The 56,905-nt window shown below is 64.6% G+C and carries 55 protein-coding genes (1 of these 55 cut by a window edge); 27 read left to right on the top strand and 28 right to left on the bottom strand.

Features of this window, described 5'->3' with window-relative positions:
* From T31B1_RS15005 to T31B1_RS14995, 3 genes are all read left to right on the top strand, one after another.
* On the top strand, window positions 1–100 hold the end of the coding sequence (locus T31B1_RS15005) for a DUF6655 family protein (RefSeq protein WP_353250341.1). Its footprint begins 512 nt before the window's first position; 100 of the gene's 612 nt are visible here — the last part of the coding sequence; the start codon falls outside the window, past its left edge; its stop codon occupies window positions 98–100.
* 170 nt (window positions 101–270) lie between these two features.
* The gene (locus T31B1_RS15000; protein WP_353250340.1) at window positions 271–2,532 is read left to right on the top strand and encodes an NADP-dependent isocitrate dehydrogenase; all 2,262 of its coding nucleotides are present in this window, start codon (window positions 271–273) and stop codon (window positions 2,530–2,532) included.
* Window positions 2,533–2,677: 145 nt separating this feature from the next.
* Entirely contained in the window at window positions 2,678–3,061 is a 384-nt protein-coding gene (locus T31B1_RS14995) for an EF-hand domain-containing protein (RefSeq protein WP_353250339.1), read from the top strand.
* Here T31B1_RS14995 and T31B1_RS14990 read toward each other — a convergent pair.
* Complete coding sequence (locus tag T31B1_RS14990) at window positions 3,058–3,678, bottom strand: pseudouridine synthase (RefSeq protein ID WP_353250338.1); 621 nt, start codon at window positions 3,676–3,678, stop codon at window positions 3,058–3,060. The two genes, T31B1_RS14995 and T31B1_RS14990, sit on opposite strands and share 4 nt — an antisense overlap.
* Before the next feature lie 349 nt (window positions 3,679–4,027).
* On the opposite strand from T31B1_RS14990, the gene T31B1_RS14985 reads away from it, so the two are divergent.
* Entirely contained in the window at window positions 4,028–4,816 is a 789-nt protein-coding gene (locus tag T31B1_RS14985; protein ID WP_353250337.1) for a thioesterase family protein, read from the top strand.
* Window positions 4,817–4,846: 30 nt separating this feature from the next.
* Here T31B1_RS14985 and T31B1_RS14980 read toward each other — a convergent pair whose 3' ends face one another.
* Together T31B1_RS14980 and T31B1_RS14975 are read right to left on the bottom strand one after the other, a co-directional pair.
* Entirely contained in the window at window positions 4,847–5,650 is an 804-nt protein-coding gene (locus T31B1_RS14980; RefSeq protein WP_353250336.1) for a DUF72 domain-containing protein, read from the bottom strand.
* Between the two features lie 57 nt (window positions 5,651–5,707).
* Window positions 5,708–6,271: a manganese efflux pump MntP gene (locus tag T31B1_RS14975; protein ID WP_353250335.1), complete on the bottom strand. Its 564-nt coding sequence runs from the start codon at window positions 6,269–6,271 to the stop codon at window positions 5,708–5,710.
* A 336-nt stretch (window positions 6,272–6,607) separates the two neighbouring features.
* Here T31B1_RS14975 and T31B1_RS14970 point away from each other — a divergent pair, with 336 nt between their 5' ends.
* The 3 genes from T31B1_RS14970 (at window position 6,608) to T31B1_RS14960 (ending at window position 8,874) form a co-directional block, all read left to right on the top strand.
* Window positions 6,608–8,152, top strand: a complete 1,545-nt coding sequence (locus T31B1_RS14970) for a fumarate hydratase (RefSeq protein ID WP_353250334.1) — start codon at window positions 6,608–6,610, stop codon at window positions 8,150–8,152.
* A gap of 118 nt (window positions 8,153–8,270) precedes the next feature.
* Window positions 8,271–8,441 (top strand): hypothetical protein, encoded by a 171-nt coding sequence (locus T31B1_RS14965; RefSeq protein WP_353250333.1) that lies wholly within the window; start codon window positions 8,271–8,273, stop codon window positions 8,439–8,441.
* A gap of 4 nt (window positions 8,442–8,445) precedes the next feature.
* The gene (locus T31B1_RS14960) at window positions 8,446–8,874 is read left to right on the top strand and encodes a hypothetical protein (protein ID WP_353250332.1); all 429 of its coding nucleotides are present in this window, start codon (window positions 8,446–8,448) and stop codon (window positions 8,872–8,874) included.
* Here the strand turns inward: T31B1_RS14960 and T31B1_RS14955 are convergent.
* Window positions 8,871–9,857, bottom strand: coding sequence for a LysR family transcriptional regulator (locus tag T31B1_RS14955; protein WP_353250331.1), 987 nt, complete (start codon window positions 9,855–9,857; stop codon window positions 8,871–8,873). The genes T31B1_RS14960 and T31B1_RS14955 overlap by 4 nt on opposite strands.
* Before the next feature lie 185 nt (window positions 9,858–10,042).
* Between T31B1_RS14955 and T31B1_RS14950 the strand changes: the two genes are divergently transcribed.
* The 5 genes from T31B1_RS14950 (at window position 10,043) to T31B1_RS14930 (ending at window position 19,328) form a co-directional block, all read left to right on the top strand.
* Window positions 10,043–11,263: a Zn-dependent hydrolase gene (locus tag T31B1_RS14950; RefSeq protein WP_353250330.1), complete on the top strand. Its 1,221-nt coding sequence runs from the start codon at window positions 10,043–10,045 to the stop codon at window positions 11,261–11,263.
* A gap of 21 nt (window positions 11,264–11,284) precedes the next feature.
* Complete coding sequence (locus tag T31B1_RS14945; protein WP_353250329.1) at window positions 11,285–11,431, top strand: hypothetical protein; 147 nt, start codon at window positions 11,285–11,287, stop codon at window positions 11,429–11,431.
* A gap of 28 nt (window positions 11,432–11,459) precedes the next feature.
* Window positions 11,460–13,058: a sodium:solute symporter family protein gene (locus T31B1_RS14940; protein WP_353250328.1), complete on the top strand. Its 1,599-nt coding sequence runs from the start codon at window positions 11,460–11,462 to the stop codon at window positions 13,056–13,058.
* A 703-nt stretch (window positions 13,059–13,761) separates the two neighbouring features.
* On the top strand, window positions 13,762–16,926 hold the full coding sequence (locus T31B1_RS14935; RefSeq protein ID WP_353250327.1) for an amidohydrolase family protein: 3,165 nt from the start codon (window positions 13,762–13,764) through the stop codon (window positions 16,924–16,926).
* Window positions 16,927–17,111: 185 nt separating this feature from the next.
* Window positions 17,112–19,328 carry a DUF6351 family protein gene (locus T31B1_RS14930; RefSeq protein WP_353250326.1) on the top strand — a complete coding sequence of 739 codons (2,217 nt, stop codon included), beginning with the start codon at window positions 17,112–17,114 and terminating at the stop codon, window positions 19,326–19,328.
* A 195-nt stretch (window positions 19,329–19,523) separates the two neighbouring features.
* On the opposite strand, the gene yghU is transcribed toward T31B1_RS14930, so the two are convergent.
* Entirely contained in the window at window positions 19,524–20,411 is an 888-nt protein-coding gene (gene yghU, locus T31B1_RS14925; protein ID WP_353250325.1) for a glutathione-dependent disulfide-bond oxidoreductase, read from the bottom strand.
* Between the two features lie 392 nt (window positions 20,412–20,803).
* On the opposite strand from yghU, the gene T31B1_RS14920 reads away from it, so the two are divergent.
* The 6 genes from T31B1_RS14920 to T31B1_RS14895 all read left to right on the top strand — a co-directional run bounded on the left by T31B1_RS14920 (window position 20,804) and on the right by T31B1_RS14895 (window position 24,621).
* Window positions 20,804–21,493: a CsgG/HfaB family protein gene (locus tag T31B1_RS14920; RefSeq protein WP_353250324.1), complete on the top strand. Its 690-nt coding sequence runs from the start codon at window positions 20,804–20,806 to the stop codon at window positions 21,491–21,493.
* A gap of 1 nt (window position 21,494) precedes the next feature.
* Window positions 21,495–21,869 carry a DUF4810 domain-containing protein gene (locus T31B1_RS14915; RefSeq protein ID WP_353250323.1) on the top strand — a complete coding sequence of 125 codons (375 nt, stop codon included), beginning with the start codon at window positions 21,495–21,497 and terminating at the stop codon, window positions 21,867–21,869.
* Window positions 21,866–22,528 carry a DUF799 domain-containing protein gene (locus tag T31B1_RS14910; RefSeq protein ID WP_353250322.1) on the top strand — a complete coding sequence of 221 codons (663 nt, stop codon included), beginning with the start codon at window positions 21,866–21,868 and terminating at the stop codon, window positions 22,526–22,528. The genes T31B1_RS14915 and T31B1_RS14910 overlap by 4 nt, the downstream gene beginning before the upstream one ends.
* A 235-nt stretch (window positions 22,529–22,763) precedes the next feature.
* The gene (locus tag T31B1_RS14905) at window positions 22,764–23,456 is read left to right on the top strand and encodes a YoaK family protein (RefSeq protein WP_353250321.1); all 693 of its coding nucleotides are present in this window, start codon (window positions 22,764–22,766) and stop codon (window positions 23,454–23,456) included.
* 56 nt (window positions 23,457–23,512) lie between these two features.
* Entirely contained in the window at window positions 23,513–23,905 is a 393-nt protein-coding gene (locus T31B1_RS14900) for an acyl-CoA thioesterase (RefSeq protein ID WP_353250320.1), read from the top strand.
* A gap of 374 nt (window positions 23,906–24,279) precedes the next feature.
* On the top strand, window positions 24,280–24,621 hold the full coding sequence (locus tag T31B1_RS14895) for a c-type cytochrome (RefSeq protein ID WP_353250319.1): 342 nt from the start codon (window positions 24,280–24,282) through the stop codon (window positions 24,619–24,621).
* Between the two features lie 76 nt (window positions 24,622–24,697).
* Here T31B1_RS14895 and T31B1_RS14890 read toward each other — a convergent pair whose 3' ends face one another.
* The 4 genes from T31B1_RS14890 to T31B1_RS14875 all read right to left on the bottom strand — a co-directional run bounded on the left by T31B1_RS14890 (window position 24,698) and on the right by T31B1_RS14875 (window position 27,720).
* Window positions 24,698–25,777 (bottom strand): AbrB family transcriptional regulator, encoded by a 1,080-nt coding sequence (locus tag T31B1_RS14890; RefSeq protein ID WP_353250318.1) that lies wholly within the window; start codon window positions 25,775–25,777, stop codon window positions 24,698–24,700.
* A gap of 36 nt (window positions 25,778–25,813) precedes the next feature.
* Window positions 25,814–26,131 (bottom strand): DUF1244 domain-containing protein, encoded by a 318-nt coding sequence (locus T31B1_RS14885; RefSeq protein ID WP_353250317.1) that lies wholly within the window; start codon window positions 26,129–26,131, stop codon window positions 25,814–25,816.
* A 158-nt stretch (window positions 26,132–26,289) separates the two neighbouring features.
* Entirely contained in the window at window positions 26,290–27,171 is an 882-nt protein-coding gene (locus T31B1_RS14880) for a mechanosensitive ion channel family protein (RefSeq protein ID WP_353250316.1), read from the bottom strand.
* Window positions 27,172–27,327: 156 nt separating this feature from the next.
* Complete coding sequence (locus T31B1_RS14875; RefSeq protein WP_353250315.1) at window positions 27,328–27,720, bottom strand: DUF2784 domain-containing protein; 393 nt, start codon at window positions 27,718–27,720, stop codon at window positions 27,328–27,330.
* A gap of 72 nt (window positions 27,721–27,792) precedes the next feature.
* Between T31B1_RS14875 and T31B1_RS14870 the strand changes: the two genes are divergently transcribed.
* Window positions 27,793–28,977: a VanZ family protein gene (locus tag T31B1_RS14870; protein ID WP_353250314.1), complete on the top strand. Its 1,185-nt coding sequence runs from the start codon at window positions 27,793–27,795 to the stop codon at window positions 28,975–28,977.
* Between the two features lie 123 nt (window positions 28,978–29,100).
* Here the strand turns inward: T31B1_RS14870 and T31B1_RS14865 are convergent, their stop codons facing one another.
* From T31B1_RS14865 to T31B1_RS14855, 3 genes are read right to left on the bottom strand one after another with little or no spacing between them, the layout of a single operon-like run.
* Window positions 29,101–29,391: a hypothetical protein gene (locus T31B1_RS14865; RefSeq protein ID WP_353250313.1), complete on the bottom strand. Its 291-nt coding sequence runs from the start codon at window positions 29,389–29,391 to the stop codon at window positions 29,101–29,103.
* A 32-nt stretch (window positions 29,392–29,423) separates the two neighbouring features.
* Window positions 29,424–29,726 (bottom strand): DUF3144 domain-containing protein, encoded by a 303-nt coding sequence (locus T31B1_RS14860; protein WP_353250312.1) that lies wholly within the window; start codon window positions 29,724–29,726, stop codon window positions 29,424–29,426.
* Window positions 29,723–30,916 (bottom strand): DUF72 domain-containing protein, encoded by a 1,194-nt coding sequence (locus T31B1_RS14855; protein WP_353250311.1) that lies wholly within the window; start codon window positions 30,914–30,916, stop codon window positions 29,723–29,725. Before T31B1_RS14855 ends, T31B1_RS14860 begins: the two co-directional genes overlap by 4 nt.
* A 292-nt stretch (window positions 30,917–31,208) precedes the next feature.
* Here T31B1_RS14855 and T31B1_RS14850 point away from each other — a divergent pair, with 292 nt between their 5' ends.
* Together T31B1_RS14850 and T31B1_RS14845 are read left to right on the top strand one after the other, a co-directional pair.
* Window positions 31,209–32,825, top strand: coding sequence for a BCCT family transporter (locus T31B1_RS14850; protein ID WP_353250310.1), 1,617 nt, complete (start codon window positions 31,209–31,211; stop codon window positions 32,823–32,825).
* Between the two features lie 311 nt (window positions 32,826–33,136).
* The gene (locus T31B1_RS14845) at window positions 33,137–34,345 is read left to right on the top strand and encodes an MFS transporter (protein WP_353250309.1); all 1,209 of its coding nucleotides are present in this window, start codon (window positions 33,137–33,139) and stop codon (window positions 34,343–34,345) included.
* Between the two features lie 68 nt (window positions 34,346–34,413).
* On the opposite strand, the gene T31B1_RS14840 is transcribed toward T31B1_RS14845, so the two are convergent.
* From T31B1_RS14840 to T31B1_RS14830, 3 genes are all read right to left on the bottom strand, one after another.
* Complete coding sequence (locus T31B1_RS14840; RefSeq protein ID WP_353250308.1) at window positions 34,414–35,361, bottom strand: pirin family protein; 948 nt, start codon at window positions 35,359–35,361, stop codon at window positions 34,414–34,416.
* Between the two features lie 166 nt (window positions 35,362–35,527).
* Window positions 35,528–36,151, bottom strand: a complete 624-nt coding sequence (gene ycaC, locus T31B1_RS14835) for an isochorismate family cysteine hydrolase YcaC (protein ID WP_353250307.1) — start codon at window positions 36,149–36,151, stop codon at window positions 35,528–35,530.
* A 92-nt stretch (window positions 36,152–36,243) separates the two neighbouring features.
* A complete protein-coding gene (locus T31B1_RS14830; RefSeq protein ID WP_353250306.1) occupies window positions 36,244–37,110 on the bottom strand; it encodes a pirin family protein in 867 nt (288 codons plus the stop codon).
* 119 nt (window positions 37,111–37,229) lie between these two features.
* Here T31B1_RS14830 and T31B1_RS14825 point away from each other — a divergent pair, with 119 nt between their 5' ends.
* The gene (locus tag T31B1_RS14825) at window positions 37,230–38,171 is read left to right on the top strand and encodes a LysR substrate-binding domain-containing protein (RefSeq protein ID WP_353250305.1); all 942 of its coding nucleotides are present in this window, start codon (window positions 37,230–37,232) and stop codon (window positions 38,169–38,171) included.
* Between the two features lie 14 nt (window positions 38,172–38,185).
* On the opposite strand, the gene T31B1_RS14820 is transcribed toward T31B1_RS14825, so the two are convergent.
* From T31B1_RS14820 to T31B1_RS14795, 6 genes are all read right to left on the bottom strand, one after another.
* Entirely contained in the window at window positions 38,186–38,899 is a 714-nt protein-coding gene (locus tag T31B1_RS14820; RefSeq protein ID WP_353250304.1) for a PA1136 family autoinducer-binding transcriptional regulator, read from the bottom strand.
* Window positions 38,896–39,753, bottom strand: coding sequence for a glyoxalase III HchA (gene hchA / locus T31B1_RS14815; RefSeq protein WP_353250303.1), 858 nt, complete (start codon window positions 39,751–39,753; stop codon window positions 38,896–38,898). Before hchA ends, T31B1_RS14820 begins: the two co-directional genes overlap by 4 nt.
* Before the next feature lie 75 nt (window positions 39,754–39,828).
* Window positions 39,829–40,320, bottom strand: coding sequence for a hypothetical protein (locus T31B1_RS14810; protein WP_353250302.1), 492 nt, complete (start codon window positions 40,318–40,320; stop codon window positions 39,829–39,831).
* A 163-nt stretch (window positions 40,321–40,483) separates the two neighbouring features.
* Entirely contained in the window at window positions 40,484–41,722 is a 1,239-nt protein-coding gene (locus tag T31B1_RS14805; protein WP_353250301.1) for an alpha/beta fold hydrolase, read from the bottom strand.
* Window positions 41,722–43,053 (bottom strand): MFS transporter, encoded by a 1,332-nt coding sequence (locus tag T31B1_RS14800; protein ID WP_353250300.1) that lies wholly within the window; start codon window positions 43,051–43,053, stop codon window positions 41,722–41,724. Before T31B1_RS14800 ends, T31B1_RS14805 begins: the two co-directional genes overlap by 1 nt.
* Before the next feature lie 61 nt (window positions 43,054–43,114).
* Complete coding sequence (locus T31B1_RS14795; protein WP_353250299.1) at window positions 43,115–43,933, bottom strand: N-acyl homoserine lactonase family protein; 819 nt, start codon at window positions 43,931–43,933, stop codon at window positions 43,115–43,117.
* A 203-nt stretch (window positions 43,934–44,136) separates the two neighbouring features.
* Between T31B1_RS14795 and T31B1_RS14790 the strand changes: the two genes are divergently transcribed.
* The 3 genes from T31B1_RS14790 to T31B1_RS14780 are packed head-to-tail and all read left to right on the top strand — an operon-like array spanning window position 44,137 to window position 47,301.
* Window positions 44,137–45,606: an aldehyde dehydrogenase gene (locus tag T31B1_RS14790; RefSeq protein ID WP_502951000.1), complete on the top strand. Its 1,470-nt coding sequence runs from the start codon at window positions 44,137–44,139 to the stop codon at window positions 45,604–45,606.
* Between the two features lie 53 nt (window positions 45,607–45,659).
* The gene (locus T31B1_RS14785) at window positions 45,660–46,559 is read left to right on the top strand and encodes an NAD(P)-dependent oxidoreductase (RefSeq protein WP_353250298.1); all 900 of its coding nucleotides are present in this window, start codon (window positions 45,660–45,662) and stop codon (window positions 46,557–46,559) included.
* Window positions 46,560–46,563: 4 nt separating this feature from the next.
* Entirely contained in the window at window positions 46,564–47,301 is a 738-nt protein-coding gene (locus tag T31B1_RS14780; RefSeq protein WP_353250297.1) for a helix-turn-helix domain-containing protein, read from the top strand.
* A gap of 255 nt (window positions 47,302–47,556) precedes the next feature.
* Here the strand turns inward: T31B1_RS14780 and T31B1_RS14775 are convergent, their stop codons facing one another.
* From T31B1_RS14775 to poxB, 5 genes are all read right to left on the bottom strand, one after another.
* Window positions 47,557–48,213 carry a PEP-CTERM sorting domain-containing protein gene (locus tag T31B1_RS14775; protein ID WP_353250296.1) on the bottom strand — a complete coding sequence of 219 codons (657 nt, stop codon included), beginning with the start codon at window positions 48,211–48,213 and terminating at the stop codon, window positions 47,557–47,559.
* Between the two features lie 428 nt (window positions 48,214–48,641).
* The gene (locus T31B1_RS14770; RefSeq protein ID WP_353250295.1) at window positions 48,642–49,097 is read right to left on the bottom strand and encodes a hypothetical protein; all 456 of its coding nucleotides are present in this window, start codon (window positions 49,095–49,097) and stop codon (window positions 48,642–48,644) included.
* Window positions 49,098–49,117: 20 nt separating this feature from the next.
* A complete protein-coding gene (locus T31B1_RS14765) occupies window positions 49,118–49,594 on the bottom strand; it encodes a hypothetical protein (protein WP_353250294.1) in 477 nt (158 codons plus the stop codon).
* Window positions 49,595–49,636: 42 nt separating this feature from the next.
* A complete protein-coding gene (locus T31B1_RS14760; protein ID WP_353250293.1) occupies window positions 49,637–50,212 on the bottom strand; it encodes a DedA family protein in 576 nt (191 codons plus the stop codon).
* Window positions 50,213–50,377: 165 nt separating this feature from the next.
* The gene (poxB, locus tag T31B1_RS14755) at window positions 50,378–52,105 is read right to left on the bottom strand and encodes a ubiquinone-dependent pyruvate dehydrogenase (RefSeq protein ID WP_353250292.1); all 1,728 of its coding nucleotides are present in this window, start codon (window positions 52,103–52,105) and stop codon (window positions 50,378–50,380) included.
* A 371-nt stretch (window positions 52,106–52,476) separates the two neighbouring features.
* On the opposite strand from poxB, the gene T31B1_RS14750 reads away from it, so the two are divergent.
* Complete coding sequence (locus tag T31B1_RS14750; protein WP_353250291.1) at window positions 52,477–52,902, top strand: DUF2231 domain-containing protein; 426 nt, start codon at window positions 52,477–52,479, stop codon at window positions 52,900–52,902.
* Between the two features lie 35 nt (window positions 52,903–52,937).
* Entirely contained in the window at window positions 52,938–54,248 is a 1,311-nt protein-coding gene (locus T31B1_RS14745) for a PQQ-dependent sugar dehydrogenase (protein ID WP_502951019.1), read from the top strand.
* A 438-nt stretch (window positions 54,249–54,686) separates the two neighbouring features.
* Here the strand turns inward: T31B1_RS14745 and T31B1_RS14740 are convergent, their stop codons facing one another.
* Both T31B1_RS14740 and T31B1_RS14735 read right to left on the bottom strand, forming a co-directional pair.
* On the bottom strand, window positions 54,687–55,331 hold the full coding sequence (locus T31B1_RS14740) for a response regulator transcription factor (RefSeq protein WP_353250289.1): 645 nt from the start codon (window positions 55,329–55,331) through the stop codon (window positions 54,687–54,689).
* 416 nt (window positions 55,332–55,747) lie between these two features.
* The coding region (locus T31B1_RS14735; RefSeq protein WP_353250288.1) for an FAD-binding oxidoreductase at window positions 55,748–56,905 on the bottom strand (1,158 nt) is incomplete at its 5' end.

The raw sequence follows: 56,905 nt of genomic DNA, 5'->3' as shown, positions 1-56,905 counted from the left end.
CTACGGTTTCTCGCACTACGACCGCTCGAAGATTCTGTTCTATGGGCGCACCCGCAGCGATCTGATTCCCCTCGAAGGCAAGGCTCGGAAGGAGCAATAGAAAGTCGGTAAATCGATCCGGAGAAGCGGGGCGCGAACCACGCCAACACACGCCGGCGTATGGAAACGGGTTGGGGAACACTTGGGCCGTTGAGCCGTCAAAACGGTTGAGACAGTTTATAATTGCCCCAAGTATTTCTTATCGTTCAACGCAATAGAGTTTTCATCCCGATGGCGCAGACTCCCAAGATCATCTACACGCTTACCGACGAAGCTCCGGCCCTGGCGACCCGTTCTTTGTTGCCGATCATCGACGCCTATACCGACTCCGCCGGCATTCATGTGGAAACCCGGGACATCTCGCTGGCTGCGCGCATCATCGCCAACTTCCCCGACTATCTGAACGACGATCAGAAGCTCGACGATCATCTGGCCGAACTCGGCGAGATGACTGCCGACCCGGGGGCGAACATCATCAAGCTCCCCAATATCAGCGCGTCGACCCCGCAGCTCAAGGATGCCATCCGTGAACTGCAGCAGCTCGGCTATGAACTGCCGAACTATCCGGAAGAGCCGGAGAACGACGAGGAGAAGAAGCTCAAGGCTCGTTACGACCAGGTCAAGGGCAGCGCTGTCAATCCGGTGCTGCGTCAAGGCAACTCGGATCGGCGTGCGCCGCAAGCGGTCAAGGAATATGCCCGTCAGTACCCGCATCGCCTGGGCGAGTGGAGCAGCGACTCCAAGGCGCATGTGGCACACATGGACGACGGCGACTTCTACTCCAGTGAGCAGTCCCGGACCATGGACGCCGAGGATACGCTCAAGATCGAGTTCGTCGGAGACGACGGCGAGCGTCAGGTACTCAAACCCGAAACCGAGGTGCTTGCCGGCGAAATCGTGGACACCGCGGTGATGCGCGCTGCGCCCTTCCGCCGCTTCATTGCCGACGAGATCGCCGATGCGAAGGCCAAGGACGTACTGTTCTCCGTACACCTGAAGTCGACCATGATGAAGGTTTCCGACCCGATCATGTTCGGCATGGTGCTCAGCGAGTTCTACAAGGACGTCATCGCCGAACACGGCGAGGCACTGCGGGAGGTCGGCTTCGATCCGCGCAGCGGGCTGGGCGATCTGTATGCCAACATCCAGCGCCTGCCGGATGAAAAGCGCGACGCCATCGAAAACCATATCGCCCGGATCAACACCGAGAGTGCACCGCTGGCCATGGTCGACTCGCACCGTGGACTGAGCAACCTGCATACGCCCAACGACATCATCGTCGACGCCTCGATGCCCGCCATGATTCGCGACTCCGGCCAGATGTGGGGCGCCGACGACGACCAGTACGATGCCAAGGCGGTGATTCCGGATCGGTGTTATGCCGGTATCTACGACGCGGTCATCGAGGACTGCAAGACGAACGGCGCGTTCGATCCGACCACCATGGGCACCGTGCCCAACGTCGGCCTCATGGCCCAGAAGGCCGAGGAATACGGCTCGCACGACAAGACCTTCGAGATCGCCGGCCCGGGCAAGGTGCAGGTCACCAATGCCGCCGGTGAGGTGCTGTTCGAGCACGACGTGGATACCGGCGATATCTGGCGTATGTGTCAGGCCAAGGACGCGCCGATCCAGGATTGGGTCAAACTCGCGGTCAATCGCGCGCGCGACAGCGGCATGCCCGCCGTATTCTGGCTCGACCCGGACCGCGCACACGATGCCCAGATGATCGCCAAGGTCGAGCGCTATCTGGCAGACTTGAATACCGACGGGCTGGATATCTCGATCATGGAGCCGGTCGCGGCGATGAATCACACGCTCGAACGCGTGCGTGACGGCAAGGACACCATCTCTGTTACCGGCAACGTACTGCGCGACTATCTCACCGACCTGTTCCCGATCATGGAACTGGGCACGAGCGCCAAGATGCTCTCGATCGTGCCTCTGATGGCCGGCGGCGGCCTGTTCGAAACCGGTGCCGGCGGCTCGGCCCCGCGTCACGTGCGTCAGCTGCTGCGCGAGAACCATCTGCGCTGGGATTCGCTGGGTGAATTCCTGGCGCTGGCCGCGTCGCTGGAGCATCTGGCCAAGGCCTATGACAACCAGCGCGCCCAGGTCATGGCCGATGCGCTGGACAAGGCGACAAGCAAGTTCCTGAGCAGCAACAAGTCGCCATCGCGCAAGGTCGGCGAACTCGACAACCGCGGCAGCCATTTCTATCTGGCGCTCTACTGGGCCGAAGCCCTGGCCGCACAGGATAGCGACGACGAGCTCAAGCAGACGTTCGGCGAGCTGGCCGACAAACTGGCGGCCAACGAAGACCGCATCATCGACGAGCTCAACGCCGTTCAGGACGACGCGGTCGATCTCGGCGGGTACTACTTCCCGAACCACGAAATGGCCAATGAGGTGATGCGTCCGAGCCAGACCTTCAACGACACCATCGCGACCGTGGCCGCCAGCGGCCACCAGGGCGAACTGAAGGTCTCCTGACCAGCCGCTCGGTCTACACTCAGGCCGGTCCGCGTAGGCGGGCCGGCCTTTTTCATGCCCGCCGCAGGCCGTGAGGCGGATTCAGCATCGATTAATCGACCACTGGCCAATGTCTGCGGACGTACAACAACAAAGGGAGCGGCACATGCTCAAGCAGATCACCATCGTTTCACTGGTCGCTATCGCCGGCACGGCACTGGCCCAGGGCGACGACTCGGCCTCGGCCATGTTCCAGCGTCTGGACAGCAACGGCGACGGCGTGATCAGCCAGAGCGAGGCCGAGGCCGACGCGCGGGTCAGTCGACTCTACGACACGCTGGATACCCGCGGCACGATCGAAAACAGTGCAGCAAACGCGAACGCGGAAGGTATTACCCAAGCCCAATTCGAAGCCGGCATGACGGCCGCCCAGCGCAGCGGCGCGGTCGGTCCGGCGGCCTCCGGTGGCGAGACCTATAAGGTTTATCCCGACGGCAGTCAGGAACGCGTCGAAGGCACCGGTGTCGGCCAGTCGAAGCGCACCGACTAGGGCCTCCCGCCTCCACCGATATCGATCTCGCACCATTGCCCGGGAGATAACGGCCCCAGTGCCCAGTCGCCGACGGCTGCGCGCACCAGCCGCAACGTGGGCAGCCCGACGGCAGCCGTCATCCGTCTGACCTGTCGATTGCGTCCCTCGGCGATACGTATTTCCAGCCAAGTCGTTGGCACGGTCTTGCGATAGCGCACCGGCGGATCGCGCGTCCACAGCGCAGGCTCGGCCATCACGGCCACATCGGCCGGCGCGGTCGCACCATCCTTGAGCTTCGGGCCGGCCCGTAGCCCGTCCAACTGCCCGGTGTCGGGTTCGCCCTCGACCTGGGCCCAGTAGGTCTTGATCATCTTTTGCCTGGGATGGGCGATTCGAGCCTGAAGTCGGCCGTCGTTTGTCAGCAGCAACAGTCCTTCGCTGTCCCGATCCAGACGACCGGCCGGATAAACATCGGGCACGTCGATGAAATCCTTGAGGGTGGCCCGACGCTCGCCGTCGCTGAACTGGCAGAGCACGCCGAATGGCTTGTTGAACGCCAGCAACCGCGCGGCGGCCGGACGCGGGCGGCGGCGGGCAGGCGGCTTGCGTGATGGTCGTCCGGACGAGTTGGCCATGAGACAGCGTGCGACAGGTCAGGCGCCATGCTAGATCGTGTGTACACACGCCGCCACCTTGCATGTCGCCACTCTGGTTCGAGCACGTCAACGAATCCGCGAACAAGCCACTGCTGCCGCCTCCCAGCAGTCCGCAAGATCTATGCGCAATCATCCCGTACGCCGGCGGTGGCGCCCAGGATCGCCCTGTCCGGGCCATCGTGGCTGCCAACGGCTACCCCGGATGCTTGCTCAGGACTGCTGCCGGGCCCGGCTCCTTCGGTTGACGGGGCCGGCGCGCGAGGCGGATAGGTCCGGGCCGTTCGTCGTGGCAGGATGCACAGCCACCCACGAGCTCGGACACACCGCTATGGCTTCGATCCCTGCACAGAGCGTGTTCATCCGCGACGGCGCGTTCTATCATGCCACTGGCCTCGCGCGCGGGCCTTGGGATATGCACGCACAGCACGGCGGCGCGCCAGCCGGACTGCTCGCGCATTGTGCACAGCAGGCCGCAGGAGAAGACTTCGTCCTCGCCCGGCTTACCTTCGAGCTGACCCGGCCGGTGCCGATTGCACCGTTGACGGTCACGGCCACGGCCAGCCGCGGGCGCACCGCGCGCCGTGTCGAGCTGGTACTGGCCCACGACGACGCGCCGGTCGGCCGTGCCGTAGCTCTGATGCGGCGCGAACAGCCGGTCCACGTACCGCGGGTCGACGAGTGCTTGCTGAATCCGGCCCCGACGCAATGCCGGGAGCGATTCGAAGCGCCGGGCATGGCGAGCGGCGAATCCTTTCATGATCAGGCCATGGAGATCCGTTTCGCCAGGGGCAGCAGCCGCGTCGCCGGCCCCGCGGCGGCCTGGTTGCGGCTACGGGTACCGCTGATCGCCGGCCAACCGAACACCCCCGCCATGCGCGCCGTCGCGGCGGCCGACTTCGGCAACGGGCTCAGCTGGATCCTGCCGGCCGACACGCATGTCTTTGCCAACACCGATCTGAGCGTATATCTGCACCGGGCACCGATCGGCGAATGGATCGGTCTGGACAGCGAGACGATCGCACAGCCCAACGGTGTGGGGCTGGCAAGCTCGACGCTCTATGACACGGCCGGACGGATCGGGGTCGCCCATCAGAATCTGCTCGTTCGCGCCCGCTGATCGCCCCGGTACGCGCGCCAGAGGCCTGCGTTACAGATCCGCCTGCAGGGCCATGGCCGCCTGCGGCGCGCGCCGCTTGCCCGCGCGGATGAAATAGGCAAAGACATCGCGCGGTGTGTATGACCTATCCCCGGACTCGCTGACTCGCGACAGCCCGTCCGGCGCCATACCCGCGGCACACTGCCGAACCCGATCACGCCAACGATCGAGCGCGGCGTGCGTATATCCGGTTTCGATATCGTCGCACCCGCGCTGCAACCGCAGATACACGAAGTCTGCGGTTGCATCGGCCATGGTCGGAGTTGCCGGGTCGTCGCCCACAACGATCGCCACGCCGGCCTTCCGACAGCGCGCGACCACCTCGACACAGGCAAAGCTGTGGTGACGCAGTTCAACGGCGTGGCGCAATCGTTGCCCGGCGACCCGATCGCATAGCAACGACAGGAAGGCAGCGAATTCATCAGCCTCGTAGCGCTTGTACGCAGGCAACTGCCAGAGCAGCGGGCCCAACCGGTCGCCGAGCTCGACGATACCGGAGCCCGTGAACCGCTCGATCGCCTCGCCGGCTTCATCGAGACGCTTGCGGGCTACCACCGCACGCGGCGCCTTGAGCGCGAAACGAAACGTTGCAGGCGCAACCGATGCCCAGCGGGCGAAGGTCGCTGGCTTCTGATTGCCATAATAGGTCGCGTTGACCTCGATGGTCGTCAGCCGGCTTGCGGCAAACTCGAGTTCCCGCGTCCGTGGAAGATCGGACGGATAGAACGTGCCGCGCCATGGTGCATACGTCCAGCCGCCGATACCGATACGGATATCGCCTCGAGCGTGCGTCATCTGTGGCTCCGTTTCGCCGTGCCGCTGGACCGGCACCTCGCTCTCGCGACGGCGGGATCAGACGAGCCCGGTGTGTTCAAGCAGAATGAAGGTGCCGATGCCGATGAGCATACAGCCGCCCAAGCCTTCGGCGTAGCGCGGCACCTGCTTGCCCGCCATCCCGCCGAGCATGAAGCCCAGGCAGGTCATCGCGAAAGTCGTGGCACCGATGATCAGCACTGCGGTGACGATCGGCACGCCCATCACAAGCAGCGGCACGCCAACGGCTGCCGCGTCGATACTCGTGCCCAGCGCCAGCAACAGCAACCGGGCACGGCCCGTCCGGCCACGGCTGTCGGGCCGGGCCTGCGTCCCGCCGACATCGAAGATCATTTTGGTGCCGATACCCAGTAACACGGCGAAGGCGATCCAGTGATCCACCGCCGCGATTACCGATCCCAGCATCAGCCCCAGGGTCCAACCGACCAGTGGAAGCACCGCTTCGAGCGCCCCGAAATAGAAGGCCACACGCAGCGCTTCGCGCCAGCGCGTCTGGCGGCGCTGGGCCCCCTGTGCGATCGAAGCCGCAAAGGCATCCATCGACAGGCTGAATCCGAGCGAAAAGGATGTAACGATCGACATGGAAGCATCCGGGCAATTCGAGCCGCGGAGAATAGACAGAAAAATCGTCAAATCAAGTGTTTACATAATCCCCACTTGTTCAGCGCGGGCTGAGTTGCTGTCAGCTGGCAGCGCCGCCGCCTACCTGACGCTGTCGAACCAGTGACATAGCACGGCCTGTCAGCGCATCGGCCCGGTCGGGCGGGAGCCGCGGCGGCCTGGTGTGGTCATACGGCGTTCGAATGCCATGGCCCGGCTGCGCAGCGCGCCGGCCGCCCGCCGCGGCTGGAAGCGGCGGTTGCCAAGCCATGGGCCGGGGCGCGAACATTCCCCATCGCCCCCCGTCCGTTCGCTGCCATGACCGTGATCCGTGCATCCGACTTCGTTCAGAGCGTCGCCGACGCCCTCCAATACATCTCGTTCTATCATCCGCCGGATTTCGTACGCGCTCTGAACGACGCCTATGAACGCGAGCAATCCCCGGCCGCGCGCGATGCGATGGCCCAGATTCTAGTCAACTCGCGGCTGTGTGCCGAAGGCCACCGTCCGGTCTGTCAGGACACCGGTATCGTCGTGGTGTTCGTACAGGTCGGCATGCAGGTTCGATGGGACAGCGAACACGATCTGCAGACGCTGGTAGACGAAGGTGTACGCCGGGCCTGGCGCAATCCGGACAATCCCCTGCGTGCCTCGATCGTAGCCCAGCCGGCCGGCGCACGCGCGAACACGGGCGACAACACGCCGGCGGTGGTTCATACCGAGCTGGTCGCCGGCGACCGAATCCGGGTGGAGATATCGGCCAAGGGCGGCGGATCCGAGGCCAAGACGCGATTCGCCATGCTCAACCCCTCCGATGACATCGCCGACTGGGTGCTCGGGAAGATACCGCTGATGGGCGCCGGCTGGTGCCCGCCCGGCATTCTGGGTATCGGCATCGGCGGCAGCGCCGAGAAAGCAATGCTCATGGCCAAGAAGGCGTGTACCGAAAGTATCGACATACAGGCGCTCAAGACACGTGGAGCCCGGACTGCCACGGAGACACTGCGCCTGGATCTGTTCGAGCGGATCAACGCACTCGGCATAGGCGCACAGGGGCTCGGCGGGCTGACCACGGTGCTCGACGTCAAGATTCACGACTACCCCTGTCATGCCGCCAACAAACCGGTGGCCATTGTCCCCAACTGTGCGGCCACCCGACATATCGGCTTTACCCTCGATGGCCGCGGTGCCGCCGACTTCGTCCCGCCCGCGCTCGAGGACTGGCCCGAAATCACTCGCCGTAACGATTCCGGCCGCCGCGTGAATCTGGATACGCTCTCCAAGGCTGATCTCCAGGCGTTCGAGCCCGGCGAGACGCTACTTCTGTCGGGCCATCTGCTCACCGGCCGCGATGCCGCTCACAAGCGTATCCGCGACCTGTTCGCGCGTGGCGAGCCCTTGCCCGAGGGCGTGGATTTCAACGGTCGCTTCATCTATTACGTGGGCCCGGTGGCGGCGGTCGGCGACGAAGCCGTAGGCCCGGCCGGTCCGACCACCTCGACTCGCATGGACGCCTTCACCGACCTGATGCTTGGCGAGGCGGGCGTGCTCGGCATGATCGGCAAGGCCGAACGTGGCCCCGATGCGCGCGAATCGATCCGTCGACACGGCGGCGTCTATCTGATTGCGGTCGGCGGGGCGGCCTATCTTGTCTCCCGGGCGATCCGTCACGCTCGTGTGGTCGCGTTCGAGGATCTCGGCATGGAAGCCATCCACGAGTTCGAGATCGTGGACATGCCGGTAACCGTGGCCGTGGATGCGCGCGGCGAATCCGTACACGAGACGGGGCCGGCGTACTGGCGCAACCGGATCGGCCGCATTCCGGTTCGCCCAGCACCGCCCGGCAACGATCCGACCGCTTGAACGATCGCTGCCATCGACAGCGATCGTTGCATGCCGACGGGTGTGCACCCATAGTTTGGGTTGGTCCACCCAAGCCGTTCCCACACGAGACACCCCGATGAGACGAGCGCTCGGCGTCATGGCCGCCAACTGGCTTCGCAAGCCGGAGAACCAGCAGAAGATCAAGCGCACCGCGCGCCGGTTCTGGGACCGCTTCCAGCAACAGCGCCGGGGCCGAGATGCGCAGACCGATCGGCCGTCCGATGTCGCGCCGCGCGCGGATGCGCCGCGCGATCCGAAGCGACGTTGACGCCGTGGATATCGACCAAAGCCGATCCGGCCACGCCACGGGCCGGGACGTCGCCGAGCGGCCGCAGATGACGCGGCGCGGGTGGCTCGCGTGCCTCGCCGGTTGCCTGGCGGTCAGCCTGGCCGGTTGTGCCGGCGGGCCGCAGCCGGACCCATCGGAGCCGGCCTATCAGTCGTACTGGCAATGTGCCTACAACGCCGCCATGCCGTACGCGGCGGACCGGGCCCTGCCGGCGCGCCAGGCCGCGATGCGGGCCCAGGCTCAGTGCAACGGCCCCTACCAAAATTATGTCGAGGCCAAACGCCGCTATGTGCAGTCGGTGGTGCCGGCCAGCGACCGCCGGATGGCCGACACCATGGCGACCCAGGCCGCCCTGGAACGACGCAAGATGGTCACCCAACGGCTCACCACCCTGGTCGCAGAAGCTCGCTAGACACGGTCGTCTTCGGCACGAGCCGGGCCGAAGGCGGTGAGCAACTCGTCACGAAACAGCGACTCGGCCGGACGCATCGGTCGTTCGCGGTGCCAGAGCAACTGTATATCTACGTCGGCCAGACCCGCCTCGGGCGGCAGCTTGCGCAGCATTCCCAGCGAGACTTCGCGACGGAACGCATGCTCCGGCAGAAAGCCGATGCCATACCCGCACATGATCAGTCGACAGACTTCCTCGAGATTGGACGACGAAGCGGCAAGGCGACCTTGAAAACCGTGATTTTCGCGAAACAGCGTCAACGGCGACAGCGTATCGCCCAACTGGTCGCCGATGAACGTGACCAGATCCTCATGCCGCAGCGCGGCAATATCGATGTCGGCCGCCTCGAACAGTCGATGCGGCGGGCCGCAGAACAGCGCATACCGCTGCGGAATCAGCAGCCGCCGTTCGATGGGCGGCGTATCCACACGACACAGGCCGATCCCCATCGAGGCAGTGTTCTGACTTACCGCCATGAGCACGTCGTGGCCGCGCATGATCTCGACTTCCAGTTCGATACGTGGATGGCGTCGATGAAAATCGATAAGGAATTCGTTGTAGGCCACCGAATGAACCCGGCTGACGCTGAGTAGCTTGACCCGCCCGACCACCTGTTCGGCCACGCCCTCGATCGGCATCTCCAGGCTCGACATGTCGGCGAACACGGCCCGGGCGATGCGATACACCTCCTCCCCGGCCGGGGTGAGCGAAATCCGCGGGCCACGCCGTCGAATCAGGGTATAGCCGAGCTGGGTCTGCAGACGCTTGATGGCTTGGCTGACCGCCGGCTGCGTCACGAACAACCGTTCGGCGGCGCGGGACAGATGGCATTCCTCGGCGACCACCCGATACGTGCGAACCAGGTTCCAGTCCAGGCGCGCGGCCAGAGTTCGCCGAGCCGGGACGCTGATCGACGACTCGGCCGGCCGATCACGTCCGATCATTCGTCTGCCCTCATTGTCGCCCTCGTTTATTAGCCGTATTGATGATGAGCATAATATCGCGTGCTTTGACGGTAAGCGCCCGCATGCCGCTAGATTAGAGTCGAATAACCGCGATTGCAGGGCACGCGCGCGATCGGCGACCGTGAGCCCAGCGCCGGCGGTGTATCGAACAGGGAGACACACCGATGCTTCATACCGACGGACAACGCCTGTGGGATAGTCTGATGGCCATGGCCGAGATCGGCGCAACCGCAGGCGGTGGCAGCAGTCGCCTGGCCCTCGGGGGCGAAGACGCCGCCGGACGCGCGCTGTTCGTCGAATGGGCCGAGGCTGCCGGACTCACGGTCGCCCGGGATGCCATGGGCAACCTGTTCGCCCGACGCAACGGGCGCGAAGACCGCCCGCCGGTCGTCATGGGCAGCCATCTGGATACGCAGCCCAAAGGCGGACGGTTCGACGGCGTTTACGGCGTACTCGCCGCGCTGGAAGCCATTCGCACCCTCAACGATCACGATATCACCACGCGCGCGCCGCTGGAGATCGCCAACTGGACCAACGAGGAAGGGGCACGTTTCACCCCCGCAATGCTGGGCTCGTCGGTCTTCGCGGGCGTGATGTCGCTCGACGAGGGACTGGCGCGAACCGATGCCAGCGGCATGAGCGTGTCTGACAGCCTAAAGGCCACCGGCCAGGCGGGCGAGCACGCACTGGCGCGAACCTTCGACGCCTATTTCGAAGCCCATATCGAACAGGGTCCGGTACTGGAGGACAACCAGAACGCAGTGGGTGTGGTCACCGGCGGCCAGGCGATTCGCTGGCTCGACGTCCGTCTGTCCGGGCAGGCAGCGCACGCGGGCACAACCCCCATGGCCGTGCGTCGCGACGCGCTGTTCGCCGCGGCCGAGTTGATCCACCGGTTGGAGCGGCGGTTCGCCGAAACCGACGGGCTGATGGCGACGATCGGCGAACTCCATATCGCGGACGCCTCGCGCAATACCATCGCCGGCGCGCTCGAATTCACTCTCGACTTGCGGCATCCCGACGATGCGATGGTCGACGCGGCGATCGCCGATGTCGAACGACTCGCCCGCGATGTCGATCATGCGCGCGGTGTCGCGTGCGCGGTCGAGGTGCACTGGGCCAGTCCGGCGCTGCCCTTCGACGAAGCCTGCATCGAGCACATTCGACAGGCCGCCCGCGCACTGGATTGCCGCTGGCAGGATATGATCAGCGGCGCCGGCCACGATGCCTTCCATCTGGCCACCCATTGCCCCACGGCGATGATCTTCATCCCCTGCGCTGATGGACTGAGCCACCACGAGGCCGAATCTATCGAGCCCGAGCATGCGCGTAGCGGTGCAGACGTGCTCCTCAATGCGGTGCTGGCCCGCGCCGGCCACGCCTGATCCGATCAAACGAGAGCTGCCATGGACTTCAAACCCTACGTTCTGATGCTGTTCGGCAATGCACTGCTGACCACGGTGATCTGCTGTGTGGTGGTGGGCGCGATTCTGTTGCGCGAATACCGCCCGACCATCCAGCGCCTCAAGCGCGAACGCCACACCAAGCGCTAACCGCGATCACCATCCCCGGGGACCGAACATGAATATTACGCTGACGATCTTCGTCGCCGTGCTGGCCGCCTATGTGCTGGTCGCGGCGGGCCTGACGCGCTTCATCAAGAACCGCGACGATTTCTATGTGATGGGCGAACAGGGCTCGACCCTGCTGCTCACCGGCACGCTGGCCGCGACCTTCCTGAGCGCGGTCACGCTCATGGGCATCGCCGGCATTTCCTATAGCGAAGGCCCGCTGGTGATCGGCGCGCTGGGCTCGTTCGGCGCCTGGCTCGGCACGCTCATCGCGGTGGTCTGGATCGGGCGCAAGATGAAGGCCATGGAATGCCGGACGATGATGGATTTCTTCGACCGGCGTTTCGACAACAAATGGGTGAGCGTGGTCGCGCTCATCCTCATGGTGATCGGCCTGCTGGGCTACGGCATCATCCAGCTGATCGGCGCGGGTCTGGTGCTGGCCGAAATCATCGACGTGCCGTTTCCGGTGATCATCATCGCCTTCACCTTCGCGCTGATGATCTTCTGCAGCCTGTCGGGCATGTATGGCGTGGTCTATACCGACACCATGATGTTCTTCACCATGCTGGCGATCGCGTTCGTGATCTCGCCCATGCTCATCGGCCAGGCCGGCATGGACAATCTGCGTGGTTTGAGCGACAGCCTGCCCGGCTACTGGACCCTGGCCGGCGCCAACGATCGCGCGCTGAGCTGGTCGATCTCGCAGTTCCTGGTCTGGATTCTGTTCTTTGCCTGTACGCCCGCGCTGGTCTCGCGTGTGTTCCCGGCCAAGAACGATTTCGTGATTCTCAAGGTGGCCATCATCGGTGTGTTCTTCGCCCCGGCCATGCAGCTCATGGTGTATCTCGCCGCGGGCGCGATGCAGGTGATCCAGCCCGGCATCGAGCCGGCCGATCGCGCCATGATCGTGGGATTCATGGATCACACTAATCCGGTGCTGGCCGGCGTGGGCCTGGCCGGCTTGATGGCCTCGATCATGTCCACCGCCTCCACGCTGTTCGTGCTCACCGGCTTCGCCCTGGCGCGCGATCTGTACGAAAAGCTGTTCGAAAAGAAGCTGGACGAAAAACGCAGCGTGCTCGCCGGGCGTATTTCGCAGGTGATCGTGTCGGTGATCGTCTGTGTCATCGCCATCGCACGGCCGGCCGGTATCTACTGGATTTCGATCTATGCCGGCTCGATCTTCGCGGTCGCCTGGCTGCCGACGATCGTGGCCGCCATGCAGTGGCGGCGTACCAATGCCGCGGCCGTGCTGTCCTGCATGCTGGTGGGCTCGATCAGCTTTATCCTGCTGGGCGAACTCGAGCGCCACGAGCTGATCAGCTATCCGGCCGGTATCGACAATCTGATGATGGCCTTCGTGCTGGGCACGATCACGCTCGTGGTGATGTGTCTGGCCGTCAAACCCAGCACCTACGAACTGGACCGTTTCGAGGAAATGAAAGGCCAGCGCATGTCCGAGATCACGATCGGGCGTTTTCTGGATGCCGATTCGAGCGGCGCCACGCTGATCCGCGAATACCGGCGCGTGTGGATGGCGCTGATCATCATGCTCGTCGTCGCCGGCGGGCTGTGGGGCTATTTCTTCGTCCAGCTCGGCCTCTAGCGACGCACGGCCGCGTTCGGGCGCGGGATCATCGGTCGGCAGACCCGGCGTCTCGGTAGCCAATATCGGTGTGCCCTGTGCGCGACGGCATCGGCCTCCCGGTGGCGATGATCGCCAGCAACAGGCGATCGGCAACCTGCCGCCAGCCTGAACATTACAGGCCGCCCGGCGCGGCACTCGCCCGGCCACGAGCCCTGACTCGGCAGACTCCGGGTCCAGCACCCCGCTCACCGCTCAGGCCTTGCCGCGTTCTGACGGGCTCTGTTCGCAGGGGCCACGGGATGGTGTTCCTGCAAGCGTACAGCTGGCGCCGTCCCACCCGTTTTCATCCGGCAACACGCCCGTAGTCCGCCTGTCCTACAGCGCCCCCTCCGGTCTTCCGGTCGATCGATGGTCACGTGTCGGTATAGACGCGCTGTACGGATTTCGCTGCCGGTTCCATCCATATGACCCGGCCACTGGCGTCGCGTCGGCATGTGCGGGCCCCGACACGCCGCGCGCGCGCCGCGCTGCTGCTCGATCCGGACGGCGATTTTGCAGTGTCAAGCTGCTATTACCACATACCCGATCGGCAGAAGTTTGCATATGCAACAAAGACCTCGCCCGTATTTGGTCGACTGTATAAGACAAAGGGATAGTTCCGGCCGGATACAAACGCGACGTAGAAGAAAGGTCGAGGGGAAAACAAAGCGGAGAAGAAGTCATGGGAAAGACTCGATATACACCGCTGGGAACTAGCCATACGGCTATTGCCACCGGCTATCTCACCGCTGCCCTGCTGCTGGGCAGTCTTGCCACTGGCTGCAGCGACAACGACAGCAACGTCGACAGCGGCGGTTCACCGCCGCCACCGCCAAGTTCCGGACAGGGCGGCGGCCAGGCAGAGACGGTGACGATCACCGAAGGCACCGACCTGGACGCTGACCTCTCGCCCGACGGAAGCACCCTCATTTTCGGGCTCCAGAACGGCCTGTGGCGCATGGCCGGTGGCGGCGGCGAGGCCACCCGGCTCAACGAACCGGAACAGGATTTCGTCCGGCCGGACTGGTCGCCGGACGGACAGCGCATCGTCTTCCAAGGCTATACCGACAATAATTACCATATCCTGACGATGGCGCCGGACGGCTCCGACGTGCAGGCGCTGACCACGGGCCAGTACGACGATCGCGGGCCGGTCTACTCGCCCGACGGCAGCAAGATCGCCTTTGCCTCGGACCGCAACGACGATCCGACGACCAAGGGCAACTCCAATATATGGGTGCTGGATACTGTCACTGGCGATATCACCCAGTGGACGGACGATCCCGAGTCGGAGTATCAGCCGACCTGGTCACCCGACGGCACCCGGATCGCCTACACCGTGAGTTCTCCGAGCGACCTCGCCGCCGGCGACGGCCAGTACAGCATTCAGGCCACCGATGCGAGTGGCAACACGGCCGTGCTCATCCGTCAGCCGAGCGGTCAGATCAACGCGCCGGCCTGGTCGCCCGACGGCAGCCATATCACCTACACGCTGCTGGTGGACGGCAACAACCATCTCTACGTGGATGACGCGCAGGTCTCCGACGACGACGAAGATGTCTTTCAATTCCGGCCGCGCTGGCTGTCCGAAAGCAGCCTGCTCTATACCTCCGACGGCAAGATACAGCGGCGCGATCTCGACGGGGGCAGTCTCGACGCGATTCCATTCGAGGCCAAGATCTCGTTCGACCGCAAGACCTACAGCTACAAGAAACACGAATACGGGGCCGACCGGCCCGCCGCCCAGGTCAAGGGCATCGTCACGCCCGCGCTGTCGCCGGACGGCAGCCGCGTCGCTTTCGTCGCGCTCAACGATCTGTGGGTGATGGACATCGGCGGCGCGCCGCAGCAGATCACCGACGATTCGTTCACCGAACTGCAGCCGACCTGGTCGCCCGACGGTCAGTCGCTGGCCTATTCATCGGACCGCGACGGCATCGAACAGATCTATATCCGCAACATGGACAGCGGCGACGAACGGGTGCTGGCCTCCTTCGCCGGCGACGAGTACGCCGCCAAGAACCAGTACCGCGCCAACTGGTGCCCGAACGGCAACCGCATCGTCTTCCAGACCGGGCGCGGCGTGTTCACCCCGCCGATCACCTACGTGGCCGACGTCGACTCCGGCGCCGTCACCCAGGTGGATGCGCTCTCGCAGCAGTTCGAGGCCGGGCGACCGAGCTGGGGCCCGAGTTGCAACACGCTGGCCATGACCGCGCTGAATGCCGCCTCGGTGCGATTCCGCCAGGGCTGGAACCATATCCTCGTGGTCGACGTGAACAGCGGCGAAACGCGGCAGATGCCGCCGGACCCGGACGATGTGTTCAGCAATATCAACCAACGCGATTCCGGCAACGGTCCGGTATGGTCGCCGGACGGTCAGTTCATGGCCTACAACGGCGGTGACGGGCTCTACCTCTTGCCGGTCGGCCCGGCTGGCGAGGCCGCGGGCTCGCCGCAGCTGATCACCGACGAAAACGCCGACTACATCAGCTGGCGCGGTGACTCTCAGCAGCTGATGTACATCGCCGACGGCGTGCTGCGCACGATCGCGGCCGGCGGCGGCGATGCCCAGACCGTGCCGGTCGATCTGAGCTGGACACCGCAGCTGCCCGAGGGGCACACCATCGTCCACGCCGGCCAGCTCTGGGACGGCGCCAGTCAGAGCCTGCGCAGCGATGTCGATATCGAGCTGGCCGACGAGCGGATCGTTGCCATACGCGATCACGAGGATACAACGCCGGCTGACAACGTGCGCTATGTCGATGCGTCGAACCTGACCGTCATGCCAGGCCTGACCGAAGGCCACATGCACCGTGAATGGGTCCCTTATGTCGGCGCCCGCCTGGGCCGGCAGCTGCTGTCTTATGGCATCACCAGCGTCGTCTCGCTGGGCGATCCTGCCTACCGCAGCCAGGCGCGCAAGGAAGCGTTGGAATCCGGAAAACTCGTCGGCCCGCGCGCCTTCACCACCGGCGGGCACATCAACGGCTCGCGCATCTACTACGGCTTCATGCGCACGACCTCCAACGAGAAGATGTTCACCAACGAACTGTCACGCATCTTCGCACTGGGCATGGATCAGGTGAAAACGTACGTGCGCCTGCCCTTCGACTATCAGAAGCGAGCCAACGAGGCGGCCCACGACGCGGGCCTGCCGACCTTCTCGCACTACTTCTACCCGTCGCTGGGCTTCGGCCAGGACGACATGTCGCACCTGTCGGCGACCCAGCGCTGGGAGTTTTCTCATACCAAGAGCCTGGGCGGCCATACCTATCAGGACGTCATCGATCTGGCGACGGCCTCGAAGATGGCGATCACCGACACGCCGTTCGCCAGCTCCACCCTGTTCAACGAACATCCGGAGGACATCAACGACCGCCGTATCACCACCCTGTTTATGCCGTGGCAGCTGCAAAGCCTGCAGGAAACATACGATAGTGCGACCACGACCGACCAGACAGTGGCGCGTGAGGGCCTGCGCCGCGAAGGCGAAACGCTGCTCAGGATTCAGCAGGGCGGCGGCTCGGTCTGGGCCGGCACCGACGAACCGCTGGTCCACGTCGCACAGAGCCTGCATCAGACCCTGGAATCGCAGGTACGGTTCGGCGGGTTCACGCCCTATCAAGCACTGCGCACCGCCACAGTGGCGCCGACGCGCGACGTCGGTCGCGGCGGCGACCTGGGCACTATCGAACCCGGCAAGGTCGCCGACCTGTCGTTCGTCGATGGCAACCCGCTGGAGGACATCCGTGCCGCGGCCAACGTGCAGATGGTGATGGTGGGCGGGCACCTGTACACCATCGACGATCTGCTTGCGCCGTTTACGGACGGGGCTCGTGAGTAACGCGCCAGCTTAGATCCCACCGAAGCCACTGCAGGCACTAAGCCGACGACCACGCACAGCGCCCAGGCAACGGGTTCCGCGCTCCAATAGCGCGGAACCCGTCACTGGAGGACCGGGCGCTGAAGACCTGTATCCATGCGTTTCTTCAATCAAGGGAGATCGACGTGAAGCCGCTGAAAACAACAATGCAGTCCATAGCGATGCTGGCCGCCGTGCTGGCGCTGGCGGGATGCGGAGACAACGACAATGACATCGCCACAGGCGATACCACGCCCCGATCGCCGCCGTCGGTTCGCGCCGTATCCTCGATGCCGGAGTATGTCTCGGGCGGCAGTGCCCTCGTTGACATCGGGCCCGATCCCAGCGGCGCTGCCGTGACCGTCCAGCTCAACGGCGTCGACATCACCGACGCCTTCGAGCCCAGCCCGACCTTGCCCGGGCACATGCTCGGCCTGGTGACCGATCTCGAGGACGGTAGCAACACGCTGGTCGCCAGCCAGGATGGCCGCTCGACCCGCTATGAGCTGACGTCCTATCCCATCACGGGGCCGATCGTGTCCGGGCCGCATCAGGACCCGTTCATCTGCCAGACCGCCGAGTTCCTGCTGCCCGATGGCACCAGCCTGCAGGGCGCGCTGGATGACGACTGCACGGCTGCGCCGCAGGTCACCTACCTGTATCTGCCCGACGGCGGCGATGAACTCGTGCCCCTGGGCGATACCGGCGTCTTGCCGGACGACGTGGCGATGACGACCACCAGCACCGGTGCAACGCGTCCCTTCGTGGTCCGTGTGGATACGGCCACCGTCGATCGGGGCATTTATCAGAGCGCCGTCCTGCACGATCCAACCACCGAGGAACAACCGTCGCCGTTCAACCCGCCGAAGGGCTGGAATCGACGTCTGATCGCCGTGGAGGGTTTTGGCTGTCCCGGCGGCTGGTACATCCAGGGCGCCAGTCAGGGCAATCTCTCGATTGCCGGTGCGGACTTCACGTTGCTGAACGTGCGACGGCTCGGCGAAGGCTATGCGACGTTTGCCAATACGCTGCAGCACGCCTCGAACAACTGCAACCACGTGCTCGCCAGCGAAGCGGCCATGATGTCCAAGGAACAGTTCATCAAGAACCATGGCGAGCCGGAGTTCACCGTCAGCGCGGGCTGCTCGGGCGGCTCCTACGGCAGCGCCCTGCCGGCCGACCGTATCCCCGGGCTGTTCGACGGTATCCTGATCGCCTGTACCTTCCCCGACCCGTTGACGATCGCGCTATCCGCCTCCGATGGGCGACTGCTCCAGCGCTACTGGGAGCAGCATCCCGGCGAGTTCTCCGACGACGAGATTGCCGCGGTAACCGGCAACAAGACAGCCCAGGCACATCTCGACCTGGCAGACCAGGCACGCCGGACGGATCCGGTCCCGGTTCGTCCGCAAGGCAGCGATATTTCCGGCTATGCGGTCGATGCAGCCTGGAACGATGCCGTGCCGGTCGATCTTCGCTACGATCCGGACAGCAATCCGACCGGCGCGCGGCCTACGGTGTATGACGCCTCGCGCAATATCTACGGCGTCGATAACGACGGCTACGCGCTGCGGCCGTTCGACAATATCGGGGTGCAATACGGGCTGGCCGCACTCGATGCCGGCACGATCTCGGTCGCACAGTTTCTGGATCTGAACGCCGGTGCCGGCGGTTACGATCGCGACGCCAACTTCGCACGCGACCGCAGCCAGGGCGACCCGGGCGCGATGCGTCGAGCCCAGCAGTCCGGGCTGCAACTCGCGGGTAACGGCGGCCTGGCCTCGATTCCGATCTTCGATATCACCGGCATTTACAACGACGACGGCGGCTACCATTACCAATGGTTTCACTTCGCGCTGCGCGAGCGCCTGCTCGTGGCCAACGGCGATACCGACAACCATGTGATGTGGCGCGGCGACCCCGTGCCCTACGAACAGGCCTGGTCGACCTTCATCGCCTGGGTCATGGCCGACAAGGCGGACACGGCTCAGGGCACACAGCGCGACAAGGTGATCCGCAACCGGCCGGCCGCCGCTGTCGACGGTTGCTGGCGCGATGAGACGACCTTCATTGCCGAACGGCAGACGCTGGGTACGGATGGATCGCAGTGCAACGAGCTGTTTCCTTCCTGGAGCTTTCCCCGCTATGTCGCGGGCGGTCCGCTGGCGGCGAACATCATGAAATGCGATCTCAAACCGGTGTCTCGTGAAGACTACGGCGTCACGTTCACCGATGCCGAATGGACACGTCTGCAGGAAGTCTTCCCCGACGGGGTCTGCGACTGGTCCGAACCCGGCAGCTATACCGGCGTGGTCGCCAACGGTTCGTTCGGGCCATCGCCCGTGAATCTCGTTTACGACATCACCGATGAGGTAAGCGACTAGCCGCCGGGCCGGGTCGCCTCGCCCAGCAGCGACCGTACCGGCTGTAAAACCCGCACGGCGGTGGCCGTACCGCCGTGCGGATCAGCGCCGAAGGGGTTGGCTGACCGGGCGCACTCGTCTGATCCGCGTATACCCGCCAGCCAGCGCGCACCACCGCGAGGCGCGCATCCATCGAACGCTTCGCGAGCGTGTTGGCTAGCCCCGGTCGGCGTCGGCCTCATCCAGCTTGTCCTGTGTACGCAGTTCGAAATCGCTTGCATCGTGGCGTTCCCGCAGCTGCTCTTCGGGTTCGCCGAACACGCGGTTGACCATCCGGCCGCGTTGCACCGCCGGCCGGGTGCCGATCTCGTCCGCCCAACGCTGCACATTCGTGTATTCCTGGACCTGCAGGAACTCGCCGGCGTTGTAGAGCCGACCTTTGACCAACTGTCCATACCAGGGCCAGGTCGCGATATCGGCGATCGTGTATTCATTGCCCGCCAGGAATTGGGTCTCGGCCAGACGACGGTCCAGCACATCGAGCTGGCGCTTGACCTCCATGGTGAACCGGTTGATCGGGTACTCCAGCTTGTCCGGCGCATAGGCATAAAAATGGCCGAAGCCACCACCCAGATAGGGCGCGCTGCCCATCTGCCAGAACAACCAGTTCATGGCCTCGGTACGACTCGCCGGGTCGTTCGGCAGAAAAGCGTCGAATTTCTCGGCCAGATAGACCAGGATCGAGCCGGATTCGAACACACGGATCGGCTTGTCGGCGCTGTGATCGACCATCACCGGAATTTTCGAGTTCGGGTTGATCTGCACATAGCCGCTGGAGAACTGGTCGCCTTCGCCGATGTTGATCAGCCAGGCATCGTATTCGGCGCCGGCATGGCCCAGCGCCAGCAACTCCTCGAACATCACCGTGGCTTTGACGCCGTTGGGCGTGGCCAGCGAGTACAGCTGAAACGGATGCTTGCCGACCGGCAGTTCGGCGTCGTGGGTCGGTCCCGCAATCGGGCGATTGATATTGGCGAACTTGCCGCCGCTGGCCTGTTCCCAGGTCCATACCGCGGGCGGCGTATAAGAGTTTTCGTCGTTCATGATCAGTTGCCTGGACAAAGAGTGGTCCGAGTCTACAACTCGGCGGCCTGAAAGAGACAATCGGCGCGCCCGCCGGTATCGCCCGGCGGCCGTCCCGCCGGTCTGGAAATCGCTCATCGGCTCGGACGTGCCACCGCCGCCAGCGGCCGATCAATCGTGCGCATCCGGTCCGGTCGAGCCCGGCGGGATCGCGCCGGCAACCGCGCGGCGCCCATGTCCGGCGGTGCCTGTCGACCAATTAACGCCGCGTTTTGTTGCACAGATAATGCCCGCCCCGGTTATATTGCGCGCTGGGGGAACCGTCGGTGCCAGGCCGGCAGTCGTACAAATGCACGATAACCGGCGGTCCGGCCGCACGTCAGGCCGAGCCGTCCGATCGGGGGATATTCCGGATGAAGTACTCTTTTTCGTCGCCGGTCCGCTGGGCCGGCGTGCTCTGCCTGCTGGCGATAATCGCTTTGACCGGTTGCGCCACCGAGTCGCATCGAAGCGTTCAGGCGTCGACGGTCGCCACCTACGGCAGCGCTTACAACGGCCCGCGTTATGTACTGGTCGTCGGCAACTTCCAGAACCGATCGACCTATCGCCAGGGCCTGTTCAGCGATGGCAGCGACCGGCTGGGCAGCCAGGCCAAAACGATCCTGAAAACCCATCTACAACAGACCAACCGGTTCTCGGTCGTCGATCGCGACAACATGCAGCAGATCGCCCAGGAAGCCTCGTTGCGCGGAGAGAAACAGACGCTCAAGGGCGCCCAGGTCGCGATCACCGGAGATGTGACCGAGTTCGGCCGTCGTACCACCGGCGACATGCAGCTGTTCGGCATTCTCGGTGCCGGCAAGACACAGCTGGCCTATGCGAAGGTTGCCTTGAACGTCGTCGACGTCACCACATCCGAAATCATCTACTCCGTTCAGGGCGCCGGCGAATACGAACTCAGCAATCGTCAGGTGGCCGGTTTCGGCGGCACGTCCGGCTACGATGCGACGCTCAATGGCAAGGTGCTCAATCTGGCCATTACCGAGGCCGTGAACCACCTGACTGCGGCCATGGAGAATGGCGCGTGGTCGCCGGAGCGCTGAGATGGGCCGTCCCATGTATGTAACGGCCGTGACTGCCTGTACCGCGGTTCTGGCGCTGTCGGCCTGCGTCCAGCGCCCGCAGCCCCTGTATCGCTGGGGCAGCTACGAAACGCTCGTGTATCAGATGTACGAACAGCCGGGAAAGGCCGAACCTGGCGCCCAGGTTCAGCAGCTCACTGCCGATATCGAGCGCGCACAAGCCGAAGGCAAACGCGTACCGCCCGGCGTGCATGCCCACCTGGGTTACATGCATTTCATGCAGGGCGATACCGACGCAGCTGCCGACGAGTTCGCCACCGAACGCGCGCTCTATCCTGAATCCGACACGTTCATGACGACTTTCCTGAGCCGTCTGCAGACTGGGGACCAGCCATGAATCGCCGCCTGCTCCTCGCCGCCCTGCTCGTGGGCGCCTGTCTGGTCGCCAGCGGCTGCGCGGGCACGCCGGCCTACGATTACAGCGCCTATCGGGCAGACCCGCCCCGTTCGATTCTCGTACTGCCGCCGATCAACAATACCGTGGCCGTCGATGCCCCTTACGTGTATCTGTCCACCGTGACCCGGCCTCTGGCCGAAGCCGGCTATTACGTCTATCCGGTCGCCGTGGTCGACGCGTTCATGAAGGACAACGGGCTGAGCGAGCCGGCCGAGATGCAATCGGTGCCACTGTCCAAGATCGACGAGATCATCGATCCCGATGCCGTGCTGTACGCCACGATCGAAGACTGGGGCCAGAAATACCATGTTATTTCCTCGGACACGACGGTTGACGTGAATGTCCGACTGGTCGACGCCGACACCGGCACATTGCTGTGGGATGGCTCGGCACGCGCGGTCGAAGGCTCGAACAGCGGCCAGGGCGGCCTGCTGGCCGCCGTGGTGGTGGCGCTGGTCGACCAGATCGTCGATACCGTCGACGACCGCAGCCGCGAAGTCGCCCGCCAGGCGAACCTCAACATGATGGGCGCGCGCCAGACCGGTTTGCCGCTCGGGCCTTACAACCCCGATCACGTCACCGATCCGCGCCGCCAATAGTGGACGCCGGTTCGACGGAGCCAGGCCGAATGCGGTCGCCGCGCCCAGCACCGGCACATAGCGCGTCCATCCGCGGTCGCGCGGCACGAGGCTCTGGCCACCGCGCCCGACACCGGCTCGTGGACAACGGCGCGAGGGATCCGGACCGGCCGAACGGCCCGATGGAACGATATGACCCGCGCCGAGTCCGCGCGGCCGTTAACATCGGCCGTCATTCGTCGACCACTGCCGTGTCTTGATCAACCATCGTCGCCGCGACCGCGTGATCGCCGCCGGACTCACCCTGCTCGCCGGCTATGTGGATGCCCTGGGGTTTCTCACGCTCGGCGGATATTTCCTGTCGTTCATGAGCGGCAATTCGACCCGGCTGGGCGTGGGGTTCGTTGACAGCCTGGCGGCGGCGGCCCTGCCGCTGGCACTGATTGGGCTGTTCGTGACCGGCGTGATCCTCGGTTCCTTGGTCGGACGCGTGGCGCGGCACCGTCGTCGCACGGCGGTCGTGGCGCTGGTGGCCGCCCTGCTCGCGCTCGGCGCCGCCGGCCAGACGGTCGGGCTGACCTGGGCGGCCATCGCCCCCATGGCGCTTGCCATGGGGGCCGAAAACGCGGTGTTCGAGCGCAACGGCGAGGTGAGCATCGGCCTGACCTATATGACCGGTACGCTGGTCAAACTCGGGCAACGTGTCACCGATGCCCTGCTCGGCGGACAACGCTGGGCCTGGTGCTGGTATCTGCTGCTGTGGTCTGCGCTTGTCGCGGGCACGGTCATCGGCGCGTTCGTGCATCATCACGTGGGCCTGGCCGGCCTGTGGCCAGCAGCCATCGCCGCTGCTCTGCTCGCCTGGACGCTGGACCGTTTCGCGGCCGAACGGCCGACGCCAAGCGGCACCGTCTACGGGCCGGCGTGCGGCTCCGATCGGCACAAGTAGGACATGAGGCCAGGCGCATGGCTGTATTAGGCTGAGCCATTTGCCGGAGACATCGAATGAATTTCCACACCCGCAAATGGATCAAGCCGGAGGATCTCAATCCCAACGGAACCTTGTTCGGCGGCAGTCTGCTGCGCTGGATCGACGAGGAGGCCGCGATCTACGCGATCATCCAGCTCGAGAATTCGCGGATCGTCACCAAATACATCTCGGAAATCAATTTCGTGTCCACCGCCGTGCAGTCGGACGTCATCGAACTCGGCATCATGGCCACACGATTCGGCACCACGTCGCTGACCATGTGTGCCCAGGTGCGCAACAAGATCACCCGCAAGTCGATCCTCACCATCGACGAGATCGTGTTCGTGAGTGTCGACGAACAGGGCCAGCCCAAGCCCCATGGCAAGACTGAAATCAGCTATGCCAAGGATCGTCTCGACGAGTCGTGAGCCGCCCCGGTCGTCCGCGCTCCAGATCGGGCGACCGGTACGGGCCGGGGCTCGGGTTGATGTCCTGCATAGATAACCGTCACCGCGCAGGCGAGCGACGATGCCATCGAGGGCGTTCCGACGTCGCGGTCAACCAAACCGGCGGGTTGGGCGATACGGCCGGTGCGTCGTTTGCGCCGCGGATGTATCGGTCATGGACGACCGCACATCGGCCGAGCCGCTCATAGGCCCAGCGTCCAGATAACCCGGTCGGGTCGCGGCTTTCTGCGACAACATGTCACAGGCGCCTTTCTTCGATCGTTGCTACATTGCCGACCACGCTCGCGACGACATTCGCGGCCGTGACGCATATAAAAACAATCGAGGACAACGGCATGTTTACTCATCCTGTCTTGCTACGGCGCCGCATCGCGCTCGGCGTCGGTGCCCTGCTCGCGGTCGGCGCGCTCTCGGCACAGGCCGATGACGTATCCGGCGAGAAGGTGTTCAACCAGGTGTGTACCGCCTGCCACACGTCGGGCGTGCTACAGGCTCCCAAGGTGGACGACAAGGCAGCCTGGGCGAGCCGTATCTCGGAACAGGGCAAGCCGTTGCTCTACAAACGCGCGATCGAAGGCTATAACAACATGCCGCCCAAAGGCGGCAACAGCACGTTGAGCAACGCCGAGGTCAAGGCGGCCGTGGATTACATGATCGAGACCTCGGGCGCCGGTTGAGCCGCTCATACGGCTGAATCGCCCGCCGGGCAGCCCGCGGGTCGTTCGTTACATCCTCGGCGTCGGCACGGCGGGATCAGCGCTCGGCGGGTTCCGAGGTATAGCCTGCCCAGCGTGTCATCAGCCGAGCCAGTGGCGGGCCGGTGACCATCACCGCAAGAAAGCGCGCCAGCTGCATCGCCATGACATAAGCGACGTCGACGTGGGTGGCACTGGCGATGATCGCAACGGTATCGGCCCCGCCCGGGCTGGTCGCCAGATACGCCGTCAGCGGATCGACCCCGGCCAGGCGCACCATCAGGTAGGCGATGCCGCCGCAGACCAGAATCAGCAACGCGATCGCCCCGGTGATCGCGGGCAGCGCCCGCAGCGCGTGAGCGAGCGTCTGGCGGGTGAAACGCAGCCCGATGCCCCAGCCGACCAGGGTGAAGCTGAGCGCGAGCAGCGGCTCGGGCAGCGTGATCGTCACCAGACCTGTGTCCTGGGCGAACGCGCCGATGACGATGGCCACGATGAGCGGAGCGGCCGGCATGCTTAGACGCCGGCCCACGAGATAGGCGCTGACACACAGCGCCAGGCTGGCGATCAACGACATCGCCGGCAACGGCTCGACCCAGGCAGCGAACCCGCTGGGCGTACGCCTATCCGGAGCGGCGAATGCCCCGAGAATGGAAGCGGCCGTCGCCACGATCACCACGCGCAGATACTGCATGAAGGCAACCAGGCGTTCATCGGCACCATAGGCCGGCGACATCAGCACCATGGCCACCGCTGCCCCCGGCGACGTGCCCCAGAGCGCGGTCGGGCCTGGCAGCACCTGCCAGCGCATGAGCAGCCAGCCGATCGCCAGACTCACTGCGATCACCGACACCACGCCGGCGGCGAATACCGGCCACTCGTGGCCGATCTCGGCAAGGATCGGCCAGGTGATGGTACGAGCGATCATCAATCCGATCACCGCCTGGGCGGCGTCGAACGCGCGCGGGGACAGGGCCGGCCCGCCCACGCTCATTGCCAGCGTCGCCGCCACGATCATCGGGCCCAGCAGAAAACCCGCCGGCAGGCCGAACGCGGTCAGCGCTGCTCCGGCAATGGCCGATCCGAACACAAGAGTTGGCCAGCGCGTGCCACCTCGGGTCACGCCTGTGTCGGTCACGAGCTTGCGAACATCGATCGCACGGGCGCCGGGCCGTTAATTGCCGCCAGTCGTGTCGGCATGACCGGGGCGGCTGGCCTCGAACGCCTGTTGCTGCGCCGGGGTGGCCTCGTTCTGATAACGCGCCTTCCATTGATCGTAGGGCATGCCGTAGATGTGTTCGCGCGCCTGCTCGTAGTCCATGGCCACCCCGCGGTGCTCGGCCTCGGCCCGGTACCATTTCGACAGACAGTTGCGACAAAATCCGGCCAGGTTCATCAGATCGATGTTCTGTACGTCGGTACGCGTCTGAAGATGCTTGATCAAACCGCGAAACGCTGCGGCCTCGGCTTGGATACGGGTTTGTTCATCCATGAGAATCAACCTTGGCTGTACGGCAACTGGCAAAGCGAATCAGTGTACTAGGCATCGGCCACCCGCGGCGCTCGACCACCGGCCCGATGCGGCGTTTTAACAAGGCTACCCGCAACGGGCCATAGCGCCCGCAACGCGCTGGATGCGGCGCGCGACGGCTAGTCCGTGGACTGGTCGCCGGGCGCGCCCGTGCCGGCTGGTTTCGCGTAGCTCAACGTCCGCTGTGGGAACGGAATATCGATGCCCTGGGCGTCGAAACGCTGCTTGACCCGGCGCAGCAGGTCGCAGTACATCACCACCGCATCGGCTGAGTTACTGGCCCAGGCCCAGACCGTGAGCATCACTGCCGAATCGCCGAGCTCGGTCACACGGGCGACCACCGGCGGTTCGCCGTTGGCGATTTGGGTAGGGTTACGTGCATCGATATGCAGCGGGTGACGTTCGACCTCTTCGACCAGGATCGCCAGCGCCGTGTCGATATCGCTGTCATAGCCGATTCCGATCTCCAGCTTCTTGCACATCCGAGGATCGGTGTGGTGTGCGTTGACCAGCGCATTGCTCGAGACGATGGAATTCGGGATCACGATCCGATTGTTCTCGACATCCCGCAGCACGATCTGGCGCAGGTTCATGTCTTCCACCACACCGGTGAGGCCGTTGACCGTGATGCGATCGCGCAACCGGAACGGCTTGAACACGACGATCAGTACACCGCTCATGACGTTCGACAGCACCTGCTGGGACGCCAGACCTGCGACCAGCGTCAACACGCCGGCACCGGCCAGCATGGAATGCCCCAGGACCTCGAACTTCGGAATCTGGGCGAGCGCACAGCCGATGCCCACCAGATAGACCCCGCCGGAGACGATCCTTCGGGCGAACAGCAGCCCGGTGGGATCGTAGCTGGTATCGCGCATGGCGCGCCGGATTGCGCGCATCATGAGCAGGCGTACCGTGCTCGCCACCACAATCGTGATGAGCAGAATGACCGATATCGCGGCCAGCGTGCGCGCATCGCCCAGAAAATGTGTCTCGACCATCTACGAGCTTCCTGACAAGTCGGTTCGACGCGCCCGCCGGTTTCCGCCCGGTGCCGCGTCGCGAGCCTGGATTATCGTCGCTACCATCGGCCGTGCGATACCCCTGGCGCAACAAATGCGGCTTGCCATCGGCAATTGCCGCCTGGCGCCAGAAGCTCAATCGGCGTCTTTGTGCCGGCGTCTTCGTGCGCCCGCACGACGCACGACCAATTGACCATAGATCCCCGTATTCAGAATCAGAAGCGCTAGCGCGATCGCCAGCTGGTGATCTCGAGTCAGCCCTTGCGGGTAGATTACCGCGACAAGATAGTGATCGATGAACCCACCGGCATAGCCCTGCTGCCCGGCGTTGTCGCGCAGCCACTGTTCCAACGGCGTCAGCGGGCACAGCCGGCCGGTGAGCGAAACGACCAGCCCCCAGGTCAGAGCCGGCAGGTGCAACCACGTCAGCCGGGGCCAGGCCAACGCGGCCAGCCCACCGAACGCCACCCAGCCGATGAACAGCAGATGCACCACCAGCACCGCATCGGCCGCAATCGCATATACCATGGCGGCTCCGTTATCGTTGCGCCTCTCGCCACGCTCCATTTCCGGCCCGATCGCCATGATGCCACCCTGCCCATGATCCGCGCATTCGCCTGGATGGCCGTGTTGTCGGCGGGTTTCATCGTGTACGGGTCGCTGTTTCCCTTCGAACCTCGCGCCGACGGTGCGCTGAGCGCTGCGCATCTCCTGGCCACGATCGGTCACCCAGTCGATTCGCTGCCCAATCTGCTCAGCAACATCGTGTTCTACATGCCGCTGGGCGTATTCACCGCCCTGGCGTGCCGGGCATCCCGGCCCATATGGCAGCTGATCGCGATCACAGCGCTTGGCGCGGCGCTCAGCCTGACGATGGAACTGGCCCAGCTTCACGTAGCCGGACGACTGAGCACCTTTGCCGATATCTATCCGAACACCGTGGGTACTTTCGCCGGCGTCGTCGTGGCGATCTTGGTGCGTCCATGGGCCGTGCACCGCGGGGCAAGCCCTGCCGGGCCGCTCGCACCCATACCGATATTCCTGCTCGCGGTGTTCCTGGCCTACCGGCTGTTTCCTTATGTACCGAGTCTGGATCTTCACGCGTACTGGCGCGCGGTACAGCCTCTGATCGTAGCTCCGGACATCCGGGCACTCGCAATATGCCGATACGGGGTCATGTGGTTCGCGGTCGCCGCACTGCTGGCCCGGATTGCACTGCCCGTGCGTATTCCCCTGCTGTCGCTCTGGGCGATGGGCGCGGTCTGGGCGGCCAAGATCGTGCTCACCGGCAGCCATCTCGGCGCCAGCGAGGTGATCGGCGGGCTGATCGCGCTGCTCGCATGGCAGTTCGTCAGCCGCCTCGGTACGCGTACCGAGGCGGGGGTGCTGGCCCTGGCACTGGCCGCCTGGATCGTCGCCGCACGCCTGCAGCCCTTCATATTCGATACCCAGGCCCGGGCATTCGGCTGGGTACCGTTCGCTGCCCTGCTGAACGGCTCGATGTCGATCAATCTGCTGTCGCTGCTGGAAAAGAGCTTTCTGTACGGCACTCTGATGTGGACGTTGGTGCAGCTCGGCATGCGCTGGTCGATCGCTGCAATGGGGCTGGCCTTGTCACTCGGCCTGCTGGGATGGGCACAGACTCATATTCCCGGCCGGTCGGCGGATATCACCGATGCCGCGATCGCGGTCGCGATGGCCGTGCTGCTCGCGCTGCTGGCCCGCCCGGACGCCATGCCCGGGCTGCAAGAGGGCCAGCCTCCGCGAGCCGATCCGCGCAGCTAGACCGGGTATCCCGCAGCGGATCCGCCGATGCCCGTACCGACCACCGATCACGATCGATAGATGCTCCCGCGGGAACCGGCGTATCGGCTCGGCAACGGCGCCGACCCGGCGCATCGCGCCGGTTTACGCGAGCGCGTCGGGAAAGTGTCGCTGGACCCAGTCTTCGAAAACCGCGGGTTCGTGGCAGACCACACACGTGCTGGCTGACGGCTCGTAAAGCGCCAGAGCGGCCTGACGATCCAGCCGCTCACGCAGCAACGCCAGCTTGCCGATCAGCCAGTTCATCGGCGGCGCTGTCCCGTAGGTATGCGCCTGTCTGAAACGGGCGAAATCGTCTGCATCGACCCGTCCGGTATTGGACAGACGCGCATCGAAATCGGCGTTGAAACGGACCTCGGTAGCCGACGATCGCACGGCCGGGTTTCGGCGGAACACCCCCGGCGCGGCTAGCTCTGTTCCCGGTCCCGGCCGGTATAGCGATCGAAATGCTGACAGCACTCATCGAAATGGTCTTCGAACATCTTCCGGTACTGGGCGGCAAAATATTCCACCGCGTTGTCGCGTTCCTCGACCATCTGTTCAGCGCTTTCCGACGAGGCCGCGACCTGGAAGGCATTGAAACGGGCCGCTGCATACATCGCCGAGGCGCTCACCTGGCCAGTAGGCGTGTCCTTCGATTGCCGGTTCAGCAGATCGATCACCGCATCGGCTCGTGTTCGAAAGGCTGGCGAAAGACTCTGTCCACTCATGCATTCATCCCGTCGAATTCATTATCGCCGGCGCAGCATAACGAATTCGCCCGTGCGCGCCATGCCGATGCGCGGGTATTGCCAGCCACCGGCATGCCCCGGACACGCCTGCTATCAGCCGGGCCCGTGCAGCGGCCCCACGTGCATGCATACGCCGCCTCAGGCTGGCCGGCGGCTTGGCAGACCGCTCGGGCCAGCTCGCCGACCGATCGCGGTGCACAGCCTTCGGCTTTGTTGTTGATCGTGACATACACCGGCTGTCCCGCGCCGACGGTTCCGGCCATCACGCGCGCGAGTACGGTGCGCGTGTGCGGATCCGGGTCGATCAACTGGTCGAACGGCGCATAGTCGGCGCGCGCGCTTTCGTAACCGAAGGCGCCGTGGCGCGGATTGAGATTCCAGCGGCACACGAACGGCCCCGGCCAGAGCGCGCGAAGGATCGGCAACTGGGCATCGATCGGCGGCATTTTCGGATGCAGGCCAAGACAGTACGTAGCCCCGGCCTGCTTCAGAGCCGCTACGAACGGCCGCCCCAGCCATTCCGGATCGCGGACCTCCACGGCCAGCACGGCGCGGGCATTTGCCCCGAGCCCGTCGGCCGCACGTGCCAGCAACCCGCGCAGGCGATCGATGAGTGCATCCATGTCATTCAGCCAGCGCCGGGGCAGCGGGCTGATCTGGAAGACCAGCACGCCGAGCCGATCACCGAGCCCCGCGCTGGCCGGCTCGACGAATGCACGCCAGGCCAGATCGGCGTCCAGAAAATCCGGGTTGGCGGCCCGAGCACGTCCGCCGGTGGTACGTATCAGGCCATCGGTCACCTGGGCCGGTGCTTTCACCATGAAACGAAACGAGTCCGGCACCTGCTCGCCCAGGTGTGCGTACTCGCCAGCGCTCAGGGCACGGTAAAAGCCGCGATCCAGCCCGACCGTGCCGAGCAGCGGATGCCGGGCATAGGCTGCAAGGCCCTCGCGCGACAAGCGCTTGGCATTGTAGGGCCGGTCCCATACCAGCCCGGCCCAGCCGGGAAAGTGCCACGACGACGTACCCAGGCGCAGGCCGTCCGGCAGCGCACGGGCCAGCCGATGCACGTCGGCCTCCCATGCCGCGGCCTGCACGCCGAGCGCCGCCTCAAAAGAGCCGAAAAGCGCGCCGGTACGCGGTGAGTTGTCGCTGTATCGTCTGTTCATGTACCGGGTTCATCCTAACGTTTGTCGCGGCGACCGTCGCCTATCGTTTGACAGCCCCGACCGCGCTACCGCCTTGTCTGCGCTCCTGATTTCAAGATTCTTCGACACCGCTGACGACTCCGCGCCAGGGCAGGATGGCGCCGCCCGCTCCTGCCGCCGCGTTTTGACAGGCATTCGGTAGCTGCCTAGGCTCTGGCTTCGAAGAACTGCGATTACTGCGTCTTGAGCCCCCGGGGAGCCATCGTCGGGAGGCTCGACGCGCGCGCGGCCGTTTTGTCCAAGGGGGACACGAATGAATACGACTGAACGAATCGACGAGCTCGAAGAACGCTACGATTTCGACTACGAAATCGGCGAAGACAACATCCACCCGCTCGGACTGGACCTTCACAATCCGGTCTTTATCTGGAGTGCGCTGCTGATCCTGGTGTTTGTCGTCGGCTCCATGATCTTTCCCGAAGTCGCCAAGACCGGGCTGTCCGGCGCCCGGGATTGGGTGATCAACAGCTTCGACTGGCTGTTCCTGGTATCCGGCAACATCTTCGTGCTGTTCTGTCTTGCCCTGATCTGCCTGCCCTATGGCCGCGTACGCCTGGGCGGCGAAGACGCCGAGCCCGAGTTCTCGCGCATGTCCTGGTTCGCGATGCTGTTCGCCGCCGGCATGGGTATCGGGCTGATGTTCTGGAGCGTGGCCGAGCCGGTCGGCTATTTCACCGAATGGTCGGGCACGCCGCTTAATATTTCCGGCGGCGACCAGGCCTCCAAGACCGCCGCCATGGGCGCGGTGATGTACCACTGGGCACTGCACCCCTGGGCGATCTACGGCGTGGTCGCACTGTCGCTGGCATTCTTTGCCTATAACAAGGGCATGCCGCTGTCGATCCGCTCGACGTTCTACCCGCTGTTCGGCGAGCGCGTCTGGGGCACGCTCGGCAACATCATCGACACGCTGGCCGTGCTCGCCACGATCTTCGGTCTGGCGACATCGCTGGGCTTCGGCGCCCAGCAGGCCGCCGGCGGCATCGAGTTCCTGTTCGGCATTCCCGCCAACCTGCCGCTGGAGATCGGCATCATCGCCGGGGTGACCGCGGTGGCGCTGGTATCGGTGCTGCGCGGCATCGACGGCGGCGTGAAGCTGCTGAGCAACATCAACATGGGTCTGGCCGGACTGCTGCTGCTGTTCGTGATCGTTGCCGGATCGGTATTCGCATTCGCCGGCAACCTGCTCACCACCTTCGGCGGCTATGCCGAATATCTGTTGCCGCTGAGCAACCCGATCGGCCGCGAAGACCAGACCTTCTATCACTCGTGGACGATCTTCTACTGGGCCTGGTGGATATCCTGGTCGCCGTTCGTGGGCATGTTCATCGCCCGTGTCTCACGCGGTCGCACCGTGCGCGAATTCCTCACCGCCGTGCTTATCGTGCCCATGGTCGTGACCGGCATCTGGATGACCGCCTTCGGCGGGGTCGGTGTCGATCAGGCGCTCAACGGCGTGGGATCACTCGCCGGCGGCATTCAGGATTCGTCGCTCACCTTGTTCCGCATGCTCGAAAACATGCCGCTGACGAGCATCACCTCGTTCCTGGCGATCGTGCTGGTACTGGTGTTCTTCATCACCTCGTCGGATTCCGGTTCGCTGGTGATCGACACCATCACCGCCGGCGGCAAGACCGAAGCGCCGGCCGCCCAACGCGTGTTCTGGTGCGCCGCCGAGGGCTTCATTGCCGCGGCGCTGCTGGTGGTCGGCGGCTCGGACGCATTGTCGGCGCTGCAGGCGGCCTCGGTGACCACCGGGCTGCCGTTTACCTTCGTGCTTCTGCTGATGTGCTATTCGCTGCTCAAGGGCATTCGTCACGAGTACAAGCTGCTGAAGCTGGTCGACAAGAAACAGGCCCGCACGGCCTGAGCCGGATACACGTTCGGCAACCGGACAAGGGCAGGTGCCGTGCACCTGCCCTTTTTCGTGCGTGCATGCCCCGGCTGACCGGGCAGGCCGGCCCGCCTTGCCCGGTTGTCGCAGTGCGGGATGGACGCGGGGCTGCGGCGTACGGCATAACAGCCGTTTACCGTGAACACCTCACGCATGCATCCAGCGTCGGGAAGCGCTCGGTCCGCGACACGTTCGGTCGCCAGGGCCGGCGAACCATCTGACCCCGTGCCGGTGGTCGTCTCGAGGGGCGGGCCGGGCGGCGCCTTGGCCACCTGTTCGGGCGCTCCATGAATTCGAAGACCGCGAACAGCGAGGGCGGCGCGGCTGCGAGTTGGGCACTCGCCGCGGCCCAGCTCGTCTCCTGGGGTTCGATCTATTATTCGTTTTCGCTGCTGGTGGTGCCCATGGAGCAGACCATGGGCTGGCCGCGTACGACCACCAACGCGGCATTGTCGCTCGGACTGCTCGTCTCCGGCCTGGCCGCCTTTCCGATCGGCACATGGATCGACCGCGGCCACGGGCGGACCGTCATGCTCGCCGGCTCGCTGCTGGGCGCCGCCATGCTGCTGCTGTGGTCCCAGGCGCATGCGCTGTGGGTGCTGTTCGTGGTGTGGATCGGGCTCGGATGTGCCCTGGCCGCAGTTCTCTACGACCCGGTCTTCGCCATCGTCACACGTGCCTATCCGAATACGTATCGGTCCAAGATCACACTGATCACCCTCGTCGGCGGTTTCGCCAGTACCGTATTCATACCGCTGACCCAGGCATTGATCGACCTGTGGGGCTGGCGCGGCTGCCTGGTGGTGTTGGCGGGCGTGAACCTCGCATTCTGCGTGCCGGTTCATGCACGGGCCATCGGCCCGGCGGTGGCACGGTCCGCGGACGACCGTCAGACCCAGGAGTCCGTGGCCCGATCGGCGACCGCTCGGGCCCTGCGTACGCCCATCTTCTGGTCGCTGGCCGTGTGTTTCACCGCCTATTACGCCACCCTCGCCACGTTGACGTTCCATCTGGTTCCGCTGTTGCTCGAACGGCAGGTCGCGATGGGCTGGGTATTGACGATCATGGCCACCATCGGTCCCGCCCAGGTGGCCGCACGCGGGCTCTGGTTCGCTCTTGGGCGGCGCGCGCGCCCGGCGGTGATCGGGCTGGCGGTCACCGGCGCAGTGCCGGTCGCCATCGTCATCCTCCTTTGTGCCGGCACATCGGCCGCGGCACTGCTGCTGTTCGCCGCCCTGTTCGGCGGTGCGAACGGCATGATGACCATCCTGCGCGGCACGATCGTCCAGGAGGTCATGTGGACCGAAGGCTACGGCTCGATCAGCGGCCTGCTATCCGCGCCGTCGAACATCGCCAAGGGCATCGCGCCCATTTCAGCGGCCGCCCTCTGGGCCGTGCAACAGGACTATGCGCCGGTCGAGTGGACGATGCTGGCGATCTCGCTGGTCTGCTTTGCAGCGTTCGCCCTTGCCATGCGCTGCGCCGTACGCGATTGACGCGCCCGCCCTGCGTCCGCAGGCCGCGCCGGCTTCGCGCGATCCAGCCTCGCCAGTGGCCGTGTCGATCAGCGCCGCGTGCGCCACGGAATCGGCGGGGGCATCAAGCGCGGTCCATCGAAACCGCGGACATCGCCGAACCGGTCGTCGTGCAGTTCCCACTGTCGCTGGGCCCGGGCAATGTCCTCGCGGCTGTGGCCAACGAAGTTCCACCAGATGAAGATATCGTCATCAAGCGGCTCGCCGCCCAGAACAAGCACGCGCGCGCCGGGCGCCAACTCGATCGTGATCCGCTCTTGGCCCCCGCCGAGATAAGCCAGCTCGTTGGGCTCGAACGAATCCCGACCGATCGCTGCTCGACCTTCGAGTACGAGCACGCCGTATTCGTAGCTTGCCTGAAGCCCGATCTGGACGCTGGTCTCGGCGGCTGCGAACAGGTCAGCCCCAACCAGCGGCGAAAAAGCCAACGTGGGTGCAGCGTGGCCGTGCAAACGCCCGACCAGCAAGACGATCTCCGCCCCCTGCTCCTGCCAGCGCGGCAGATCGGGATAGTGGTCGAAACGAGGCACGGTATTGCGATCGGCATACGGCAGAGCGATCCACAGCTGGGCTGCGTGCAGCTCAGACTCCCCGGCCAGCGACGCCTCGGTATGCGCGATGCCGTATCCGGCCGTCATCAGATTGACTTCGCCGGGACGCACGATCTGTTCGCTGCCCAGACTGTCGCGGTGCAGGATCTCGCCGGCCAGCATCCAGGTGAAGGTCTGGAGGCCGGTATGCGGATGCGGGCCCACCTTGAGCCCCTGGCTGTCGGACGAGAACACGGCCGGTCCGGCGTGATCCAGGAAACACCAGGCACCGATCATGCGCCGGCCCCGTTGCGGCATGAGCCGGCTTACGGGAATTCCACCGACGTCCGCGGTTCGTGCTGCCAGATGCTGGATGAGCCGATGCCCATCGGTCACCGGGCATTCGAGAGATTCGTACAAACTGGGATCGGTTTCGGTATTGCTCATGAACGGCTTCCCTGTTGCCGCCGCCGCGCGTATCCAGGGGCGACGTGCTTCATTCTGATCCGGCTTCGACCCGTTCTTCGGCAACCGAGCGGGCCGCGGTACAATCCGGGCCGCCGGCAGACCATGGTACTGCCCTGCCGCCGGTAGGTACCCGTCTCTGCCCTCATCAATCGCCGATCGCCGCGTCGCGGCTCTGAATCAGGTTCGAGTAGTGCGGCAGATGACTGGCCAGAATGCCGCCGAAGCCTTCGATATCGTTGCGCCAATCGCGGTGCAGTTCGCCGGCGACAGAAAACCAGTTCATGAGTTGGACGCCCGCCTGTGCCATACGGTTCCAGGCCGCATCGCGTACGGTTCGGTCGAATGTACCCGAGGCATCGGTAACCACGAACACGTCGTAGCCGGCCTCGATCGCCGACAGGGCCGGGAACGCCACGCAGACGTCGGTGACCACGCCGGCGATCAACAGCTGTTTTCTGCCGGTATCCTGTACCGCCTGTACGAAATCCTCGTTATCCCAGGCGTTGATCTGGCCCGGGCGCGCGATATAGGGCGCGTCAGGAAACGCTTGCTTGAGCTCCGGCACCAGTGGCCCATTCGGCCCATCCTCGAAACTCGTGGTCAGAATCGTCGGCAGTTCGAAGAACTTTGCGATATCGACCAGTGCCAGCACGTTGTTCTTGAACTCGTCCGGGCCGAAATCGCGTACCAGTGAGAGCAGGCCCGCCTGGTGATCGACCAGGAGCAGCGTCACATCGTTCTTGTCGAGTCGTCTGTAGATATAGGACATAGCGCACCTCCGGTGCGGTTGGGGAAGGCAGATCGGGTAACCGCGCCCGACCCGCTGTTCGAGCCTGGATCAGACCATGCGAAACGAACCGCTCACGACGCTTTGCCGAACAGACCCTGCCGAAAACCGTCGATCGATTCGCGGATCTCGCGTTCCGTGTTCATCACGAACGGCCCGTGGCCGACCACGGGCTCGTCGATCGGCGCGCCGGTCAACACCAGCAACTTGGCATCGTTGTTGGCCTCCAGAAGGATGTTTTCGCCTTCGCGCTCGAACACGACCAGCTCGGCATCCCGTACGATCTTGTCGGCGTTGATACCTACCGTGCCGCTGAGCACCACGACCAGGCTCGTGTGCCCTTCCGGGACGGTGAGCGTGGTCGCCCCGTGGCGGCGCATACGCACATCCCATACGTTGATCGGGCTGAACGTGCGCGCCGGACCATGGGCATGCCCATAGTCGCCCGCGATCACCGCCAGCCGTCCGGCGCCTTCGTCGAGTTCGACCGACGGAATGTCTGCCGCCTTGATCGACTGGTAGCCGGGCGCTGCGGCCTTGTTCGCCGCCGCTAGATTCACCCACAGCTGTACCACCTCGAAACGCCCGCCGCGCCGCATGAATGCCGGCGAATGGAACTCCTCGTGGACGATGCCGTTGCCGGCGGTCATCCACTGCACATCGCCCCGGCCGATGATCCCGCCCCCGCCGGACGAATCGCGATGCTCGACTTCGCCGTCGTAGACGATGGTCACGGTCTCGAAACCGCGATGCGGGTGTGCGCCAACGCCGCGGCGCCGATCCGTCGGCGTGAAGTCGTGCGGACCCGCATAATCGAGCATCAGAAACGGCGTCACGTGATGCGCGCCCATCCGATCGTAGGTGAACAGCGAACGTACGGGGAATCCATCGCCGACCCAATGGCCTCGCGGTGCGGTATAGATGCCTGTGACCTGTTTCATGACGATCTCCTGCCGAAGCGGTCGGCCTTGATGATCAATACCGGCTATCCTATGCCTGTAACGCTCGGCCGATTAGAGCGCTAGAATCGAACGCACCGTCTCATCCATGAAACGATCGGATGCAGGACCTCAACGATCTGTTCTACTTCGTTCAAGTGGTCGAGCACGGCGGCTTCGCCGCGGCCGGGCGTGCGATCGGCGTACCGAAATCCAAGCTCAGCCGTCGCCTGGCTCAGTTGGAGACACGGCTGGGCGTGGTACTCATCCATCGCAGCACACGCAGCCTGACCGTGACCGAACTCGGCCAGGCGTATTACGAACATTGCGCGGCGATGCTGGTCGAGGCCCAGGCCGCCCAGGCGACGATCGACCGTTCGATCGCCGAACCGCGCGGGCTGATCCGCGTGAGTTGTCCGCCGGGGCTGTTGTGTTTCGTGGTGGCCGAGTATCTGTCGGCTTTCATGCAACGCTATCCGGGCGTACGGATCGAACTCGAGGCCTCGGGCCGGCGCGTAGACGTCATTCGCGAGGGCTTCGATCTGGCCATCCGCGTTCGCTTCCCGCCGTTTGAAGACAGCGAGCTCAAGGTGCGCATGCTCTCACGCAGTCCCCAGCGGCTCATGGCGGCGCCGTCGTTGTTCGAGCGCTACTGGCAACCCGCGGTGCCGGGCGATCTGCAGGGTCTGCCTTCGCTTGACTGGACGCGGCCCGGGCCCACCCATACGTGGTGCCTGGATGGCCCGGCAGGCACAAGCACGCAAATCGACCATCGGCCACGTCTGGTGACCGACGATCTGATCAGCCTTCGCCGTGCCGCGCTCGCGGGCCTGGGCGTGGTGCAGCTGCCAATGCTGGTCGGCGGTCAGGATATCGCTGCCGGCACGCTCGTGGATGCCCTGCCGGGCTGGACGCCCCGCACGGGCGTGGTTCAGGCCGTCTTCCCATCGCGGCGTGGTTTGCTGCCAGCCGTGCGCCTGCTGATCGACTATCTCGCCGAGCATTTTGCCGATCAGGATTTTCTGACCGATACGCTCGACGGCGATCGTCGCGAACCGGCGTAGGGCCGTCCGCGAGATCAGCTGGCCAGATCGCCGTTGCGTATGGCCACCCGGATCGCCTCCGCGGTGGTGGCGGCGCCCAGACGCTGGCGTATCCGGCGCAGATGATTTTCCACTGTCCGCTCCGACAGACCCAGTGTCGCTGCTACATCGGCCTGGCGTCGCCCGGCAGCGGTCCATGCGAGCACCTGCTTTTCACGATCCGACAGAGGGCCGGTCGACAGCTCGGCCGGCGCTTCGAGCAGGCGACGCGCGGTGACGAATGCCGCGGCCGCCACCATGGAAACGGCCAGGCGAACATGCGCAGACGCATCGATCTGTTCTCCGCCCAGGCTCATTGCACCTTCGAGCCCCCGCGGACCGAACACCGGCACCTGCACGCCGTGAATGCCCGGGCCGCGGGGCCCATCCACCACCCGGAATCGCTCCCCATTGTCGCCGTCGTCCTTTGTCCAGAAAAACGGCTCTCTGGTTTCGAGAACATGTCGCGTCAACGGACAGTGGCGAACATACATGTCGGCGTCGACGGGCTCACCGTTGCCGAACCAATCGCCTTCTACCCAATAAATCTGCTCGACCACTTCGTCCCGTGCGGCGGTCGCCGAAAACAGGACGAAACGGTCGTAGCCGAACGGCGCAGCAAAGCGGCGTACGCCATCCTGGATCGCGGCCAGCGTGCCGCTGCGCTCGATGGCCACGACCGTGTCGAAAGCGCTATCGGCCGGCCTCACCCGTTCGCGACCTCGTCGAGCAGAGCCCGCGCTGCCAGCTTGCCGAGCGCATTACCAGCCAGCGGACTATCACCGGTCAACAGTTTGCGGTCCCGATGGGTCGCCCCCGAAATATCGTCGTTGACGATCTCGAAGCCGAGGTCTTTCAAACGGGCGCCGAATTGCCAGGTCAGGTGACCAGGCATGTAACCCATATCCGGTGTCTTGGCGTCCAACGAATCCGGGAACGCGCAGATACTGTATCCGCGATACATGTCGCTATCGCCGACCGAAAGGAACGCGGCCGGCCCATGGCACAGCGAAATCAGGAATTTGTCGTTGTCATGAGCCCATTCGAGCACGCGCTTGACGTCCGCACTGTCAGGCAAGCCGATCAAGGCACCGTGGCCGCCGGGAATGAAGACCGCGACATAATCGTCGTCCAGCCCCCGTTCGAGCACATCGGCAAGCTTGAGCGGGCGCCGAAAGCGCTCCAGATACTCGTCGAAAAACCCCTGGACTTCGGCGTCCTCCAAGGGCATCGCCCAATGCTCGAACTTCACCGGGTTGCCCGACAGCGTCGCCACATCGAAGACGAACCCGGCCTTATCGAGATGGTACATCGGCACAAGCGTCTCCACGGGATGGTTACCGGTCGAAAACAATGTGCCGTTGGCGGTCGGCAGATATCGCTCGTCCGCACCGATCATCAATACCTTCAAGCGACCGCCCGTATAGGGGTTCGGATAATCGGCACCGTCCAGGTCCGATTTCGGCGTCGTAAACTGGCTCAGCGAATACGGGGAGGGAAAAAAGGCGTTGTGCTCGGCCGGGTCTGGCGTGGGGCGAGTGTCTTCGACCTGAGTATCGGTCATGCGGTTCTCCAGAGAGGATGAAGAATGTCACACCAGTATAGTCGGCGCGCGTACATCTCAAATGAGGCTTTTCCCTCAACGAGAGACGGCCGGCGACACGTCATTCCACCCCGTAGGTTGAGTCTCGCTGGCTCGATCGCTGGCCTGGACAAGCCGCTGACGGACCTCCCCGCACCAGGTCGCAACCGATGACTGGATATTGGCGCGGCAGACCTCGATTGTCGGATAGGCGGCGATCGATGCGTCTTCTTGCCCGTGAAACGCAACCGCCAGCACCGTTCGCTTGTCAGGCGGCATATCCTTGTCCGGCCGCGTGACCACGGCGTCCGTACGTACGCAGCGGCCCGTCAGATCGCGATCCTCAAACGGCTTGTGGGTGAAAGTGTCTGCCAGCTCATTACAGAGAATCGGGTCGTCGGCCATCTCCGGCAGCTGCCATACAGCCGTCGTTGTCGGCTGGCCTGTGTGGTCGACGTCGGCGACCACCACGGTCCACTGGTCGTCGGCCTGTGCCCAACCGGCCACCGACAGACATACAATCCCCAAGACAACTCGCCAGATACTCATGAAGTCTTATTCGCAAAACCTGGCGTGAGCTTACCGTTCTGGCAATCGGGCTTCACGTGCGTTACGAACTGGGCATCGGGCGGGATAGATGGGCGCGACGGACAAACGCAGCCGATAACACGCCGAGAGCGGCTTCGCGCACACCTCCATGATCCAGCGCGCCTCATACCCCCAGGAGGTCGAGTGCGCGGTTGAAGTGCACGGCAAAGCGTGACGGATTCTCCGTCATGGGGAAATGCCCCAGACAGGGCATCGACCAGAACACGGCGCCCGGTATCTTGTCCGCTGTAGCCTGCGACATGGCGGGTGTACAGGAGTAGTCGTATTCGCCGGTCATCATCACTACCGGGCATGCTCGGGTATCGATGGCCGCCACGCGATCGCGGCCGTCCCAGTCGCCTGTATAGAAGTCGATATCGCCGGCAAACGTGGCATAACCGCCCTGTGAATAGCCCCACCAGACTTTCTTTCGACACGCTATGGGGCTTTGCGGCGCCATCAGGCCGTCGACCCACTCGGGAACGAACAGGCTCTGATTGATACGCGGATGCCGGGCCCAGGGCGTGGCTCGACCCGGCACATGATCGCTCGCCTCGCAGGCAATCACGCCCGATAGCCGAGCCGCTGCCCGATAGGCCATCTCGAGACAGATCTCGCCCCCCATCGAAGAGCCGCTGACCACCGGCCGCTGGAGCTTCAGCGCATCCATGACCGCCAGAATGGTCTGCGCATAGCGCTCGGTGGTCAGGGCATAGGCCCCCGGCGCGACGCCTGGCCATGGGTCCGAACGTCCGTGCCCCGGCAGATCGAATGCCGTGAGGCGACAGCGCTGGGTGAGTTGCGTATCGGACATCAAGTCCTGATATTGCCGCCCATCCGCGCCCGCGGTATGCAGCAACAGCACGTCCGGCCCGGTACCGGCCGATTCGTAAAAGACATCCACCGGCTGGCCGTCGATGCCGATCTCGACATAGCCCGCGCGCAGATGCGTTTTAGAACGCCGTGGCGGATCCGGCTCGATGCATGTGCCGCCCAGCGTCTCGCGGCCGATCTCCAGCACCCGCCGCACTAGATGCGCGTGCTGCGCCATGGCCAGCTCGCTGCCTTCGACACGGGCCGAACCCACGCGCATCCGCATGCCGAAGAAGTTCTGATAGGCCGGCGGCGGCACCGGCCGAAAGAACCGCGCCCAGTCGGTCGCGTCGGCCACCAGAGTGAACGCCGGCGCCTCGACACCCTCGCCGCCCGCGTATCGCCCTTCGCGGAAGACAAAAGTTAGCCGCTGGGCACCCGAAGCGACGCAGAACGCGATCTCTGCGGCCGCCGAGAGATCTCTCAGTTCGGCGTCGCTGGCACAGGCGCCATGCCAGCGGCGAGCATGCTCGGCATCGCATGGATACATCACCTGTCGTCCGATGACGAGCTGATCTGCCCGAACTCCAAACGCCGGCCGGGTTGGGTCGCGAAGTACACCGACACGAAGGTCAGCACACTCACGATCACCAGATACGGCGCGAGCGCCTGCGTGGCGCCGACACCGGTGTTGAGCAGATAAGCCATGATCATGGGCGCAAACCCGCCGCCCAGAATCGCCCCGATCTGGTAGCCGAGCGACGCGCCGCTATAGCGAACGGCCGGCGAGAACATCTCGGCGAACAGCGCGGCCATCGGCCCGTACATGAACGGATGCACCAGGCTCAGGCCGATGACCGCCAGTACACCCAGCACCAGAGGCGAGCCACTGGTGGTACTGATCCAGAAGAAGGGATAGGCATAGAGTCCGAACAGCACGGCACCGAACAGAAAGACTCGTCGCCGCCCGAGCCGGTCAGACAGCGCTGCCACCAGCGGAATGGTCACGACCTCGATGGCCGAGGCGATCGCCACGATCGTCAACACCGGGCCGCGAGCCATGCCGAGTGTCTGTGTGGCGTAGGTCAGGATGAACACGGCAAAGAAGTAGAAATTCACGAACGGCGCCAGGCACGCGCCGGCCGCCAGCGCGATATTCAGCGGATGCCGCTTCCAGACATCGATCAGGGGTTGCCGGGATTGCTGCCCGGACTTGCGCACAGCCTCGAACTCGGGCGATTCGGCCATCTTGAGCCGGATGACCAGCCCGAGCACGACCAGCAGCGCGCTGAAGATGAACGGCAAGCGCCAGCCCCAGCTCATGAAATCGTCGGCCGGCAGCAGCGAAAACAGCCCGAAGGCGCCGGTCGCCAGTACGAGGCCCGCCGGGGCTCCGGCCTGGGTCCAGCTCCCGGCCAGTCCGCGCCGGTTGTCTGGGGCGTGCTCTACCGCCATGAGCACGGCCCCGCCCCACTCGCCGCCCACGGCCAGGCCCTGGACGAGCCGGCAGGCCACGAGCAGGGTCGGAGCGAGCAATCCCGCCTGCTCGTAGGTGGGCAGCAGGCCGATCGCGGCCGTTGCGACACCCATGCCAACGAGGCTGTAAATGAGCATTGTCTTGCGCCCGACCCGATCGCCGAAATGCCCGAAGATCAGGCCGCCGATCGGGCGCGCAACGAATCCGGCAGCGAACGCGCCGAACGCGGCGATGGTACCGGCCAGATCCGAGAACTGTGGAAAGAACAGATGGTTGAACACCAGCGCCGAGGCGGTGCCGTAGAGGAAGAAGTCGTAGAACTCTACCGTCGTGCCGATGAAGCTCGCCGTCATGACCCGGCGCATCATCGCCCGGTCGTGCAGCCTGTTGGAGGGTTGACTCACGATCTTGGTCTCCGTTGGTTGTTCCTGGTATGGCGTGGTCGGTGTGTGTTGCGCACCGCGTCTAGTCCAGACGCACGATGGCGCCCGCGCTGGCCGCATCGGGCGCCGGGTAGCGGCTCATGACCTCGGGGTCGTGGCCCGGCACGATCAGCTCGGGCGCATCGGCGAGCTCGCGCAGCCGTTCGTGGCCGGCCAGCATCTGACCGACGTCGAATACGATCGGAAACGGTCGGCCGGTCTCGAGATTGGCGTAGTAGTGGGTCGCATCGGAGGCGAGCACCAACCAACCGCGCCGGGTCCACAGGCGGACGACCTGCAGCCCGGCGCAGTGCCCCCCGACAAGATGCACTTCGACGCCGGGACACAGCGTGGCCTGGCCGTCGACGAAGCGCACGCGCTCGGCGTGCACCGAACGCACCAGATCGACGATGTCTTCTACGTCGTAGGCATGCCGCAAGAACCCGTGGCGCATGTGCCGACCGGTGGCGAACGCCATCTCGCTGTCCTGGATCACGAACTCGGCGCGCCCGAACAACCCGAGATTGCCCGCGTGGTCGTAGTGCAGGTGGGTAAGGATGACGGTGCGAACTTCATCAGGGTCGATGCCGAGCATCGCCAGGCCCTCGCTCGGACAGCGCAGAAAATTGCGCTTGCGCCGCTCGGCCGTGGCGCGGTCAAAGCCGGTGTCGATGACCAGCACGCGCTGGTCCGAGCGCGCAACCCAGACGAAGAAATCCATGTCGTCGGCGCCGTCGTGGGGGTCGCCGCCGATGAAGTTGGCGCCGGGTGCACGTGCCATCGAGGCATAGCGAATGGCATACACCTCGAAGATTTCTCGATCGCCCATGTCCTGTTCCCTGCCGGTTTGTGTCTCACTCATCAGCCGAAATCATCTAATTATCTGATTCGGTTGATATAACGACCCAGCCGCGTTCATTGAGAGTGCTTGACAAGCACGGCTGGCTCGCCAACCATACCACCAGACAGACCGATCGTTCTGTTTTGCAGACCAACTGATACCAAAGTAGAAGAACTCGCAACCTGGATGGCGCTGCTGCACGGGCTGCCCAAAAGGAGATGCCAATGACTGCCGACCCCGACCTCATCAAGCCGATGCTGATCGGCGACGAATGGATCACCCGCAGCGCGGATGCGCTCGAATCGATCAATCCGGCCACCGGCGCCGTCAACTACCACGTCTCGGCGGCGACCGAGACCGATGTGAACGCCGCGGTTGCAGCCGCGCATGAGGCAGTCCGGCAACCGGCGTGGCGTGACCTGCTACCGCACAAGCGCGCGCGCATCCTGCAGCGGATCGCCGACGGGATCGAAGCCAACGCCGAGGAACTGGCGACACTGCAGATGCTCGAGAACGGCAAGGTCTGGCGCGAATGCCAGGCTCAGGTGGCCGCCGCAGCCGCGGTATACCGCTATTTCGCCGCCGCCTGTGAGACGCTGGGCTCGGAGGTCACCCCGGCGCGCGGCGATTATCTGTCGATGACGGTCTACGAGCCCTATGGCGTGGTGGCTGCCATCACGCCCTGGAACTCGCCGATGACCATGGAGGCGCAGAAGATCGCGCCGGCGCTGGCCGCGGGCAATGCCGTAGTCCTCAAGCCCTCGGAGATCACGCCGTCGGTCGGGCTGGTGGTCGCACGCATCGCCCGCGAGGCGGGCTTGCCGCCCGGCGTGCTCAACGTCATCCCCGGTACGGGCGCGGTCGCCGGCCGCGCTCTGGTCGCCCATCGCGATGTCCGCATGGTGTCGTTCACCGGGGGGACTGCCAGCGGCCGGGCGATTGCCAGCGTGGCCGCCGAACGCCTGATCCCGGTCGGCCTGGAGCTCGGCGGCAAATCGCCACACGTCATTTTCGACGATGCCGATCTGGATGCGGCCGTCGCCGGCGTCGCCGGCGGCATTTTCGAAGGCAGCGGGCAATCCTGTGTGGCCGGCTCGCGTCTATTCGTCCAGCGTCGCGTATACGACACCGTGCTCGAGCGCCTGGTCGCGCATGCCGAAGGAATCCGCGTCGACCTGCCCGATACCGACGGCGCCCAGATGGGTCCGATCGCCAGCTTTGCACAGCGTGGTCGCATCGAACAGATGATCGAAACGGCCCGGCGCGAAGGCGGCTGCATCGCCACCGGCGGCCGGAGACCGAGCGAAAAGCGGCTCGAAAACGGCGCTTTCTACCAGCCCACCGTGATCACCGACCTGCCCAACCAGGCCACGCCGGTGCGCGAGGAAATCTTTGGCCCGGTGCTGTGCGTGCTGGCGTTCGACGACGAGGCCGATCTCGTGGCGCAGGCCAACGACACGGCATTCGGCCTGGCCGCCGGTATCTGGACCGCCGACTACCGAAGAGCATGGCGCGTGGCCCGTGCCATCGAAGCCGGCACGGTCTGGATCAACACCTACAAGCAGCTGTCGATCGCTACCCCATTCGGCGGCTTCAAGGACAGTGGTATCGGCCGCGAGAAGGGGCTGTCGGGTGTACGCCTGTACCAGCAGAGCAAGGCCCTGTACTGGCAGCTGGATACCCCTGCCCGCTAAACGACCGCTGCCGGCTGACTGCCGGCTCCCCACCGCATTCGAGGAGATTTATGATGCAAGCAGACGATTCCCGCTCGAACGATCGTGCTCTCGGTTTTATTGGCGTCGGCGTCATGGGCGAGCCCATGTGCCGTCATCTGGTCGAAAAAAGCGGCGCCCGCGTGCTCGTGGCCGACAACGACAGCGCGCCGCTGGCCCGGTTGGAAGCCGCGGGCGCGGTTACCGCCGATTACGCCACCATCGCCAGGCAGGCCGACATCATCTTCCTGTCGCTCCCCTCGGGCGAGATCGTCCGCGAGGTGGTCATGGGCGACGACGGGCTGATCGATCGCCTGCAAGCCGGCCAGCTCGTGGTCGATTTGAGCACCTCGCCCGTGGATATCACCCGCGAAGTCGCAGCGGCCCTGGCCGAGCGCGGCGTGGATTTCGCCGATGCGCCGGTCATGCGCACCCGGGCCGCGGCCGAGGCCGGCACGCTGGCCATGCCGGTTGGCGCCAAGCCGGAGATCTTCACGACCATCCAACCGCTGATCGCTCATTTCGCCAGCGATATACGCCATGCGGGCGACATCGGCACCGGCCAGATCGTCAAGATTCTCAACAACATGGTGCTGTACGAGACCGTGCTGGCATTGTCGGAGGCCCGCGCGATCGGCCAGCGCGCGGGCATCGATCCGACGGTCCTGTTCGACGCACTGGCCAGCGGTTCGGCCGACAGCTTCGCGCTGGCCAACCACGGCCGCAAAGCGATCCTGCCGCAATCCTTCCCTGAAAAGGCATTCCCGGTATCCTATGCACGCAAGGACATAAGCTATGCAGTGGCTCTGGCCGAACAGGTCGGCGTGGATGCCTGCGGCGCCCGTAATCTGATCGATACTTTCGATCGTGCGATCGCCGCCGGCCACGGCGACAAGTACGCCCCGGCTATCAGCCTGTTATTCGAGGAAGACTGACCGCTTGACGACGCCCCGCCCCGCCGCGACCGAATCCAGATCCAGCGCGTCCGGCGGCGTGGCGGCCGTCGATCGCGCGCTGCAGATCCTGACCGCTGTCGAAAGCGCAAGCGAGTCCCCCTCGCTATCCGAGCTGTCGCGCGTCACCGGTTTTTACAAGAGCACGATCCTGCGCCTGATCGTGTCGCTGGAACGTGCGGCCCTGATCGTTCAGCGCCCGGACCTGCGCTACGAGCTGGGTCCGCTGGCCTTCCGGCTGGGGCGCGCCTACGACGCCAGCCACCAGCTCGAGGAGCATGTCCTGGCGACCCTGCACCGGCTGGTCGAACGCGACACCCAGAGCGCATCGTTTCATATGCGCTACAACGACCGGCAACGCCTGTGCCTGTTCCGAGTGAATTCTCACCACTCGATTCTCGACAACGTAAAGACAGGCGATTTATTGCCGCTTTCGCACGGAGCACCGGCCAAGGTCATCCAGCATTTCCACCCGTTGTCTGGCCAGGCACTGGACAGCGAAACACCACTGCTGTTCCGCTCCACCGGCGAGCGCGACCCGTCCTGTGCCGCCGTCGCCGCGCCGGTGTTCGCCGCCCACGGGCTGTTTGTCGGCGCCCTGTCGCTATCCGGCCCGCGCGCCTGCTTCGACGACGACGCCGTCGCCTGGATGTCGGACGTGCTCGTCGAAGAAGCCCGTCAACTGACAACGGCACTCGGTGGAGACTGGCCGGCCGCCGACTGAGTCGGCCGGTAAAGACGCGGCACGCGCGACGTTAGGTGCCTGGACAGCCGCGACAAAAACAGCCGACACGCGGCGAGCCAGCGCGCCGACGTACCGCTACCCCAATTGCTGAATTCCGCGACCCGGGACAATGCCCGAGTTAGCCACGCCGGCAAGCGGATCACAGCGAGCCAGGCCGAGTCTTCCAGTGTGCGCCAAGGCAGGACCTGACCCCGTCCGTTGCTGACGGGGCGGCTCCCGGCCGCCCCATCGTCCTCACGCAGCGTCGACCCCGGCTGAAGGCGTGCGTGCGCTGAGACGACGCCGCACGCCGAAGGCGGCGATGCACGCCAAGCCGGTCAATAGCAGGGATTGCGGCTCCGGCACGCCGATCGCTGCGTCGGACAGTACCCACCGACCGGTCGCACCGCCGCATCGCCCCACAAAGCAATTCTCGGGCGCTCCATCGCTGTTGAAGTAGTCGATCGTCCAAAGGCCGTCGCTACCGGCGCTCATACTGAATTCGTCTTCCACCGTCAACAGACTGAGCGAGCCACTGAGCATGGCCTGCTCACGCTCGATATTCATATCGGCTTGAAGCGAATAGAACATCGGATTGCCCACGCCGCTAAGCAGACTTTGCCGCGGATACGCCTGAATTCGGTAAGTCCAACCATTGGAGCCAAGGATATCCAGACGGGCATGCAGCACGGCGCTTCCGCCCGAGCGAGCGCCATAGGGGCTCCCGTAATAGTCGATGGTATCGTTGGCAACCAGGCCCCCGGCCCGATATGCCGCCGTCGTCACGACGAGTTCTCCGCTTGTGGTCGTGAAGTCGTCCGTACCGCTGAGTGCCTGCCACTCGTAAGTCACGCTGGCGTGAGCCGCCGTAACGGACAAGAAGAACAGTACCCCTGAGACCAATCGCTTCATGACATCCCCCTTCTATTGTTTTGAAGGTGTCCGTGAAGCAATATTTGTTCCGCTGCCCGGGCAGCGTGCGACACGTGACGACAACGCGCCGCAACCCGCCCCTGTGTAAGGTTTCCCGACAGGCCTAACTGTTCGGCGACTGCGGAACCGGTCAGGTACACAATCGGATATCCGCTCCAGCGGGCTTTTTTATCGCCCGTTTCAGGCGAAGGTACTGTCAATTTCACCGACAAACAATTCGCACCGACTTTCTACCGGTCCGCACCAACGCGTTGCACCGTCCGGCCCAAGGAAGATCCGAGGCGTGTCCAGGCACCGAGGATGCGAGGATCGAATGATCCGCCCAACAGTAAGCGTGCTTGCCAGTGATCGCCCTGCCTAGTTACTAGGCACTCACACCGATCGGCCGTCTGTCGTTTGACAGCCGCTTAGTGGGCAACTCTAAACAGCGGCCCGAAGCCAGAATCGCCGGACGGCGAATACATGGGCCAGTAAGCGTTGCCGGATTCGTGAAAGCGGATATAGATCGTAGCCGAGTCACCGGCGAGATCCACGTTCTGGCCGGCACAGTCGATGCCAGGGTGGTCGACACGAATCGTGTCAGTGAGCTTGTAGCGACCGGACTCATTCGGCTGAGCTGCGATCTGATAGTTGCCCAGCACCACCTCTTCACCACTGATCACTGCAAGCTTACCGTCAGCATAATAACGATAGACCTCGTTACAGCCATTGCTTGGAAGCGTCCAAGTCCAGACGCCTACGATCAAATCCCTGCCCGTCGGCGGCGCGGCATTGGGGCGGTCCTCGATATTCCCTCCCTCCGGCGGCGTGAAACCGCAGGCGAACAGCAGGCTCGCGATGAATATCAATCGAACAGCCACCATCACCTATCCCCCGTACAAGTTCAGCATCCTTCAAGATTCAGCTGATTTATCGTTTTACTGCACTCGTCGTCGCTCTCGCCCGGCGCGCCGTGCTGCAGTCGGCTATCTGGCACCCCGGTGCCCCGCACGCCGAAGGCGGCGATGCACGCCAAGCCGGTCAATAGCTGGGATTGCGGCTCCGGCACGCCGATCGCTGCGTCGGACAGTACCCACCGACCGGTCGAGCCGCCGCATCTGCCATGACCATAAAAGCAGTTTTCCGGCGCCGCGTCACTATTGAAATGGTCGATCGTCCAGAGCCCGCCGCTGCCGGCTCTCATATCGAATTGATCGTCGGATGTCAGCGGGCTGAGCGAGCCGTGCAACAGGTCGTCTAGCTCGACATTCATATCGGCTTCGAGCCGATAGAACATCGGGTTGGGCACGTCGCGCAGCAGACTCCGCCGCGGAAACGTCTGGATCTCGTAGGTCGGGTGATTCGAGCCGAGGATATCCATACACGCATGCAGCACCTGCTTCCACAGAACGCCGCTCGCGGTTCAGCTTTGATCGGCCCGCGCGTTAAGCAGGCGAACGAGCCGGACGAGGTAGAGCACGACGGCGATGCATAGCAACGCAAGCCCGACGCGGAGCGAGGTGACGCCCAGCCATGCGTGCGCCAGCCAATGACCAACCAGCACGAGCGCGGTGGCCCATAGCGTGGAGCCGATGACCGTGAATACAAGAAAACGGCCGAACGGCATGCGGTGAAAACCGGCGGGCAGAGAGATCATCGACCGCATGCCGGGGATGAGACGACCCGCGACGACCAGGACGCCGCCGTAGCGGCGAAACCATCGGCCGGAGCGGTCGATGTCGGCGGGCTCGATCAGCAGCCAGCGGCCGCGGCCGACGAGAAACCGTTTGACGCGCGTCTCCCCGGCCAGCCGCCCCAGATAATAAAGCGGCAATGTGCCGAGCACGAGGCCGAGCGCGGCCGCCCCGATCGCGCCGGGCACACGCAGGCCGTGGTCATCGAACAGGGCCGCGGCGAAGGGGATCGTTGCCTCGGCGGGCAGGGGCGGAATGAGGTTGGCCACCGCCATGATTCCCAGCAGATACGCATAGCCTTCCAACGCCGCCAGATAAAGGGCTGATAACGCCATGCCGGATTACCCCTGCGGTGGTGAAGTGGGCGCCGTTCGCGGCCCGCGCCTGCAAACGGCATTGTGCGCATGCGATATAGGCCGAGCGAGCCGCGGCCGTCGCGTCGGTGGCTCAGCCGAACCGGATCGCCGTGGTCAGCGGCCCCACCAGTTCGTCTTGCCGAGCTCGACGACTTCGTCGCCCCGCCCGCTCATCACCGCGCGCAGCATGTATAGCGAAAACCCGCGCGCCTGCTTGGCCTCGATCTTCGGCGGCATCGACAGTTCCTGCTTGGCGGTGCGTACGTCCACGACCACCGGGCCGTCATGTTCGAAGGCCTGCTTGAGTGCTTCGTCCAGATCGGCCGACGCGGTGACCTGGATGCCGCGAATGCCGAGCGATTCGGCGAGCTTGGCGAAATCCACCCGTGGAATATCGGTGGTGGCATCGACATAGCCTGCCGCTTTCATCTCCATGGCGACGAAGCCGAGCGTTTCGTTGTTGTAGACGACGACCTTCACCGGCAGCTTTTCCGCGGCCAGCGTGATGAGATCGCCCATGAGCATGGTCACGCCGCCGTCGCCGGCCAGGGCCACAACCTGGCGCTGCGGATAGGCGACCTGCCAGCCCATCGCGGCCGGCACGGCAACGGCCATGGAGCCGTGCATGAAGCTGCCGGTGAGGCGGCGCTCTTTTGTCATGCGGATATAGCGGGCGGCCCAGACGGTGGGCGTGCCGACATCGGCGGTGAACACGGTGTCGTCGTGCGCCAGCGCGGAAACGCGGGCGGTGAGGTATTGCGGGTGTAGCGGTTCGTCGCCCTCGCGCGGGGTGGCCAGATCGTCCAGATTCTCTCGGGCTTTCTTGTAATGCGCCTGGCATGAATCCAGAAACTTGGTGCTGGTGTTTTCTTCCAGCTTGGGAATGAGCGCGGCCAGCGTGGGGCCGATATCGCCCACCAGGCCCATGGCCAGCGGCGAGCGCCGGCCCAGATGCGAGCCGCGGATATCGATCTGTACGATATTGCCGTGCTCGGGGAAGAACTCGCGATAGGGGAAGTTGGTGCCCAGCATGACGAGCAGATCGCATTCGCGCATGGCGTGGTAGCCGGAGGAGAATCCGATCAACCCGGTCATGCCGACATCAAACGGGTTGTCGTATTCCAGCGATTGCTTGCCGCGCAGCGCGTGCACGATCGGCGCCTTGATGCGCTCGGCAAAGGCGAGCACGTCGTCGTGATAACCCTCGCAGCCATAGCCGCCGAGAATGGTGATCTTCTTCGCCTTGTTGATATGGCCGGCCAACACGTCGAGCGCATCGGTCGGCGGCACTATGGTCGGACGCACCGGCGGATGCCAGGCCAGCGAATGCTCGGGCGCATCGGCCAGTGCAACATCCCCCGGCAGCACGATCACCGACACCGAGCGATTGACGATCGCACTGCTCATCGCCGCTTCCAGCACCTGCGGAATCTGTGCGGGGTTGGAGACCAGCTCGCAGTAGTCGCTGCATTCGGCAAACAGATTCTGCGGGTGGGTTTCCTGGAAATACCCGAGCCCGATCTCACTGGAGGGAATCTGCGCGGCAATCGCCACCATCGGCACGTGGGCGCGCTGGGCCTCGAACAGGCCGTTGATGAGATGCAGATTACCCGGACCGCAGGAGCCGGCACAGACCGACAGCCCGCCGTGGGCGTCCGCCTCGGCTGCGGCGGCCAGGGATGCCACCTCTTCGTGGCGCACGCCGATCCAGCGGATCGCATCGCGCTTGCGCAGTGCTTCGGTAAAGCCGTTGAGCGAATCGCCCGGCAGACCCCAGACGTTCTTCACGCCAGCCTGGATGAGCAATTCGGCCAGGATATCGGCAATCGTTTGTTTGGCCATCGGTTGAAACGCGTTTGGCGCGGCCCTAATGGCCACGGACTGAATCGATGGCTTCATTTTACACCGAACACGGCCGCCGCTCGGAAGACCCGCGCCGCGCAGAACCGCCCCGGACCTGACATTCGAGCCCGAAAATGCCGGCAGACACCGCGATTTCCAACCCACCGGGCCGCGCTACGAGATCGATCCGCGCGCCATTCCGACGGAACCCGTGTTTCTACCGCTAGCCAGGCTTTAGAATCGGCGCCAACCTCTTCCCTGCGACATACACATCAAGGTAATCAAAGATACCTTACACTGCCGCCCAACGCCCCTCCCGGCATCACGCCGGCCGAAGGACAGGGCTTCCCGTCACGATCCAGGAGTTCACTTTGACCGCGATTGCCCGACAACCCGATCGAAGCGGAATCCATCCGCTTCATGCCTTGCTGCTTTCCGGCAGCTTTCCCCTCTTTCTCGGCGCCGCCTTGAGCGACTATGCCTATGCGACGTCGTATTTGATCATCTGGAGCACGTTTGCTTCGTGGCTGATCGCCGGTGCGCTCATCTTCACGGGCCTTGCCATGCTCTGCGCACTCATCGGCCTGTTCCGGGCCGAGCGGCGCGGTCCGTATGCGCTGTACTTTCTGTTATTGCTGGTGACCTGGGTGCTCGGCTTCGTCAACGCGCTGATCCATGCCCGGGACGCCTGGGCGATGATGCCCACGGGCTTCATTCTTTCGATCGTCGTCGCCGTGCTGGCCTGTGTGGCCTCGCTACTCGGTTTTTCTCGTGCCAACGCCGGAGGCCGGTCATGAAAACACGCCACATTGTCCATGCCACAGCCCTGTCGATGGTTCTGGCCGCCGGTGCCGCCCATGCGGCGAACGCCGACCAGCAGTTCGGCGCCAACCCCAACCTGCCCGAGCCGCAGCGCGGGTTGCTGCCGAACATGACGATCCCCGAACCCGCCGCGTGGGACGACGCCAAACCGACCGTGCCCGAGGGCTATACGATCACCGCGATCGCGACCGATCTGAAGGTGCCGCGCCACACGCTGGTGCTGCCCAACGGCGATATTCTGGTCGCCGAAGGCAAGGGCGGCGGCGAGGCGCCGAAGAAACGGCCCAAGGACTTTATCGCCGGCATCATCAAGTCGCAGGGCACCACGTCGGTCAAGGGCGGCGACCGCCTGACCCTGCTGCGCGACAGCGATGGCGACGGCACCTATGAAAAACAGACCGTGTTCGCCGACGGGCTCAACGCGCCCTACGGCCTGGCCTTGGTCGACAACGACTTGTACGTCGCCAATCAGGACTCGCTGGTCCGATTCGACTACGAACCCGGTCAGCTCGAGGCCAGCGGCGCGCCCGAACTCGTCACGCCCCTGCCCGCCGAGATCAACCACCACTGGACCAAGTCACTGACCGCCAGCCCGGACGGCGAGCATCTGTATGTCGGCATCGGCTCCAACAGCAATATCACCGAACGCGGCATGGAAGCGGAAGTCGATCGTGCCGAAATATGGGAGATCGACCGCGAAACCGGCGCGCATCGCGCCTATGCCACGGGCGTGCGCAACCCCACGGCGCTGACTTTCCAGCCGGGCACCGACCAGCTCTGGGCGGTCGCCAACGAACGCGACGAACTCGGCCCCAACCTGGTGCCGGACTATCTGACCACCATCAAGGACGGTGCTTTCTACGGCTGGCCTTACAGCTACTGGGGCCAACACGTCGATCCGCGGGTGAAGCCGCAGAACTCCGAGAAGGTGAAATCGGCCATCGCACCGGACTACAGTCTGGGGTCACATCACGCACCGCTGGGCGTGGCGTTCTCCAACCCGCAGGTGGGCGGCCAGTTCGCCAACGGCGTGTTCGTCGGCGAGCACGGCAGCTGGAACCGCGGCGATCCGGTCGGTTACAAGGTCGTGTTCATCCCGTTCGACAACGGTCAGCCGGCCGGCGATCCGGTCGACTTCGTCTCCGGCTTTCTGACCGAAGACAACAAGACGCGCGGCCGCCCGGTCGGGGTGACCGTCGCCCCCGATGGTTCGGTGCTCGTGGCCGACGATCTGACCAACGCCGTTTGGCGCGTCACACGCGATGACGCGAACCGACCATCGCCGGCTCCCAGCGATCGCACAACGGATAGGTCGTCCTAAGCGATAGCCGGGTACTCAGACCGGCCAGGCAAACCCGCGGCGATCGAACCCGCCGCGGGTTTGCTCTTCCGGCCTGGGCTCGTACGCATGCCCACCCAGAATTGACGGTCGAACACGGCTCGGCCGCGCCCGCATATATTACGCTGTCGAGCATTGTTACCCGATCGATGGGGGGCCGGGTTACGCCACGGGCCAGTGCAGGCAAATGCAGCGCAACCACGGTAGACCGTCCGTCCGATCAGCGGATCGTTTTTTCGAACCGGTGCCTGACCGCCGCCGGACCCGCCTGGGGCCAAGCCGCGAGCCGACAGGTCATCGCCCCGACGCGTCCGGTACAAACACGCGCTACCGGGCGATGCGGATCAGCCTGGCCGGCCTCACGCAGGCCGCCGACCCGCGACCCGCCAAGCCACCGTCAGCGCCAGGATACGGCCGGCGTCAGCTGCACCGCCCGACTTCCCTGAACACCGGCAAACTGTGATACGGACGGGCCAGCAATGCCATGCGGGTCAGCGTCGCCACCGAGCGTATGCCGAGTTTTTCCATCAGATTGGCCCGGTGGCTCTCGGCCGTGCGCTTGCTTATGCCAAGCGCGCTTGCGACATGCCGCGTCGACAACCCCACGACCAGGCCGCTGACCACCTCGGCTTCGCGCGGCGTCAGGCATCGGAGCTGCTGTGCATAAGCGATCGCCTGCTCGCGCCGCTCGTCCCGCGTACTCCGCGAGCCCACGCACTGCTCGAGCTCACCGAGCAGGCGATCGGGTTCGGCCGGCTTCATCAGAAAGCTGGTCGCACCAAGGCGCATGGCCTCGACCGCCAGAGCGATCGTGCCGTAGCCGGTGAGAAATACGGTCCTCAGATCCAGACCGGCCGAGCTGATCCGCTTCTGCAGTTCCAGTCCGCTGATACCGGGCAGGTTCATATCCACGATGGCGCAGCCGCGCTGAGCGGCCCGCGGTTCATCGAGAAATCGTTCTGCGCTGCTGAAACATCGCACGCGGTATCCAGCGCCGGCGACGATGACCTTCAGCGTTTCTCTTATTGCGTCGTCATCATCGATGACGAAAACTTGTTCAGCCACTGTTGTTCTCCTGGGTAATTCTCGCTTTTGCAAAGCGTTGTATTGACGGGGGCCCAGTTGTCGTTCAGTGACACAGACACGCGGCGCGGTGCAGAAGTACGGGCACTCGGATGCCGGCTTCGCGTCTGTCTTGTAATGAATGGCCGATCGGTCGGTTGGCGCCGATCGTTGTCGTTGCTGTTCGAATATACAGCAGCGCCGACTCTCTTTCTATCTAGGCGCTCGATACTCGATTTCAAGCGCTCGGCGTGACATGTCATCCCGCAACGCCTGCGCGGCGCTTGGAACACCTGGCTGGCCCGACCGATACAAACCGCCGAACCGCGTAAGACGACCGGCGCTGACGACACCACACGTAGTGCCCGTGCCGTTCGATCGGCGGAGAACCCGTCGGCACGGGCGGCGCTACGACAGCCTCAGCCCGCCGGGCCGAAGGTCTCGAACGCGATGCGATCCGAATCGACACCGCCGGCTTCCAGCCCAGCGCTCGTATCGGCCAGGAACCGGGCCGGACCGCAGAGCAGATAGTTCGCATTCGGCCCCGCGCCGAGGCCGAGCAGGTCACCGGCCGTGACGCGGCCTTGCGCGTCGTAGTCGACGCCCAACGTATCGTTGTCGCGGGGCGCGCTGTAGAAGATACGCCGGGTCACCCGGCCGGATCGGGCGATCAACCCGTCGACCTCGCTCCGGAAGGCATGCGCCGCCCCGTTGCGCGTGCCGTGCACGAACCAGACCGGATGGCCGACGGGCGCTGCGCCGGCTACGACGGCATGCAGCATCGCGAGCATGGGCGTGATGCCGACGCCGGCACTCACCAGCACGAGCGGCCCGGGCCGGCCGGGCAGGACGAAGTCGCCCGAGGGCGGACGCGCCTCGATCCAGTCGCCGATGTCGACCCGGTCGTGCAGAAAACGCGATGCCAGGCCGTGATCCTCCCGCTTGATACTCAGGCGATAGCTACCCGCAGAGGGCGAGCCCGACAACGAATAACTGCGGCCGACCCGGCCCGTGTGATCCGGGATATCCAGCTCGATGGGCAGATGCTGGCCAGCATCGAACGGCGCCAGCGCGCCGCTGTCCGGATCCGCCAGATGGAACGAGGTGATGCGATCGCTTTCGATCACCTTGTCGACGACAGCCAGGCGCATCGGTGCACCGGCCGGGCGATGCCAGCGCAGCGCCAGCGCACCCGGCCGATCCACGACCCGATCCACCGTCACCTCGATCAGTCGCCGGGCATTGGGATCGTGCGGGTTCCGCGGGGTCCAATCGATGCGTGCCCGACCGGTCAGCTGCAGCATCCCGCCTGTCTGGAAGTCGACGAACAGCAGCCCGACGCGCGGATTGCGGATCAGATTACCGAGGGTGTTGAAGAAGTTGTTGCCGGCATAGTCCGGGATCTGCAGCCCTCCCTGCTCGGTCACGCGGACGAAACCCGGCGCCCCACCGCGATGCGACACGTCGTAGCCTCGAGCGGCCGCCGGTGCGTCGTCGATGTCGCCCGCGCCGGTACCGATGAAGAACGTATCGGCCGCACCGATCCGGGCGCGCTGATCGGCGTCGAGCGCCTCCGA

Origin of the sequence: Salinisphaera sp. T31B1 (assembly GCF_040361275.1) — a bacterium.
In the GTDB taxonomy this organism is placed as follows: domain Bacteria; phylum Pseudomonadota; class Gammaproteobacteria; order Nevskiales; family Salinisphaeraceae; genus Salinisphaera.
Note: the sequence above shows the minus strand (reverse complement) of the source record. Positions and strands in the feature narration are given on the sequence as shown.

Bases quoted from the DNA above. Each gene is read 5' to 3' on its own strand.
- T31B1_RS15000 (WP_353250340.1), top strand. From the start codon at position 271: ATGGCGCAGACTCCCAAGATCATCTACACGCTTACCGACGAAGCTCCG.
- T31B1_RS14995 (WP_353250339.1), top strand. From the start codon at position 2,678: ATGCTCAAGCAGATCACCATCGTTTCACTGGTCGCTATCGCCGGCACG.
- T31B1_RS14990 (WP_353250338.1), bottom strand. From the start codon at position 3,678: ATGGCCAACTCGTCCGGACGACCATCACGCAAGCCGCCTGCCCGCCGC.
- T31B1_RS14985 (WP_353250337.1), top strand. From the start codon at position 4,028: ATGGCTTCGATCCCTGCACAGAGCGTGTTCATCCGCGACGGCGCGTTC.
- T31B1_RS14980 (WP_353250336.1), bottom strand. From the start codon at position 5,650: ATGACGCACGCTCGAGGCGATATCCGTATCGGTATCGGCGGCTGGACG.
- T31B1_RS14975 (WP_353250335.1), bottom strand. From the start codon at position 6,271: ATGTCGATCGTTACATCCTTTTCGCTCGGATTCAGCCTGTCGATGGAT.
- T31B1_RS14970 (WP_353250334.1), top strand. From the start codon at position 6,608: ATGACCGTGATCCGTGCATCCGACTTCGTTCAGAGCGTCGCCGACGCC.
- T31B1_RS14965 (WP_353250333.1), top strand. From the start codon at position 8,271: ATGGCCGCCAACTGGCTTCGCAAGCCGGAGAACCAGCAGAAGATCAAG.
- T31B1_RS14955 (WP_353250331.1), bottom strand. From the start codon at position 9,857: ATGATCGGACGTGATCGGCCGGCCGAGTCGTCGATCAGCGTCCCGGCT.
- T31B1_RS14950 (WP_353250330.1), top strand. From the start codon at position 10,043: ATGCTTCATACCGACGGACAACGCCTGTGGGATAGTCTGATGGCCATG.
- T31B1_RS14945 (WP_353250329.1), top strand. From the start codon at position 11,285: ATGGACTTCAAACCCTACGTTCTGATGCTGTTCGGCAATGCACTGCTG.
- T31B1_RS14940 (WP_353250328.1), top strand. From the start codon at position 11,460: ATGAATATTACGCTGACGATCTTCGTCGCCGTGCTGGCCGCCTATGTG.
- T31B1_RS14935 (WP_353250327.1), top strand. From the start codon at position 13,762: ATGGGAAAGACTCGATATACACCGCTGGGAACTAGCCATACGGCTATT.
- T31B1_RS14930 (WP_353250326.1), top strand. From the start codon at position 17,112: ATGCAGTCCATAGCGATGCTGGCCGCCGTGCTGGCGCTGGCGGGATGC.
- yghU (WP_353250325.1), bottom strand. From the start codon at position 20,411: ATGAACGACGAAAACTCTTATACGCCGCCCGCGGTATGGACCTGGGAA.
- T31B1_RS14920 (WP_353250324.1), top strand. From the start codon at position 20,804: ATGAAGTACTCTTTTTCGTCGCCGGTCCGCTGGGCCGGCGTGCTCTGC.
- T31B1_RS14915 (WP_353250323.1), top strand. From the start codon at position 21,495: ATGGGCCGTCCCATGTATGTAACGGCCGTGACTGCCTGTACCGCGGTT.
- T31B1_RS14910 (WP_353250322.1), top strand. From the start codon at position 21,866: ATGAATCGCCGCCTGCTCCTCGCCGCCCTGCTCGTGGGCGCCTGTCTG.
- T31B1_RS14900 (WP_353250320.1), top strand. From the start codon at position 23,513: ATGAATTTCCACACCCGCAAATGGATCAAGCCGGAGGATCTCAATCCC.
- T31B1_RS14895 (WP_353250319.1), top strand. From the start codon at position 24,280: ATGTTTACTCATCCTGTCTTGCTACGGCGCCGCATCGCGCTCGGCGTC.
- T31B1_RS14885 (WP_353250317.1), bottom strand. From the start codon at position 26,131: ATGGATGAACAAACCCGTATCCAAGCCGAGGCCGCAGCGTTTCGCGGT.
- T31B1_RS14880 (WP_353250316.1), bottom strand. From the start codon at position 27,171: ATGGTCGAGACACATTTTCTGGGCGATGCGCGCACGCTGGCCGCGATA.
- T31B1_RS14875 (WP_353250315.1), bottom strand. From the start codon at position 27,720: ATGGTATATGCGATTGCGGCCGATGCGGTGCTGGTGGTGCATCTGCTG.
- T31B1_RS14870 (WP_353250314.1), top strand. From the start codon at position 27,793: ATGATCCGCGCATTCGCCTGGATGGCCGTGTTGTCGGCGGGTTTCATC.
- T31B1_RS14860 (WP_353250312.1), bottom strand. From the start codon at position 29,726: ATGAGTGGACAGAGTCTTTCGCCAGCCTTTCGAACACGAGCCGATGCG.
- T31B1_RS14855 (WP_353250311.1), bottom strand. From the start codon at position 30,916: ATGAACAGACGATACAGCGACAACTCACCGCGTACCGGCGCGCTTTTC.
- T31B1_RS14850 (WP_353250310.1), top strand. From the start codon at position 31,209: ATGAATACGACTGAACGAATCGACGAGCTCGAAGAACGCTACGATTTC.
- T31B1_RS14845 (WP_353250309.1), top strand. From the start codon at position 33,137: ATGAATTCGAAGACCGCGAACAGCGAGGGCGGCGCGGCTGCGAGTTGG.
- T31B1_RS14840 (WP_353250308.1), bottom strand. From the start codon at position 35,361: ATGAGCAATACCGAAACCGATCCCAGTTTGTACGAATCTCTCGAATGC.
- ycaC (WP_353250307.1), bottom strand. From the start codon at position 36,151: ATGTCCTATATCTACAGACGACTCGACAAGAACGATGTGACGCTGCTC.
- T31B1_RS14830 (WP_353250306.1), bottom strand. From the start codon at position 37,110: ATGAAACAGGTCACAGGCATCTATACCGCACCGCGAGGCCATTGGGTC.
- T31B1_RS14825 (WP_353250305.1), top strand. From the start codon at position 37,230: ATGCAGGACCTCAACGATCTGTTCTACTTCGTTCAAGTGGTCGAGCAC.
- hchA (WP_353250303.1), bottom strand. From the start codon at position 39,753: ATGACCGATACTCAGGTCGAAGACACTCGCCCCACGCCAGACCCGGCC.
- T31B1_RS14810 (WP_353250302.1), bottom strand. From the start codon at position 40,320: ATGAGTATCTGGCGAGTTGTCTTGGGGATTGTATGTCTGTCGGTGGCC.
- T31B1_RS14805 (WP_353250301.1), bottom strand. From the start codon at position 41,722: ATGTATCCATGCGATGCCGAGCATGCTCGCCGCTGGCATGGCGCCTGT.
- T31B1_RS14795 (WP_353250299.1), bottom strand. From the start codon at position 43,933: ATGAGTGAGACACAAACCGGCAGGGAACAGGACATGGGCGATCGAGAA.
- T31B1_RS14790 (WP_502951000.1), top strand. From the start codon at position 44,137: ATGACTGCCGACCCCGACCTCATCAAGCCGATGCTGATCGGCGACGAA.
- T31B1_RS14785 (WP_353250298.1), top strand. From the start codon at position 45,660: ATGCAAGCAGACGATTCCCGCTCGAACGATCGTGCTCTCGGTTTTATT.
- T31B1_RS14775 (WP_353250296.1), bottom strand. From the start codon at position 48,213: ATGAAGCGATTGGTCTCAGGGGTACTGTTCTTCTTGTCCGTTACGGCG.
- T31B1_RS14770 (WP_353250295.1), bottom strand. From the start codon at position 49,097: ATGGTGGCTGTTCGATTGATATTCATCGCGAGCCTGCTGTTCGCCTGC.
- T31B1_RS14765 (WP_353250294.1), bottom strand. From the start codon at position 49,594: ATGGATATCCTCGGCTCGAATCACCCGACCTACGAGATCCAGACGTTT.
- poxB (WP_353250292.1), bottom strand. From the start codon at position 52,105: ATGGCCAAACAAACGATTGCCGATATCCTGGCCGAATTGCTCATCCAG.
- T31B1_RS14745 (WP_502951019.1), top strand. From the start codon at position 52,938: ATGGTTCTGGCCGCCGGTGCCGCCCATGCGGCGAACGCCGACCAGCAG.